Annotated in this window: 58 protein-coding genes and 1 pseudogene (1 of these 59 cut by a window edge); 32 read left to right on the top strand and 27 right to left on the bottom strand. The window is 66.1% G+C overall.

What is annotated here, in order from left to right:
• Positions 1–12 precede the first annotated feature (12 nt).
• Positions 13–483, bottom strand: coding sequence for a GNAT family N-acetyltransferase (locus AUL36_RS09785; RefSeq protein WP_062220165.1), 471 nt, complete (start codon positions 481–483; stop codon positions 13–15).
• 261 nt (positions 484–744) lie between these two features.
• Here AUL36_RS09785 and AUL36_RS09780 point away from each other — a divergent pair, with 261 nt between their 5' ends.
• The gene (locus tag AUL36_RS09780; RefSeq protein ID WP_062220096.1) at positions 745–1,926 is read left to right on the top strand and encodes a GGDEF domain-containing protein; all 1,182 of its coding nucleotides are present in this window, start codon (positions 745–747) and stop codon (positions 1,924–1,926) included.
• A gap of 87 nt (positions 1,927–2,013) precedes the next feature.
• Here AUL36_RS09780 and leuC read toward each other — a convergent pair whose 3' ends face one another.
• From leuC to rplS, 7 genes are all read right to left on the bottom strand, one after another.
• The gene (gene leuC, locus AUL36_RS09775) at positions 2,014–3,429 is read right to left on the bottom strand and encodes a 3-isopropylmalate dehydratase large subunit (RefSeq protein WP_062220095.1); all 1,416 of its coding nucleotides are present in this window, start codon (positions 3,427–3,429) and stop codon (positions 2,014–2,016) included.
• A gap of 96 nt (positions 3,430–3,525) precedes the next feature.
• Positions 3,526–3,654: a hypothetical protein gene (locus AUL36_RS24855; RefSeq protein ID WP_280137983.1), complete on the bottom strand. Its 129-nt coding sequence runs from the start codon at positions 3,652–3,654 to the stop codon at positions 3,526–3,528.
• A gap of 247 nt (positions 3,655–3,901) precedes the next feature.
• Positions 3,902–4,723, bottom strand: a complete 822-nt coding sequence (locus tag AUL36_RS09765) for an amino acid ABC transporter permease (protein ID WP_062220093.1) — start codon at positions 4,721–4,723, stop codon at positions 3,902–3,904.
• Complete coding sequence (locus AUL36_RS09760) at positions 4,720–5,529, bottom strand: transporter substrate-binding domain-containing protein (protein WP_062220092.1); 810 nt, start codon at positions 5,527–5,529, stop codon at positions 4,720–4,722. The genes AUL36_RS09765 and AUL36_RS09760 overlap by 4 nt, the downstream gene beginning before the upstream one ends.
• A 107-nt stretch (positions 5,530–5,636) precedes the next feature.
• Positions 5,637–6,695, bottom strand: a complete 1,059-nt coding sequence (locus AUL36_RS09755) for a bile acid:sodium symporter family protein (RefSeq protein ID WP_062220090.1) — start codon at positions 6,693–6,695, stop codon at positions 5,637–5,639.
• Positions 6,696–6,767: 72 nt separating this feature from the next.
• Entirely contained in the window at positions 6,768–7,586 is an 819-nt protein-coding gene (locus AUL36_RS09750; RefSeq protein WP_062220089.1) for a class I SAM-dependent methyltransferase, read from the bottom strand.
• Between the two features lie 99 nt (positions 7,587–7,685).
• Entirely contained in the window at positions 7,686–8,144 is a 459-nt protein-coding gene (rplS, locus tag AUL36_RS09745) for a 50S ribosomal protein L19 (RefSeq protein WP_058599459.1), read from the bottom strand.
• Between the two features lie 235 nt (positions 8,145–8,379).
• Here rplS and AUL36_RS09740 point away from each other — a divergent pair, with 235 nt between their 5' ends.
• From AUL36_RS09740 to AUL36_RS09705, 8 genes are all read left to right on the top strand, one after another.
• Complete coding sequence (locus AUL36_RS09740; RefSeq protein ID WP_062220087.1) at positions 8,380–9,141, top strand: sulfite exporter TauE/SafE family protein; 762 nt, start codon at positions 8,380–8,382, stop codon at positions 9,139–9,141.
• A 69-nt stretch (positions 9,142–9,210) separates the two neighbouring features.
• Positions 9,211–9,585: a VOC family protein gene (locus AUL36_RS09735; protein WP_062220086.1), complete on the top strand. Its 375-nt coding sequence runs from the start codon at positions 9,211–9,213 to the stop codon at positions 9,583–9,585.
• 95 nt (positions 9,586–9,680) lie between these two features.
• A complete protein-coding gene (gene dapF / locus AUL36_RS09730) occupies positions 9,681–10,574 on the top strand; it encodes a diaminopimelate epimerase (RefSeq protein WP_062220085.1) in 894 nt (297 codons plus the stop codon).
• Positions 10,571–11,866 carry a tRNA (N(6)-L-threonylcarbamoyladenosine(37)-C(2))-methylthiotransferase MtaB gene (mtaB, locus tag AUL36_RS09725; RefSeq protein WP_062220083.1) on the top strand — a complete coding sequence of 432 codons (1,296 nt, stop codon included), beginning with the start codon at positions 10,571–10,573 and terminating at the stop codon, positions 11,864–11,866. The genes dapF and mtaB overlap by 4 nt, the downstream gene beginning before the upstream one ends.
• 22 nt (positions 11,867–11,888) lie before the next feature.
• Complete coding sequence (locus tag AUL36_RS09720) at positions 11,889–12,164, top strand: hypothetical protein (RefSeq protein WP_058599454.1); 276 nt, start codon at positions 11,889–11,891, stop codon at positions 12,162–12,164.
• Between the two features lie 392 nt (positions 12,165–12,556).
• Positions 12,557–13,969 (top strand): signal recognition particle-docking protein FtsY, encoded by a 1,413-nt coding sequence (gene ftsY, locus AUL36_RS09715; RefSeq protein ID WP_062220163.1) that lies wholly within the window; start codon positions 12,557–12,559, stop codon positions 13,967–13,969.
• A gap of 91 nt (positions 13,970–14,060) precedes the next feature.
• Positions 14,061–14,717 carry a septation protein A gene (locus AUL36_RS09710; RefSeq protein WP_062220082.1) on the top strand — a complete coding sequence of 219 codons (657 nt, stop codon included), beginning with the start codon at positions 14,061–14,063 and terminating at the stop codon, positions 14,715–14,717.
• A gap of 84 nt (positions 14,718–14,801) precedes the next feature.
• Entirely contained in the window at positions 14,802–15,665 is an 864-nt protein-coding gene (locus AUL36_RS09705; RefSeq protein ID WP_082655751.1) for a tellurite resistance TerB family protein, read from the top strand.
• Between the two features lie 113 nt (positions 15,666–15,778).
• Here AUL36_RS09705 and AUL36_RS09700 read toward each other — a convergent pair whose 3' ends face one another.
• Entirely contained in the window at positions 15,779–16,384 is a 606-nt protein-coding gene (locus AUL36_RS09700) for an NUDIX hydrolase (RefSeq protein ID WP_244497091.1), read from the bottom strand.
• 80 nt (positions 16,385–16,464) lie between these two features.
• Between AUL36_RS09700 and AUL36_RS09695 the strand changes: the two genes are divergently transcribed.
• The gene (locus tag AUL36_RS09695; RefSeq protein WP_062220159.1) at positions 16,465–16,848 is read left to right on the top strand and encodes a VOC family protein; all 384 of its coding nucleotides are present in this window, start codon (positions 16,465–16,467) and stop codon (positions 16,846–16,848) included.
• A gap of 212 nt (positions 16,849–17,060) precedes the next feature.
• Here the strand turns inward: AUL36_RS09695 and bla are convergent, their stop codons facing one another.
• Both bla and AUL36_RS09685 read right to left on the bottom strand, forming a co-directional pair.
• Positions 17,061–17,948: a class A beta-lactamase gene (gene bla, locus AUL36_RS09690; RefSeq protein WP_062220078.1), complete on the bottom strand. Its 888-nt coding sequence runs from the start codon at positions 17,946–17,948 to the stop codon at positions 17,061–17,063.
• Between the two features lie 182 nt (positions 17,949–18,130).
• Positions 18,131–18,748, bottom strand: coding sequence for a glutathione S-transferase family protein (locus AUL36_RS09685; RefSeq protein ID WP_062220156.1), 618 nt, complete (start codon positions 18,746–18,748; stop codon positions 18,131–18,133).
• A gap of 84 nt (positions 18,749–18,832) precedes the next feature.
• Here AUL36_RS09685 and ybaK point away from each other — a divergent pair, with 84 nt between their 5' ends.
• The 3 genes from ybaK (at position 18,833) to AUL36_RS24850 (ending at position 20,785) form a co-directional block, all read left to right on the top strand.
• Positions 18,833–19,306, top strand: a complete 474-nt coding sequence (gene ybaK, locus AUL36_RS09680) for a Cys-tRNA(Pro) deacylase (protein ID WP_062220076.1) — start codon at positions 18,833–18,835, stop codon at positions 19,304–19,306.
• A 136-nt stretch (positions 19,307–19,442) separates the two neighbouring features.
• Positions 19,443–20,663: an MFS transporter gene (locus AUL36_RS09675; RefSeq protein ID WP_062220074.1), complete on the top strand. Its 1,221-nt coding sequence runs from the start codon at positions 19,443–19,445 to the stop codon at positions 20,661–20,663.
• Entirely contained in the window at positions 20,660–20,785 is a 126-nt protein-coding gene (locus AUL36_RS24850) for a hypothetical protein (RefSeq protein ID WP_280137982.1), read from the top strand. The genes AUL36_RS09675 and AUL36_RS24850 overlap by 4 nt, the downstream gene beginning before the upstream one ends.
• 7 nt (positions 20,786–20,792) lie before the next feature.
• On the opposite strand, the gene AUL36_RS09670 is transcribed toward AUL36_RS24850, so the two are convergent.
• The 6 genes from AUL36_RS09670 to ccmA form a co-directional block, all read right to left on the bottom strand.
• Positions 20,793–21,410, bottom strand: coding sequence for a DsbE family thiol:disulfide interchange protein (locus AUL36_RS09670; protein ID WP_062220072.1), 618 nt, complete (start codon positions 21,408–21,410; stop codon positions 20,793–20,795).
• On the bottom strand, positions 21,407–21,565 hold the full coding sequence (gene ccmD / locus AUL36_RS23215) for a heme exporter protein CcmD (RefSeq protein ID WP_082655743.1): 159 nt from the start codon (positions 21,563–21,565) through the stop codon (positions 21,407–21,409). Before ccmD ends, AUL36_RS09670 begins: the two co-directional genes overlap by 4 nt.
• Before the next feature lie 4 nt (positions 21,566–21,569).
• Entirely contained in the window at positions 21,570–22,325 is a 756-nt protein-coding gene (locus tag AUL36_RS09665) for a heme ABC transporter permease (protein ID WP_058599446.1), read from the bottom strand.
• 130 nt (positions 22,326–22,455) lie between these two features.
• Complete coding sequence (locus AUL36_RS09660) at positions 22,456–22,887, bottom strand: GNAT family N-acetyltransferase (protein WP_062220070.1); 432 nt, start codon at positions 22,885–22,887, stop codon at positions 22,456–22,458.
• Positions 22,888–22,895: 8 nt separating this feature from the next.
• Positions 22,896–23,555, bottom strand: a complete 660-nt coding sequence (gene ccmB / locus AUL36_RS09655) for a heme exporter protein CcmB (protein WP_062220068.1) — start codon at positions 23,553–23,555, stop codon at positions 22,896–22,898.
• Positions 23,555–24,244: a heme ABC exporter ATP-binding protein CcmA gene (ccmA, locus tag AUL36_RS09650; protein WP_062220066.1), complete on the bottom strand. Its 690-nt coding sequence runs from the start codon at positions 24,242–24,244 to the stop codon at positions 23,555–23,557. Before ccmA ends, ccmB begins: the two co-directional genes overlap by 1 nt.
• 558 nt (positions 24,245–24,802) lie before the next feature.
• On the opposite strand from ccmA, the gene acnA reads away from it, so the two are divergent.
• The 3 genes from acnA (at position 24,803) to AUL36_RS09635 (ending at position 29,409) form a co-directional block, all read left to right on the top strand.
• The gene (gene acnA, locus AUL36_RS09645; protein ID WP_062220064.1) at positions 24,803–27,556 is read left to right on the top strand and encodes an aconitate hydratase AcnA; all 2,754 of its coding nucleotides are present in this window, start codon (positions 24,803–24,805) and stop codon (positions 27,554–27,556) included.
• A gap of 414 nt (positions 27,557–27,970) precedes the next feature.
• Positions 27,971–28,747 carry a DUF1223 domain-containing protein gene (locus AUL36_RS09640; protein ID WP_062220062.1) on the top strand — a complete coding sequence of 259 codons (777 nt, stop codon included), beginning with the start codon at positions 27,971–27,973 and terminating at the stop codon, positions 28,745–28,747.
• A gap of 323 nt (positions 28,748–29,070) precedes the next feature.
• A complete protein-coding gene (locus AUL36_RS09635) occupies positions 29,071–29,409 on the top strand; it encodes a DUF2794 domain-containing protein (protein WP_244493385.1) in 339 nt (112 codons plus the stop codon).
• 105 nt (positions 29,410–29,514) lie between these two features.
• Here AUL36_RS09635 and AUL36_RS09630 read toward each other — a convergent pair whose 3' ends face one another.
• From AUL36_RS09630 to AUL36_RS09615, 4 genes are all read right to left on the bottom strand, one after another.
• Positions 29,515–30,072, bottom strand: coding sequence for a GNAT family N-acetyltransferase (locus AUL36_RS09630; RefSeq protein WP_062220060.1), 558 nt, complete (start codon positions 30,070–30,072; stop codon positions 29,515–29,517).
• 156 nt (positions 30,073–30,228) lie between these two features.
• Entirely contained in the window at positions 30,229–31,011 is a 783-nt protein-coding gene (locus tag AUL36_RS09625; protein WP_062220058.1) for a Bax inhibitor-1/YccA family protein, read from the bottom strand.
• Between the two features lie 197 nt (positions 31,012–31,208).
• The gene (locus tag AUL36_RS09620; RefSeq protein WP_192843815.1) at positions 31,209–33,701 is read right to left on the bottom strand and encodes an ABC transporter permease; all 2,493 of its coding nucleotides are present in this window, start codon (positions 33,699–33,701) and stop codon (positions 31,209–31,211) included.
• A gap of 98 nt (positions 33,702–33,799) precedes the next feature.
• Positions 33,800–34,534 carry an ABC transporter ATP-binding protein gene (locus AUL36_RS09615; protein ID WP_062220056.1) on the bottom strand — a complete coding sequence of 245 codons (735 nt, stop codon included), beginning with the start codon at positions 34,532–34,534 and terminating at the stop codon, positions 33,800–33,802.
• 98 nt (positions 34,535–34,632) lie between these two features.
• On the opposite strand from AUL36_RS09615, the gene AUL36_RS09610 reads away from it, so the two are divergent.
• Entirely contained in the window at positions 34,633–35,286 is a 654-nt protein-coding gene (locus tag AUL36_RS09610) for an arylesterase (protein ID WP_062220054.1), read from the top strand.
• Positions 35,287–35,299: 13 nt separating this feature from the next.
• Here the strand turns inward: AUL36_RS09610 and AUL36_RS09605 are convergent, their stop codons facing one another.
• Positions 35,300–35,920 (bottom strand): GNAT family N-acetyltransferase, encoded by a 621-nt coding sequence (locus tag AUL36_RS09605; RefSeq protein WP_156418323.1) that lies wholly within the window; start codon positions 35,918–35,920, stop codon positions 35,300–35,302.
• Positions 35,921–36,153: 233 nt separating this feature from the next.
• On the opposite strand from AUL36_RS09605, the gene thpR reads away from it, so the two are divergent.
• The 6 genes from thpR to AUL36_RS09575 all read left to right on the top strand — a co-directional run bounded on the left by thpR (position 36,154) and on the right by AUL36_RS09575 (position 40,205).
• The gene (gene thpR / locus AUL36_RS09600; protein ID WP_058636162.1) at positions 36,154–36,747 is read left to right on the top strand and encodes an RNA 2',3'-cyclic phosphodiesterase; all 594 of its coding nucleotides are present in this window, start codon (positions 36,154–36,156) and stop codon (positions 36,745–36,747) included.
• 90 nt (positions 36,748–36,837) lie between these two features.
• A complete protein-coding gene (locus AUL36_RS09595; RefSeq protein ID WP_082655741.1) occupies positions 36,838–37,308 on the top strand; it encodes a YkvA family protein in 471 nt (156 codons plus the stop codon).
• 288 nt (positions 37,309–37,596) lie between these two features.
• Positions 37,597–38,097, top strand: coding sequence for an invasion associated locus B family protein (locus tag AUL36_RS09590; protein WP_374700756.1), 501 nt, complete (start codon positions 37,597–37,599; stop codon positions 38,095–38,097).
• Between the two features lie 215 nt (positions 38,098–38,312).
• Complete coding sequence (gene rlmN, locus AUL36_RS09585) at positions 38,313–39,533, top strand: 23S rRNA (adenine(2503)-C(2))-methyltransferase RlmN (protein ID WP_062220050.1); 1,221 nt, start codon at positions 38,313–38,315, stop codon at positions 39,531–39,533.
• Complete coding sequence (locus tag AUL36_RS09580; RefSeq protein ID WP_062220048.1) at positions 39,530–39,976, top strand: hypothetical protein; 447 nt, start codon at positions 39,530–39,532, stop codon at positions 39,974–39,976. Before rlmN ends, AUL36_RS09580 begins: the two co-directional genes overlap by 4 nt.
• A gap of 4 nt (positions 39,977–39,980) precedes the next feature.
• Positions 39,981–40,205, top strand: coding sequence for a BrnA antitoxin family protein (locus AUL36_RS09575; protein WP_062220046.1), 225 nt, complete (start codon positions 39,981–39,983; stop codon positions 40,203–40,205).
• A 50-nt stretch (positions 40,206–40,255) separates the two neighbouring features.
• Here AUL36_RS09575 and AUL36_RS09570 read toward each other — a convergent pair whose 3' ends face one another.
• Positions 40,256–40,720: a GNAT family N-acetyltransferase gene (locus AUL36_RS09570; RefSeq protein WP_062220044.1), complete on the bottom strand. Its 465-nt coding sequence runs from the start codon at positions 40,718–40,720 to the stop codon at positions 40,256–40,258.
• Between the two features lie 180 nt (positions 40,721–40,900).
• On the opposite strand from AUL36_RS09570, the gene AUL36_RS09565 reads away from it, so the two are divergent.
• The gene (locus AUL36_RS09565; RefSeq protein WP_062220042.1) at positions 40,901–41,560 is read left to right on the top strand and encodes a glutathione S-transferase family protein; all 660 of its coding nucleotides are present in this window, start codon (positions 40,901–40,903) and stop codon (positions 41,558–41,560) included.
• A 6-nt stretch (positions 41,561–41,566) separates the two neighbouring features.
• Here AUL36_RS09565 and AUL36_RS24590 read toward each other — a convergent pair.
• Positions 41,567–41,719 (bottom strand): annotated as a pseudogene (locus AUL36_RS24590) (EamA family transporter); the annotation flags it as partial.
• Positions 41,720–42,294: 575 nt separating this feature from the next.
• Here AUL36_RS24590 and AUL36_RS23740 point away from each other — a divergent pair.
• Positions 42,295–42,831 carry a hypothetical protein gene (locus AUL36_RS23740; protein ID WP_210168848.1) on the top strand — a complete coding sequence of 179 codons (537 nt, stop codon included), beginning with the start codon at positions 42,295–42,297 and terminating at the stop codon, positions 42,829–42,831.
• A 15-nt stretch (positions 42,832–42,846) separates the two neighbouring features.
• Here AUL36_RS23740 and AUL36_RS09555 read toward each other — a convergent pair whose 3' ends face one another.
• Both AUL36_RS09555 and AUL36_RS09550 read right to left on the bottom strand, forming a co-directional pair.
• Positions 42,847–43,236: an EamA family transporter gene (locus AUL36_RS09555; RefSeq protein WP_062220040.1), complete on the bottom strand. Its 390-nt coding sequence runs from the start codon at positions 43,234–43,236 to the stop codon at positions 42,847–42,849.
• A 26-nt stretch (positions 43,237–43,262) separates the two neighbouring features.
• Positions 43,263–43,901 carry a LysE family translocator gene (locus AUL36_RS09550; protein ID WP_062220038.1) on the bottom strand — a complete coding sequence of 213 codons (639 nt, stop codon included), beginning with the start codon at positions 43,899–43,901 and terminating at the stop codon, positions 43,263–43,265.
• A 658-nt stretch (positions 43,902–44,559) separates the two neighbouring features.
• On the opposite strand from AUL36_RS09550, the gene AUL36_RS09545 reads away from it, so the two are divergent.
• The 3 genes from AUL36_RS09545 (at position 44,560) to AUL36_RS09535 (ending at position 47,920) form a co-directional block, all read left to right on the top strand.
• Entirely contained in the window at positions 44,560–45,435 is an 876-nt protein-coding gene (locus AUL36_RS09545; RefSeq protein WP_062220036.1) for a phosphatase PAP2 family protein, read from the top strand.
• A 45-nt stretch (positions 45,436–45,480) separates the two neighbouring features.
• A complete protein-coding gene (locus AUL36_RS09540) occupies positions 45,481–46,701 on the top strand; it encodes an argininosuccinate synthase (protein ID WP_062220034.1) in 1,221 nt (406 codons plus the stop codon).
• A gap of 208 nt (positions 46,702–46,909) precedes the next feature.
• Positions 46,910–47,920 (top strand): LLM class flavin-dependent oxidoreductase, encoded by a 1,011-nt coding sequence (locus tag AUL36_RS09535; protein ID WP_062220032.1) that lies wholly within the window; start codon positions 46,910–46,912, stop codon positions 47,918–47,920.
• 87 nt (positions 47,921–48,007) lie between these two features.
• Here the strand turns inward: AUL36_RS09535 and AUL36_RS09530 are convergent, their stop codons facing one another.
• A complete protein-coding gene (locus AUL36_RS09530; protein WP_244497090.1) occupies positions 48,008–48,424 on the bottom strand; it encodes a MarR family winged helix-turn-helix transcriptional regulator in 417 nt (138 codons plus the stop codon).
• A gap of 238 nt (positions 48,425–48,662) precedes the next feature.
• Between AUL36_RS09530 and AUL36_RS09525 the strand changes: the two genes are divergently transcribed.
• From AUL36_RS09525 to AUL36_RS09510, 4 genes are all read left to right on the top strand, one after another.
• The gene (locus AUL36_RS09525; RefSeq protein WP_062220153.1) at positions 48,663–50,726 is read left to right on the top strand and encodes a M3 family metallopeptidase; all 2,064 of its coding nucleotides are present in this window, start codon (positions 48,663–48,665) and stop codon (positions 50,724–50,726) included.
• A gap of 168 nt (positions 50,727–50,894) precedes the next feature.
• Positions 50,895–52,724, top strand: coding sequence for a translational GTPase TypA (typA, locus tag AUL36_RS09520; RefSeq protein ID WP_058599424.1), 1,830 nt, complete (start codon positions 50,895–50,897; stop codon positions 52,722–52,724).
• Positions 52,725–52,929: 205 nt separating this feature from the next.
• The gene (locus AUL36_RS09515) at positions 52,930–53,475 is read left to right on the top strand and encodes a PAS domain-containing protein (RefSeq protein ID WP_062220027.1); all 546 of its coding nucleotides are present in this window, start codon (positions 52,930–52,932) and stop codon (positions 53,473–53,475) included.
• A gap of 107 nt (positions 53,476–53,582) precedes the next feature.
• A protein-coding gene (locus tag AUL36_RS09510; protein ID WP_062220025.1) for a zinc-binding alcohol dehydrogenase family protein crosses the window boundary here: on the top strand, positions 53,583–54,133 show its 5' portion. It continues 490 nt past the right edge of the window; 551 of the gene's 1,041 nt are visible here — the first part of the coding sequence; it begins with the start codon at positions 53,583–53,585; the stop codon falls past the right edge of the window.

The following is a 54,133-nucleotide window of genomic DNA, read 5'->3' as shown; positions in this document are numbered from 1 at the left end:
GGCCGCTGCGCGCTAGCGGTCCAGAAAGCGGATGACGTAGCTCGACCAGTCGGCGGGCTCGGCCACCTTCTCGTAGAGATGGCGGCCCGACCCGCCATGTCGCGGCGCGTGGAGCACGAGCCGGGACCAGCCCCGCCCGTCGGCCTCCTCGGCCAGAAGATCGACCATGGCCTTGGCGATGCCCTTGCGCCGATGCGCCTGGTCCACGAACACATGATCGGCCATGCCGGCGCGCATTCCCGTCCAGGGATCGGGCAGGTCGTAGAAGACGAGAAAGCCGACCAGAGCGCCGTTCACCCGCGCGCCGAGAATCTCGCCCGTGCGATCCTGCAGCAATTGCTCGGCATAGAACGTATCGGGCGCGCCGGGTGCGCCCCGGAACATCGCCTGGTTATAAGCCGAAAGCAGGGGTGCCAGATCGCGCGCGTCCTTCAGCCGGAGAAGGCCGATCTCGATATCAGGAAGGGGCTCGCTCGCGCTCATGCTCCCGATGTGCGGCGGAACGCGGCTCCGGTCAAGGCGCTTTCGCACGGGCGAGCGGGCCGGAAACACTCTTCGCGTGCAGGGGCAGGGCAATCTCGCGCGGAAGTTAAATGGGAGAGATTGTGTTAGGATCACATTAACCCCTGCCACCTCACAGTCCGCGCAAGGCCGGCGATTCCCCGAAGTCCAGTCCGGTGCGGCCGATACCGCATGTCGAGCCGATCAAGCTTCGCGCCCTTCGCGTCAGGACATAGAGGTTACATGCAGGCGGACATCTTGGCCTGGGCGGTTCCCGCCACCTTTCTGGCCTTCGGGATCGGCTTCGCCGTGCTCGGCCGGGTGGGTCCGGGCCTTTATGCGTGGAGCCTCTGCTTCACCTTGGCGTCGCTGGCCTATGGATCGACCGTCATTCCCGTCTCGGACGGCGCCATCGCAAAGCCCCTGTTCGAGGATCTCCTGTTTCTTCTCTCGCTCAGCGGAGCCAATGTGGCGCTCGCCGCGCGCATGGGACGGCGGCCCCGCCTCGAACTCCTGGCCGGCATCATCGTAGCGAGCCTCGGCTCGGCAGGTCTGGCGCTGGTTCTGACCGGCGATGCCAAGCTGGAAATCTTCGCCATCCAGACCGGCTGCGCGCTGATCATGGTCACGGCTGCCAGCCACATGGGACCGCGCTCCGCGCGCGGCATCGATCAGGCTCTGTTCTGGCTCTGCCTTCTCGTCGCCGCAAGCCTGGCGCTGCAGAACCTCGTCTTCCTATCCTCACCCCTCGATCCGCCCATGTCGGTGGCCAACTGGCGCGAATCGCCTTGGGCCTTCGTGTTCCAGCTCAGCGGCGCCGCGACTGGCGTCGCCATGGCCTTCGCGGTGCTGGTCGCCATCGGGATGGACCTCATCGACCATCACCGCCGCTCGTCCGATCTGGATGCGCTGACGCTGGTTCTCAACCGACGCGGCTTCGAGCGGCGCGTCGCCGAGTTGCGCCGCCCGGCGGGACAGGTGCCTGCGGCCTTGATTCTGGCCGATCTCGATTTCTTCAAACAGATCAACGACCGGCACGGTCATGAGGCGGGCGATGCCGTGATCTGCGGTTTTGCCGCCCTGCTGGGTGAAATGGCCAGCCCGAACGGCTGCGTCTGCCGCTTCGGCGGCGAGGAGTTCGCCTTGTTCGAACGCGGTCTGAGCTTGTCCGAAGCGCGTGATCTGGCAAGCCGGATGCAGCGTGCCCTGTCGCAGGTTCGCTGGCCCTTCGAGCTCTCCGAAGTGCAGGTCACCGCCAGCTTCGGCGTCGTCGCACTCGCCCCCGGCGAGCATCTATGGGACACGGCCGGCCGCGCCGACAAGTTGCTCTATGTCGCCAAATCGCACGGGCGAAACCGCGTCGTGGCCGACAGCATCGCGCCGGCCCGCATGCCTATGGAGCCGGCTCTTTATCCATCGCCTTGATCCGGGCGGAGAACCACCGCTCCCCCTTCTCCGATATCAGGCGAAAAAGGAGCCCACCCGGCGGACCGGAAGGGCTCACACGTCAGATCACTTCCACTCGCGGATATCGACGAAGCGGCCCGCCACCGCCGCCGCCGCCGCCATGGCGGGCGAGACGAGATGAGTGCGGCCCTTGAAGCCCTGACGGCCCTCGAAATTGCGGTTCGAGGTCGAGGCGCAGCGCTCGTTCGGCTTCAACCGGTCCTCGTTCATGCCAAGGCACATGGAGCAGCCCGGCTCGCGCCAGTCGAACCCGGCCTCGCGGAGGATCCTGTCCAGCCCCTCGGCCTCCGCCTGAAGCTTCACGAGACCTGAGCCCGGCACGATCATGGCCGACACGCTATCGGCCACCTTGCGCCCTTCCACGACCTTGGCCACCGCGCGCAGATCCTCGATGCGCCCATTGGTGCAGGAGCCGATGAAGACGCGGTCGATCGTGATGTCCGTCATCTTCGTGCCGGCCTGGAGGCCCATATAGTCGAGCGCGCGGCGCTTGGTGTCGCGCTTGGCCTCGTCGGCGATCTCGTCCGGATTCGGCACCACGCCGTCGATCGACACGACGTCTTCCGGCGAGGAGCCCCAGGAGACGATGGGCGGGAGGTTGGCAGCGTCGAGGCGCACCACCTTGTCGAAATGCGCGCCCTCGTCCGTGTGCAGCGTCCTCCAGTAGGACAGGGCCTGCTCGAACGCCGCCCCCTGCGGCGCACGCGGGCGGCCTTCGATATAGTCGAAGGTCGTCTGATCGGGCGCGATCAGGCCGGCGCGCGCGCCGCCCTCGATCGTCATGTTGCAGATCGTCATCCGCCCTTCCATCGAAAGCGCGCGGATCGCCTCCCCGGCGAACTCGATGACATAGCCCGTGCCGCCCGCCGTGCCGATCTGGCCGATAATGGCGAGGATGATGTCCTTGGCCGTCACGCTCTCGGGCAGCGCCCCGTCCACCTGGACGAGCATGTTCTTGGCCTTCTGCTGGATCAGCGTCTGCGTGGCGAGCACGTGCTCGACCTCGGACGTCCCGATACCATGCGCCAGCGCGCCGAAGGCCCCGTGCGTGGAGGTGTGCGAGTCGCCGCAGACGATGGTCATGCCGGGCAGCGTGAAGCCCTGCTCCGGTCCGATGATGTGGACGATGCCCTGCCGGTTGTCGACCTCGTTGAAATACTCGACGCCGAACTCGGCCGCGTTCTTGGCCAGCGTCTCGACCTGGATGCGGCTTTCCTCGTTGTGGATGCCGCCGCGCCGGTCATAGGTCGGCACGTTGTGATCCACCACCGCCAGCGTGCGGGAGGGATGGCGCACCTTGCGCCCCGCCGCGCGTAGGCCCTCGAAGGCCTGCGGGCTCGTCACCTCATGCACGAGATGACGGTCGATATAGAGAAGGCTGCCGCCGTTCTCGTCGGTCGAGATCAGGTGATCGTCCCAGATCTTGTCGTAGAGCGTGCGGGGTTTCACAGTCTGGCTCATGGGCTTATCGTCTTCAAGAACGGCCGGTCGGCCCAAGGGCCACCGCGCCTGACAGTATCGAACGGAAAAAGGCGGCGGCCCCGAGGCCGCGCGGCGTCAGCGCGTCAGGAGAACGGCCGAAATCTGCCGGTAGAAAAAGCGGCCGGGCATCCGCGCGCGATCCTCCACGGGGGAAAACCCCAGCGTGGTCGGCAACCGGCCCTCGGACTTCGCGCTCTTTCGCATCGTTCCAAAATACGCCCACCCGCCCGGCTGCGCAATGCCTGTTGCGCGGGTGAGGCAAAGGCGGGGCTGCCGCCCCGATCCCCGCTCGGGAAGGACTTCCCGAACCCTTCCTTTCATTTGCGACTTTTCCGAGATCGGGGCGGGCCACTGGCCCACCTCGATCTCGGACACGAGCCAAACGAACGAGGGGTGCAGGAGAAATCATTTCCCCTGCCGGGGGTGCGGGGGCAGCGCCCCTGCCTTTCCGTCACCGCCGCAAGCGGCGCTCCAGCGCGCGGGCGGCGAGCGAGAGGGAGACAGTCATAAGGAGGTAGAGATAGGCGACGACGGAATAGGTTTCGAAGAAGCGGAAGGAGCCGGAGGCATAGACCTTGCCCATCTGGGTGATGTCGGCGACGCCGAGCACGGAGACGAGCGAGGAGTCCTTGACCATGGAAACCAGATCGTTGCCGAGCGGGGGCAGAACGGTGCGGATCGCCTGCGGCAGAACGACGAGGCGCAGGCGCTGGAAAGGCGAAAGGCCCAAGGCTTCGGCGGCTTCGGTCTGGCCCCTAGGAACGGATTCGAGACCGGCGCGGATGATTTCGGCGATAAAGGCGGAATAGGCGATGACGAGGGCGAGAACGCCGCGCATCAGCAGCGAGACGTCGCGCACGAGGAGTTCGGAGAGAAGGCCGGCCTCGCGTAGGGGTGTCACCAGCCAGTTCCAGGCGGCGACCGTGCCGGGAACGCCGGCAAAGGCGATCCAGAACAGGAGTACGAGCACGGGTACGCCGCGCACGATCTCGACATAGAGGCGCGCGAGATTGCGAGGCAACCGACGGCGCGAGCGCCCCGCCAGCGCCACGAGAAAGCCGAGCCCGAGCGCGCCAGCAAAGGCCAGCGCGGTGACTTCGACGGTGGTCAGGAGACCCGTGGCGAGGATCGCGAGGGTCTGCCTCAGCCCGGCCTCGGCCGCGATGACGAGGGCTGCGGCGAGAGCGAGCACGGCCAGGGCGACGAGCCACCAGGGAAAATCCGGCGCGGCGAGCCGGCTGCGCAAACCGCCGCGCGGGGGCAAGCGGCTCACGGCTGGCCGAGCTTGGCGTCCACGAACCATTTCTGCGTGAGGGCATCGAGCGTGCCATCGCTTTTGAGCGCGGCAATGGCGGCGTTGACGGGCGCGACGAGATCGGAGCCCTTGGGGAAGATGAAGCCGAACTCGTCCTTGCCGAGCGGCTCCCCGACGATCTTGAGCGCGCCGTTGGACGCGGCGACGGAGGCCTGACCGCCGGCCAGATCGCTCAAGACGAGATCGACATCCCCCGCGCGCAGCGCTTGGATCTGCGCGCCGAAGGTCTCGAACAGCTTGACGCGCGGGTTCTGTTCGTTGCCGTCCAGTACCTCGTAAACGGCGGTGTAGAAGGGCGTCGTGCCCGCCTGCGAACCCACCAGCCCCTTGTCCATCGCCTTGAAGGAGGCGGCGTCCGAGAATCGGTTTTCGTCGGCGCGCACGATCATGACCATTTGCGAGAGCATGTAGGGATCGGAGAAATCGACCTTCTCCTTGCGATCCTCGCGAATGGTGATGCCGGTCATGCCGATATCGTACTGGCCGGCGGAGACGGCCGTGATCATCGCGTCCCAAGAGGCGTTCTCGTAGCGGACCTTGGCGTTCAGCCGGTGGGCGATCTCGTTCATCGCGTCATATTCCCAGCCCACCGCCTGCCCGCTGGCGGGGTCGAGATATTGCAGCGGCGGATAGGCATTCTCCGTCACCACCACGATCTCGCGGCCCTTGAGGTTCGGCAGCGCCGCGCCTTGCGCAAATGCGGTGGCGGCTGGCAGCGCGAGGGCCAGGGCAGCGGCGGCGAGGAACAGGCGGCGGGGGATCATGGGCTGGGGTTCCGCGATGGTCGGGCTCGGGGAAAGTGTCATGGCAGAGGCAGCCCTGCCAAGAACGAAGCGTTCGCGGCAGGGCTTTGAGAGAGAAAGCCTGTCTCTCAAGGATTGGTCGTGGCGGCGGCTTTGTCCACGCTGTCTCGCTCCTCGGCGGCAGCCTCTTTGACGCTGGGCGTCGGCACGGCCTTGGTCTGCCGGGCGTAGCGCTGCGCCAGCGCGGCGCAGGCGAAGAGCTGGATCTGGTGGAACAACATCAGCGGCAGGACGACGAGCGCCATGGCGTGCCCGGCAAACAGAATGCCGGCCATCGGAATGCCGGTCGCCATGCTCTTCTTGGAGCCGCAGAAGACGATGGCGATCTCGTCTTCGCGATTGAAGCCGAGCTTGCGGGCCGCGAGCGTCGTGACCGACAGCGAGACGGCAAGGATCGCGATATCGAACAGCACGACGATCGCGAGATCCTGCCAGTCGAGGCTCGACCAGACACCGGCGACGACCCCCTCCGAGAAGGCGGCATAGACGACGAGAAGAATCGAGCCGCGATCCACCACGACCGTCACCGGCTTGTGGCGCGCCAGCCAGCCGCCGATCAGCGGCCGGACGATCTGGCCGGCGACGAAGGGCGCGAGGATCTGAAGCGCGATCTTTTCGATGGCGTCGAAGGAAAAGGCCCCGTCGCCGCTGCCGCTCGCCAGCAGAAGCACGAGAACGGGCGTGACGATGACGCCCAGCATGTTCGACACAGAAGCGCTGGTCAGCGCCGCCGGCACGTTGCCGCCCGCGATCGATGTGAAGGCGATGGAGGACTGCACCGTGGAGGGCAGAAGTGTGAGGTAGAGAAGACCGAGCGCCAGTTCGCCCGGGATGACGCGGTCCGCCAGCGGCGCGACGAGCAGCCCGACGATGGGAAACAGTGCGAAGGTCGAAAGAAACACGAGGCCTTGCAGACGCCAATGCAGGAGGCCCGCCCAGACGGCCTGCGGCGACAGGCGCGCGCCATACAGAAAGAACAGAAGCGCGATGGCGCCGTAGGTGATCCAGTCAAAGGCTTCCGCCACCTCGCCCCGCGCCGGCAAGATGGCGGCGATACCGACGGTCGCGATCAGCATCAAAAGGAATCGATCGACGGGAATGGCCCGAAGGCGGCTGGTGAAACTCATGAGACGCGCATCCTCGTCGGTCTGCGGTGAATGCGCCGGCCCGATGGAGGTCAGCCGGCGCTTGGGGGAAGATCAGAGCGGCTTGGTCGCTCCGATCGAAAAGCTCATGGGAAGGCGCGGCACGCCAAGCGGCAGGGAGAACAGATCGACGCCGGTCTCGATCATATCGGGAAAGGCGCGCCAGGCGATCTGATCGTGCTCGCGCAGGAAATCGAGCCGCAGACCCGCGCCGATCAGCGCGTTCACGATGTCGCTCAGCGCATGAATCCACTCGTAATTGCGCGTCTGCGTCAGTGGCCGGGCATCGCCCGTATAGGTCTGCGTCTCGTCGAAGACGAGCGGCTGGGCGGTGGGCGTGCGGTGGTCGTAGGTGAGGACCGGTTGCCCGTCGCGCCATTCGCACTGGTTGAGAACGGGGTGCCCTTCCAGAAGATAAAGCCGCCCGCCGGGGCGCAGGACATCGGCCACGACCTTGGCCCAGGCCGCGATGTCCGGCAGCCAGTTGATCGCGCCCCAGGTGACGAAGGCCAGATCATACTGCGAGCCGAGCGCTTCTGGCGCGTCATAGAGGGAGGCTTCGACGAAGCGGGCGTCCGTTCCCGCGCGCGCCGCGAAGTCCCGCGCGGCGGCCAGCGCGTCGGGCGAGAAGTCGAGCCCGGTGACGGACCGCGCCCCCAGATGCTTCAGCGACAGGGTGTCGAGCCCGATATGGCATTGCAGATGCACGACATCGAGCCCAGCCAGATCGCCGATCTCACCGGCTTCGATCGCGTGAAGCGAGGAACCGCCGGAGAGAACCTGCGCGATCCGGTAGGAGCCGGTCGTGTCGCTGGCGTGGAGCCGCGCGCGCTCGTTCCAGTTGGCCAGATTGGCCGCGAGATGCTCGTCCATAACAGCCTCCGAGGTTCAAAGCGGCAAGATAGGCTCGAAACGCGAAAGGGCGGCTCGAAGGCCGCCCTTTCTCAAAACTCGATTCGGGAGCGGACCCGATTATTCGGCAGCGTTCTTGGCGGCCGTCTTCGCGGCTTCCTTCGCGGCGCGCTCTTCGGCGGCCACCGCGCGGGCGTCGTCGTTCAGCTTGCGAGCGCGAACGTTGGTGGCCTCGACGATACGGGCCGACTTACCGCGACGATCACGCAGGTAGTAGAGCTTAGCGCGACGAACGCGGCCACGGCGCACGACTTCGACCGACTCCAGCTGCGGGGAGTAGACCGGGAACACGCGCTCGACGCCTTCGCCGTAGGAGATCTTGCGGACGGTGAAGCTCTCCTGGAAGCCTGCGCCCGAACGCGCGATGCACACGCCTTCATAGGCCTGCACGCGGGTACGGGTGCCTTCCGTGACGCGCACGTTGACGCGCAGCGTGTCGCCCGGCGAGAAGGCCGGAAGCGTGCGGATGGCGGCGATGCGGGCGGCCTCTTGGGCGTCCAGTTCAGCGATGATATTCATGGCGATAGCCTCATCTTCGTTACATGCCGGTTGCCCGGTCATGGCCGTCGGAACGGTCAAGTTTTTCTGAGGAAAACGAGGCGGCCTATACACGCCATGCGCCCGCTTGTCGAGACGGGCGTCACCATTTTGTCGCGCGGCGCGCCTGGTCTCGCTTTGCGTTTCTTCGCCTCTTTCCGCGCCACATCGCCTTGCCTAAGTTCGCGCCACGTCCCGCCTGTTCGATCCGGTTGCCATGTCCCTTCTCGAAGCCGTGCTTCTCTTTCTGTCCGGCTTCTTCGCGGGCGCGATCAACGCGGTGGCGGGGGGCGGCACGTTCCTCACCTTCGGCGCCATGACACTCGGTGGCATCTCGCCCATCTCGGCCAATGCGACTTCCTCGATCGTCCAGTTTCCGGGCTATGTCACCTCGACGCTGGCCTATTGGAGCGACATCAAGCGCATGTGGCGCGGCGCGCTGGTGCTCGCGCTCGTCTCGGTGCTCGGCTCGCTCGGCGGGGCGCTGATTCTTCTCTCGCTCGACAATCCGCAATTCCAAAGTCTCGTGCCCTGGCTGCTCGTCGCGGCCACCGCGCTCTTTGCCGCCGGCCCCTGGCTGACCCCCAAGCGCGCCCATCAGGAGGACGCCAGCCGAGGGCGCAGCCTCGCCAGCCCCTTTCTCCAGTTCTTCACCGCGATCTATGGCGGGTTCTTCGGCGCGGGCATGGGCATCATGATGCTGGCGACGCTCGGCCTGACGGAAAGCGGCGACTACCACCGGCTAAACGCTTTGAAGAACATGCTGGCGACCGTGATCGCCATCGTCGCCATCGCCGTCTTCGTGTCGGGCGGCGTCGTGGCATGGCTTCACGCCGCGCTCATGGCGCCGGGCGTGGCGCTGGGCGGCTGGAGCGGTGTCTGGGCGGCGCGGCGTCTGCCGCAGGGCGTGGTGCGCGGCGTCGTGATCGCGGTCGGCCTCGCGCTCGCGGCTTATTACTTCCACCGCAATGCCGGCTGAAGACTGCTGACAGAAGCTGACACTCACGCCCCCTAAAGCTCGCCTCGTCACCCCAACGAGGACGAGCCCATGCTCACCGCATCCAATATCCTTCTCTATGTCACCGACCCCGCCCGGAGCGCCGCTTTCTACCAGTCGATCCTCGGCCGTGCGCCGGTGGAGCAAAGCCCCGGCTTCGCCCTTCTGCCACTCAGCGAGGGCATAATGATCGGGCTCTGGAAGCGCGAGGGCGTCCAACCCGCTCCCGATGTGGCGCCCGGCGGCTGCGAGATCGGCTTCAAGCTGGCGGACGATGCCGCGGTGGATGCAGCCCATGCCGAATGGCAGGCCAAGGGCGCGCGGATCGCGCTGGCCCCCGTCGATCTCGAGTTCGGCCGCTCCTTCGTGGCGCTCGACCCGGACGGGCACCGGCTGCGCGTCTATGCGCTGCACGAGGAGATGTAAGCGCCGAACGCCCCGAAACGGCGGGGCGGGTAGCATTGCGGGGGCGTTCTTGCCATATAGGCGGGAATTCCGCCCCCGTTTCGGTTTCAAACGCCATGGCCCACGCGATTCCCTTTGCCCGCATGAACGGGCTCGGCAACGAGATTCTCGTGGCGGATCTGCGCGGCCAGACAAAGCGGATCACGCCGGACGCCGCCCGCGCGCTGGCGGCGCGGGCCGAGACGCATTTCGACCAGATCATGGCGATCCACGATTCCGTCACGCCCGGAACGTCTGCCTATATCCGCATCATCAATTCCGATGGTTCGGAATCGGGCGCCTGCGGCAACGGCACACGCTGCGTGGTGCAGGCGCTCAGCGCCGAAACGGGCGAGCGCGACTTCGTGTTCGAAACGCGCGCCGGGCTTCTGGAAGCCTCCGAACGCGAGGACGGGCTTCTGACGGTGGACATGGGCAAGCCGCGCTTCGACTGGCAGGCGATCCCGCTGTCGGAAGAATTCGCCGACACGCGCGCCATCGAACTTCAGATCGGGCCGATCGACGCGCCGATCCTCCATTCGCCTTCGGTCGCCTCCATGGGCAATCCCCATGCGATCTTCTGGGTGTCGGAGGATGTCTGGTCCTATCAGTTGGATCGCTTCGGGCCGATCCTCGAACATCATCCGCTCTTTCCCGAGCGCGCCAATATCTCGCTTGCCCGCGTGACGTCGAAGGCGAGCCTGGACCTGCGCACCTGGGAGCGCGGCGTCGGCCTCACCAAGGCTTGCGGCTCGGCCGCCTGCGCCGCCGCCGTCTCGGCCGCGCGCACCGGGCGCACCGGACGCAGCGTCACGATCACAGTGCCCGCCGGCGGAGAGCTTCTGATCGAATGGCGGGACGATGACCATGTCTTGATGACCGGGCCGGCCGAGTGGGAATGGTCCGGCACGCTCGACCCCGAGACGGGCGCCTTTTCGCGCGACGAGGCGGCCTTGGAGACCGCGTCATGAGCGGCGGGATCGAAGTCATTTCCTTCGGCTGCCGGCTCAACACGTTCGAGGCGGAAGTCATGAAGCGCGAGGCCGGCGCGGCTGGGCTCGGCGCGGACGGACAGACCGCCATCATCATCAACACCTGCGCCGTCACGGCGGAAGCCGTGCGGCAGGCGCGCCAGAGCGTGCGCCGCGCCCGGCGCGACAATCCCAATGCGCGCATCGTCGTCACCGGCTGCGCCGCGCAGACGCAAGGCGCGACCTTCGCCGCCATGGCGGAAGTGGACGCCGTGATCGGCAACGAGGAAAAGCTGCGGGCGGAGAGCTATCGCGCCCTGCCCGATTTCGGCGTGGCGGCGTCCGAGAAAATCCGCGTCAACGACATCATGAGCGTGCGCGAGACGGCCGGCCACATGGTGGACGCCATCGAGGGCCGCGCGCGCGCCATCGTGCAGGTGCAGAACGGCTGCGACCATCGCTGCACCTTCTGCATCATCCCCTATGGGCGAGGCAATTCGCGCTCCGTTCCCATGGGCGCGGCGGTGGAACAGGTGAAGCGCCTCGTCGGCAACGGCTATGGCGAAGTGGTGCTGTCGGGCGTCGACATGACGAGTTGGGGCGCGGACCTGCCGGGCAGCCCCCGCCTCGGCGCGCTGGTGCAAAGCCTCCTGCGCCATGTGCCCGATCTCCAGCGCCTACGCCTGTCCTCGATCGATTCGGTGGAAGCGGACGAAGCCTTGGTGGAGGCCATCGGCTCCGAGCCGCGCGTCATGCCCCATCTCCATCTGTCGCTCCAAGCCGGCGACAACATGATCCTGAAGCGCATGAAGCGCCGCCATGCGCGCGAGGATTCGATCCGCTTCTGCGCCGAGTTGCGCCAGGCCCGCCCCGACATCGTGTTCGGGGCCGATCTGATCGCCGGTTTCCCGACCGAGACCGACGAGATGTTCGAGAACACGCTCCGTCTCGTGGAGGATTGCGGCCTGACGCATCTCCACGTCTTCCCGTTTTCGCCGCGCGAGGGAACACCCGCCGCGCGCATGCCCCAGCTTCCCAAAGCGGTGGGCAAGGAGCGGGCCGCCCGGCTTCGCGCGAGCGGGGACGCGGCCTATCGCCAGCACCTCCAGCGCTCCGTCGGGCGCACGGCCAAGGTGCTGATCGAGCGCGAGGGACTGGGTCGGACGGAAGACTTTACCGTGACCGAACTGCACAGCGGCCTCCCCGGCGAGATCGTGAACGCTACCATTACGGGCGAGACAGGCGAGCGCCTGCTCGCCGTCCCCTCCTCGGCTGCCCGCGCGGCGGCCTGACATTCGATCGGATCAGACCGCCATGGCCGAGAACAAGGGCTTTTTCCGCCGCCTCTTTTCCTTCGGAGCGAAGGAAGAGGACCGCACGCAGCACGAAGGCGGCCTTGCGCGCACGCAGGACACGACGGCCGCTCGGCCCGATTCCAGCGCGCCCGAGATTCACCAGCCCGCCGCCGCATCGACCGACACCGACACCGAGGCCGGAGCCTCCGTCCAGACGCCGGACGAAGGCGGCATCATCCCCCTGAAGAGCGGCGAAGACGCGGATGGCGTCGCGGCTGAAAAAAAAACTCCGTAATTGAGCCGGAGCCGGCGCAACCCGCGCCGGTTCTCCTCGCCCCTGACGCGGGGATCGCGCCCGAGACGCGCGGCCCGCAGGTGGATGAGAGTTTCGAGCGCCCCTTTGCGCCCGCCGACGAGCCCGTCTCGCGGGCTCCGAGCCCCGCGCCGGTGGACGCTTCCTCCGCAGAAGCCGTGCACGTCGAGCCCGCCCCGACTGTCTGGCCCGTCGAACAAGAGCGCGCGCCCGAATCGCGCGCGCCCCTAACGCAGGATTCCGTCGCACTGGCCACACGGCCGACCGACGAACCCGTCGCATTGGCTCCCACGCCGACGCCGGTGGAAGCCGACTTTGCCGCCCCTGTCGAACCTGAGCCCCGCGCTGAGGACAAGAGCGACGACCTCGCCTTCCTGGACGAGGCCCGCCCACCCGAGGCCGAGCCGGAGGCCGACTTCTCCTGGCTGGACGCGCCCGAGCCGGCGGAAGACGAAGCCAACGATGCACCCGCCTCCGAAACGCCCCTCGCCCCGGCGGAAGCCGCGATCGTCGCGGGCGATGGCGGCAGCCTTGCCGAGGCGCGCCTGCCCGTCGATCCGGCCGAGCCGATCCATGATGCCGCGCCCATCTCGGCCATAGTCGCCGAAGACACGAGCGAGCGCGACGAGTTCGCCTGGCTCGACGCGCCGCTGCCGCCCGAAGAGCCCAGCGAGACGGCGATTTCCTCCGCGCTCGGCTCCGACGCGCCGGACCGCGCCGATGTCGCCATGGCAGCGGCGGCCGGTGCGTTGCCGGGCCTCGTTGCGCCACCGCTTTCCCCTCTGCGCCAGCCGACCGATGGCGAAGGCTGGGCGCTGCGCGAGCGTCAGAGGGCAGAGGCCGCCGCCGCAAGCGAACCGCGCAAACCCTTCTTCCAGCGTCTGCGCGAGGGACTCGCTCGCTCCTCCAACCAACTGTCCGGCCAGATCACCGCGCTCTTTACCAAGCGCAAGCTGGACGAAGAAACGCTTCAGGAATTCGAGGACGTGCTGATCCAGGCCGATCTCGGCGTCGAGACGGCGATGCGCATTACGGATCGCCTATCCGATGGTCGCTTCGGCAAGGAAATCTCGGGCGAGGCCGTGCGCCAGATCCTGGCCGACGAGGTGGAGCGCGCGCTGGCGCCTGTCGCAAAGCCCTTGGAACTCGACCTCGAAGTAAAGCCGCACGTTATTCTCGTGGTCGGCGTCAACGGCACGGGCAAGACCACGACCATCGGCAAGCTCGCCGCCAAGCTCACGCGCGGCGGTTTGAAGGTGACGCTCGGCGCGGGCGACACGTTCCGCGCCGCAGCCGTGGAGCAGTTGAAGATCTGGGGCGAGCGCACCGGCTCCACCGTCGTCGCCCGGCAGATCGGCGCCGATGCGGCGGGCCTCGCCTTCGAGGCCTATGACGAGGCGGTCGCCAACGGGTCGGACGTTCTGATCATCGATACGGCCGGCCGTCTCCAGAACCGCGCCGAGCTGATGGACGAGCTCGCCAAGATCGTGCGCGTTCTCCAGAAGCGCGACCCCGACTCGCCGCACACCGTGCTCCAGACGCTGGACGCAACCACGGGTCAGAACGCGCTCAATCAGGTCGAGATTTTCCGCAACGTGGCGGGCGTCAACGGCCTCGTCATGACCAAGCTAGACGGTACGGCGCGCGGCGGCATTCTGGTCGCCATCGCCGCCAAGCATAAGCTGCCGGTCTTCTTCGTGGGCGTCGGCGAAGGCGTGGACGATCTCGAACCCTTCAAGGCGCGCGATTTCGCCGATGCCATCGCCGGCCGCGCCGGCACGGTTTGAAACTCGGCCGCGCTCAAACCGTCTGAAGACCTCATCGCCTGAATTTCGCCGCCTCGCCGCCCGACACCATCCCCGAAAGGGAAACCCGTCCATGTCCTCCGATCCGATCATCGAAAAGGCCCCGAACACGCCGGGCCGGCGCGAGATGAACCCGCTCGTCAAGTTCGCGCTCGAACTCGGGCCGCTTGTCGTCTTCTTCTTCGCCAACAATCGGGGCGAGGCGATCGTCCGCGCCTTTCCGGCTTTGGGCGAACTCGGCGGGCCGCTCTTCGTGGCCACCGCCCTGTTCATGGCCGCGACCGTTGCGGCGCTCATTGCCTCCTGGGTGCTGGTGCGCACCCTGCCGATCATGCCGATCGTGTCCGGCGCGGTGGTGCTGATCTTCGGCTCGCTGACGCTCTGGCTGCAGGACGACGTCTTCATCAAGATGAAGCCGACCATCGTCAACGCGCTCTTCGCCGCCGTGCTGCTCGGGGGCCTCGCCTTCGGCAAGCCGCTGCTCGGCTATGTCTTCGATCAGGCCTTCAAGCTCGACAACGAGGGCTGGCGCAAGCTGACGCTGCGCTGGGGCCTGTTCTTCGTCTTCCTCGCCATCCTCAACGAGGTCGTCTGGCGCTGCTTCTCGACCGATTTCTGGGTGGCGTTCAAGGTCTGGGGCACCATGCCCATCACCATGATCTTCATGCTGATGCAGTTTCCTCTGCTCAAGCGCCATGCGCTGGAGCCGCTCTTCGAAAAGAAACCGTGATCGCATCGCGAGGGCCGGCCGCTTGGCCGCGCGCCTCGCACTTCCCAAATGGGCCTTCTGATCCCTGATCCGGAGGCCCATGGAATGATCGACGCGCAGAAACTTCTCGACCAGTTCCTCGGCACGGGACGCGGCGCCGGAACGCGCAATCCCTTCCCATCCGGCACCGGCCGCGCCTCCACGGGCGAAACGCTTCAGGACGGGCTCGGCAAGTTGCTCGGCGGCGCGCTCGGCGGGACCGGCGCGCGCTTGGGCGGCGGCATCGGGGATCTCGCCGCCAGCGTCCTGTCGGGCGGGCGCTCGGGCAGTGGCTCGCTCGCCGGCAAGGCCATCGGCGGCGCACTGGCGGGCGGTCTCGTCTCGCAGCTTCTGCGCCGGGGCGGCGGGAAGAGCATGAAGGGCTTCGGCGGACAGGCCGTAAAGCTCGGCGGCCTCGCCCTGATCGCCGGCCTTGGCTACAAGGCCTGGACCAATTGGCAGGCACAGAACCAGCCAAGTCTCGCGCCCTCGCAGCCCGGCCCGATCCGTCCCATTGCCGCCAGCGACATTCCCGAGGTGAGCGACCCGAACTTCCACCCCGCCGGCTCGGACGCCGAGCATCGCGCCAAGCTTCTCCTGTCGGCGATGATCGCGGCGGCCAAAGCGGACGGCACGCTCGACGCCAACGAAGAGCGCCGCATCTTCGGGCGGATCGAGGATCTCGACCTCGACGCCGAGGAAAAGGGCCTGCTGATGGACGAAATCCGCCGTCCGCTCTCGGTGGACGAGCTGGTGCGCCATGCGACGACGCAGGAGGTGGCGGTCGAACTCTACACCGCGTCACTCCTCGCCATCGACCCGGACCAGCCAGCCGAGCGCGCCTATCTCGACCTTCTCGCCGCCCGTCTTCAGCTGCCGTCCGAACTCGTCTCGGAAATTCGTCGCACGACGGAAGAGGCGCGGGACTGATCGGATTCGGTCTTCCTTAACGTTTCACGTGAAACAGCGCCGAGCCGTCTCCGGCGACTCGGCGCCGCCTCCATTGAAAAACCGGGCGGATCGGCCCGAAAGTTTGCGCCCCGCTACAGCGCGTCCTCGCCCACCGGCGTTCCATCCGGCAGGCGGTCTCCGGCTTCGCCGGCCGGATTGCCGAAAGGCACCGGCGGCGCGCCCGCTTCCGCCTCCGCATCATGGCGCAGCGCCCAATGGACGGTGGGAAAGGCAAGGTCGTCCCAGGGGATGTCGTCCGGGTGCACCAGCTTGACCTCCAGACTTTCCGGGCCGGCCAGGATGGCAGGGTCGAGGAGGCGTGCGCGGTAGATCAGTTGCACCTGGCTGATGCGGGGCACGGAATAGACCGCCAGAAGCCGCGAAATGTCGATCCGCGCCCCGGCCTCCTCGAAAGCCTCGCGCGCCGCGCCGGCATCGGGCGTCTCGTTTAGTTCGAGATAGCCGGCCGGAATCGTCCAGCGCCCTCGCCCCGGTTCTATGCCGCGGCGGCACAGGAGGATGCGATCTTCGAACCGCACGACCGAGCCGACGACGATCTTCGGGTTTTCATAGGCGACGAAGCCGCAATGATCGCAGACCCGCCGCGCAAGAGCATCGTCCTCGGGAATGCGAAGGGAGAAGGCAGGGGTAAGATCACTCATGCGAGGCAAGATGGAGGCCACCGCGCATTTGGCCATGGGCTTCCCTTGCGTCATGCTCGGCACCAGTTCGCCCTTTTACGCTTCGGCTCTGGTCCAACGGAGCCCCAACCATGGCGATGCATCCCTATGTCACGATCGGCGCGTCGCCGGTCGAGCCGTCCTTTGCCTTTTACGATGCGGTTCTGGCGGCGATCGGCTGGAGCAGCCATGCGAGCTTCGCGGGCGGGCGCGGCTACTCTCAAGGCGGCACGGGCGAAGGCTTCTCGGTCTGGGTCGTGAAACCTTTCGACGGCGCGCCGGCCAGCGCCGGAAACGGCGCGATGGTCGGCTTTCCCGCCGCCTCGCAAGCCGAAGTGGACGCCTTCTACGCCGCTGGAATGGCGCAGGGCGGCACGGACGAAGGCGCGCCGGGCCTGCGCCCGCAATATGGGCCGGACTGGTACGCCGCCTATCTGCGCGATCCCTGCGGCAACAAGATCGCCGTGGTCTTCAACGGCTAAGAGCCGGGGCCAAAACCCTGCGGGTCGATCCGCCGGGTCCTTGCGCCCCCGATCATCGTTGCCGATGCTCACCGATGCGCTGCATCGTCTGCGCTCGGCGCCTCGCCGGGAACGCAAGTCCCTCGCCGGCTTTCCGCCGCAGGGTTCTGTCCCCGGCTCTAAGGCCGGCCTATGGGGCGGCCTTGGGGCTGCCCCGAAGCCGCCCGCCGTCTTCAGCGAAGCATGGCCAGCGCGCGGCCGACCTCGGCGAAGGCCGCGTTGCGCGCGTCGAAACTGGCCTTCGTTTCCGTCAGATACAAACTGACGAGGATCGGCTTTCCCGCCGGCGGCCAGATCACGGCGACATCGTTCATCGTGCCGAAATCGCCGCCGCCCGTCTTGTCTCCGACGCGCCAGTCTTTCGGCAGGCCGGCGCGCAGCTTGGCGTCGCCCGTCCGGTTCGCGACCATCCAGTCCGCCAGCTGGCGGCGCGAGTCCGGTTTCAGCGCCTCGCCGAAGAGAAGCGCGTGGAGCGTCTTCGTCATGGCCGCCGGGCTGGTCGTGTCCCTGGGGTCGCCAGGCTTCGCCTCGTTCAGCGCGGTTTCGCGCCGGTCGAGCCGGAAGCTCTCGTCGCCGAAGCCGCGCGCCGTCCGGGTCACGCCCTCCGGCCCGCCCAGAAGGTCGATCAGCACATTGCCGGCCGTGTTGTCGCTCTGCGACAGCGCCGCCTCGGCGATGGAGCTGAGCGTCATGCCTTCGCCGCCGACATGCTTTTCGGTCTCGGGCGAATAGGTCACGAGATCGGATTTTGCGATCACCACACGTCGCGACAGGTTTTCCTGGCCGGCATCCACGCGAGCCAGGAGGCCGGCGGCGGCCACGAGCTTGAAGGTCGAGCACAGCGGAAAGCGCTCGTCCGCACGCCGCGCCCAGCGCCGATCCGTTTCCATATCCCAGACGAAGGCGCCGAGCCGGGCCGAGAAGCGGTTTTCGATCTCGGCCCAGAGCGCGTCCAAATCCGCTTCGGCGCGGGCGGGCCTGGAGGTCAGGCCGGTAAGTCCAAGCGCCAACCCTGCGCCGGCGAGAGCGGCAAAGCGGCGGCGGGTCAGGGCGTGAGACATGGCGCGAGGCTCCGGTTCAGGCGTCGGCGCTTGGGAGCGCGAGGAAAAATGGCGGATAGTCTCGATTCGCAAGATCGTTCGCCCGCCTTATGGATGCCAGCCTCTTGCGACGGCTTACCCCTTTGCCGCAAGCCCCGGCTGGGCGAAAGAGCGGAAAATCTCTCGATCGAAGCGGTTCGCTCTCAGGAAATCCCGGTCATGACGCCCGTGCGAAAGGCCGGCCGGGCCGCGATTCGCTCATACCAGGCTTCGAGCGCCGCCAAGCGCGGACGCTCGATCGGGAGCGAGAACCAGGCATAGGCGATGCAGCCGAGCGGGATGTCGCCGATGCCGAAATCGGGGCCGGACAGGTAGGGCGAGCCTTGCAGGGCCGCGTCGGCTCGGCGCATCAACTCCGCGCACTGGTGCGCCCCTCGCTCCATCGCGGCGTCGTCCCGCTGATCTGGCGCGACGCGAACGAGGTTCCAGAACAGATCGCGGAAGGGACCGGCGAAGGAGAGCGAGGTCCAGTCCATCCATTTGTCGGCGACGGCAAAGGCGCGCGGGTCGCCGGGCGCGAAGGGCGCGGCCCCGTATTGGCGGGCGAGATAGCGCACGATCGCGTTGGATTCCCAGAGAACCAGCCCCTCGTCTTCCAGGCAGGGCACGAGGCCGTTCGGGTTCAAGGCGAGATAGGCCGGAGACTGGACCTGCCCGAACGCGCCGCCCGCCGGAATGTGCTCGTAGGTAAGCCCGAGTTCCGCCGCGCACCAGAGAACCTTGCGGACATTGGTGGAATTGTTGCGACCCCAGATTTTCATGGCGAACCCCGTTTCGTTTTCCACCCGGAAGGCATAGGCCGAACGGGCGACACGCCGAACCATCTCCACGAATGAGGCCGAGCTTTGTCCAAGTCGACACGCGCCACGCTGGCCCTGACGCAAGCGGGCGTCGCCTTCACCACGCAAGAATACGCCTACGACCCACACGCCCAGCATATCGGGTTGCAGGCGGCCGAAGCGATCGGCGTTTCGCCCGATCTCGTCCTGAAGACCCTGATGACGCTGGTGGACGGCAAGCCGGTCTGCGTGGTCGTGCCCTCCGACCGGGAGGTTTCGATGAAGCGCCTCGCCAGCGCCGTGGGCGGCAAGTCGGCGCAGATGATGCCGCCTGCCGAGGCCGAGCGGGTGACAGGCTACGTGGTCGGCGGCATCAGCCCCTTCGGCCAGAAGAAGCGGGTGCCGGTGGTGATCGAAGAGCAGGCGCTGCGGCACGCACAGGTCTTCGTCAATGGCGGCCAGCGCGGCTTGCAGATCCATCTCGCCCCGCAGGCGATCTGCGATGTGCTCGGCGCCAAGGCTGCACCCCTGATCGCCTGAGCGGGGCCGGTCGAGGCGCGTACCGATCAGACAGATAGCTGGCCGCACCGAATTCGAAAGCTCGACTGACGAATCAGGGCTCGGCAGCGCGCGGCATTTGCGCTACGCCTGTCAGACACCTGTTCGCGAGCCGCAGATGACCCCATCCCCCGCCTCCCTTCGCAATCCCTGGATCGCGCTTCTCTGCGGGGCGACGATCGTCACCATCGCCATGGGCCTGCGGCAGGGCTTCGGCCTTCTGCTCCGCCCCGTCGAGCTGGAGATCGGCGTCGGGCGCGAGGCGTTCGGCCTCGCCATCGCGCTGCAGAATCTCGTTCTGGGTCTCGGCCAGCCCTTTGTCGGCGCGCTGGCAGATCGGCACGGCGCGGGGCGGGTCGCGGCCGTCGGCGGGCTTCTCTATGCGCTGGGTCTCGTTCTCGCCTCCACGGCGGCGAGCGCCCTGGCGCTCGACCTGTCGCTCGGCGTTCTCGTGGGCTTTGCCATGACGGGCGTCACCTTCGTGGTCGTGCTCGGCGCGGTCGGGCGCTTCGTGCCGGCCGAGCGGCGCGGCATGGCCTTCGGCATCGTGACGGCGGGCGGCTCGGTCGGGCAGTTCCTTCTGGTGCCGGTCACGCAGATGGCCGTCGAGGCCTTCGGCTGGCGCGGCGCGCTTCTCTTCGCCGCGGCCCTCGCCTCGCTCATGGTGTTTCTGGCGATCGGCATTGCCGGGCGCCCCCAGACGGCTCCCAGCGCGGGCGCGGCCCAGAGCGAAAGCCTCGGCGCGGCCCTGCGGCTTGCCGCGCGTCATCCCGGCTATTGGCTCCTGAATGTCGGCTTCTTCGTCTGCGGCTTTCACGTCGCCTTCGTCGCGACGCATCTGCCGGCCTTTCTGGCCGATCAGGCGATCGACCCCTCGGTCGGCGCGCGGGCGCTGGCGCTGATCGGCCTGTTCAATATTCTCGGCTCCTATGTCTTCGGCCTCTCGGCCGACCGGCTGCGCAAGAAATATGTGCTGGCGGCGCTCTATTTCGGCCGTGCCTTGGTGATCGCGCTGTTTCTCGCGGTGCCCTTCACGCCGCTTTCGGTCACGATCTTCGCCTGCGCCATGGGCTTTCTCTGGCTCGGCACAGTGCCGCTGACGAGCGGGCTCGTCGGCCAGATCTTCGGCGTGCGCTACCTTTCGACCCTGTTCGGCATCGTCTTCATGAGCCACCAGATCGGCGCGTTCTTCGGGGCCTGGGGAGCGGGCCTCGTCTTCGCCTGGACGGGAAGCTACGACGCGGCCTGGACGATTTCGGTCGCCTTAGCGCTTCTGGCGGGCGTGGCCAATCTTCCGATCCGGGACGCGAAGCTCACCCCGGAGGGCGCGCCGGCATGAAGGCGCGGGCCGAGTTTCTGTTCCCCGCCGGACTGGCGCTCCTGTCCGGCCTCGGCGCTCTGCTTTGGCTCAGCGAGGGGCCGCGCCTGGCGGGGCTGATGCTGTTCGGCTTCTGCCTTTAGTGCCCGTTCAGGGCGCGGGTGAGCCTGACTTCGCGAGCGCGGGTAACAGCCCCTCACGGATGGCTTTGACGTCGAGCGGGCCGGTCTGCTTCCAGAGAATGCGCCCGTCGCCCGCCACAAGGAATGTCTCGGGCACGCCGTAAACGCCCCAGTCGATCGCCGCCGTGCCGCGCTCGTCCGCGCCGACGCGCGCGTAAGGATTGCCGAGCGAGGTGAGGAAGCCGAGCGCCTGATCCGGCTTGTCCTTGTAGTTCAGCCCCTCGATCCGCAGGCCCGCCGCGCGCACGGCCGGGTCGTTCGCCAGCGCCATAAGCAGCGGATGCTCCTGCCGGCAGGGGCCGCACCAGGAGGCGAAGACATTGACGAGGCGCGGTGCGCCGTCGCCATCCGGCGAAACGGTGAGACCAGGCACGGGCGCACCATCCGACCCTTGCAGGCCCGCGAGCGGCGGCAGGCTGGTGACGGGAGCCTTCTGCCCGATCAGGGCGGAGGGAAGCTGGCTCGGATCATGGCCCGACACGAGTTGCGTCAGAAACAGCGCGGCGAGCCCGCCGAAGACGACGAGCGGCAGGGCGACCAGAAGCGGACGGCGGCGGCGCGGCGGGGTGGCCGACATTTCGCTCATCGTGATGAGCGGCGCGCGCCGCGCTCGCCCTCCAGCGCCTTCAGGCGGCGCGACACGGAACGCGCGTCGACAAAGGTCCAGAGCGCGAGCGCACCGAGCGCGAAAGCCGCCATGCCATAGGCGGCGGCGATGAAGCCGAAATAGCTGGATTGCATGATGTCAGCCCTCCGCCAGACCCATCCGGCGCCGCTCCATGTTGCGCAGGCGACGACGGCGAATTTCCGTGCGCATGGCGGTGAGATGCAGCGCGAAGAAGAGCGTGGTGAAGCCGGCGGCCGAGATCAGGAGGGGATAGAGATAGGCATCGTCCAGCGTCGAGCCGCCGAGGCGCAGGACGCTGGCCGGCTGGTGCAGCGTCGACCACCAGTCCACCGAGAACTTGATCACCGGGATCAGGAGAAAGCCGACCAAGACGAAGACCGAGGCCATGCGCCCGGCCCGCTGCGGCTCCTCGAAGGCGCGGGTGAGCGCGATCAGCCCAAGATACATGAGGAAGAGCACGAAGACCGAGGTGAGCCGCGCATCCCAGACCCACCACGTGCCCCACATGGGCCGACCCCAGACCGAGCCGGTGAAGAGACACAGAAAGGTGAAGACCGCACCGATGGGCGCGGCGGCGCGGATCGAGACCTCCGCGATCGGATGGCGCCAGACGAGAAGGCCGAGCGCGGAGGCCGACATGACCGTCCAGCCCATCATCGCGATCCAGGCGAAGGGCACATGGATGAAGAGGATGCGAACCGTCGCGCCCTGCTGGTAATCCTCCGGGGCAGCGAGGCCGAGGCCGAGGCCGACCGCCAGAAGCGCCAGCGCCAGGGCATAGAGCCAGGGCTGGAGACGGCCCGACAGGTCCAGAAACCGCGTCGGGTTGGCCAGAAGCGCAAAGCGCGAGGGACGGGCGGCGAGATCGCTCATGCCGCCGTTCTAGAGCATTTCCAGCGCGAGCGGAATTGGCTCGGCGTCGCACGAGGCGCGGACGAATTGACGAAACGGCTCATGGACGGCGACCCGCCCCAGCCATCGCATGGCTGAGCGCGACCAGCCGTCAGCCTCGCCGGATCATCAGCGCCATGCCGATCGCCTCCGGCATGACGGGCTCGAAGCCGAACTGGGCATAGAGATGGCGGGCATCACCACCGGCAGTCAGACTGACTCGCGCGCTGTCGGGTGCGGTTTCGCGCAGCCAATCCACCAGCGCGGCGAAGATCGCCTTGCCGATCCCCTGCCCCTGATGGGCGGGCTCCACCGCCATGTCCACGATCTGAAAGAAGGCCCCGCCATCGCCCACGACGCGGCCCATGGCGACGGTGCGTCCCTCGAAGCGCGCGATGACGGCATGGAGCGTGTTCGGCAAGCCGCGCCGCGCAGCTTCCTCGCTCTTGGGGCTGAGGCCCGAGACGGCGCGTAGGCGGCGATAGGTTTCGCTGTCGGGCGTCTCGGCGTGAAAGGAATAGAGCGCGGGATCGAAGCGGGGCATGGGACGTCTCAATCGCTGGATTGGCGAAGCGCGAGGGCGGCGGCGAAGGGGCCGAGGACGCCGTACAGCAGCGTCAGCGCCAGAAGGATCAGGAAGGGCGCGCGAAAGGGGGCGAGATCGTTCACGGCCCCGCTGGTGGCAGCGACGCCGAAGATGAGAATCGGGATCGCGAGCGGCAGGGTCAGCACCGAGACGAGAACGCCGCCGCGCGGCAGGGCGGCGGCCACTGCCGCGCCGACCGCGCCGATCAGAACGAGCGCCGGCGTGCCGACCAGCAGCGTCAGCGCGCTGGCCCCCAACGCCAGCGGCTCCAGCGCCAGAAGGAGGCCCAGCAGCGGCGCGGCGATCACCAGCGGCAGGCAGCTTGCGACCCAGAGCGCGGCACATTTGGCGAGCACCACGAGCGGCAGCGGCAAGGGGCCGGTGAGGAGCAGGTCGAGCGTGCCGTCGTCCCGGTCGGCCTGAAACAGCCGGTCGAGCGACAGGAGCGTGGAGAGCAGCGCGCCGATCCACAGAAAGGCCGGGCCGATGCGCGAGAGAAGCTGGAGGTCGGGGCCGACGCCGAAGGGGATGACGGCGACGACAGCCAGAAAGAACACGACGCCCGGCGCGCCGCCCCCCGAGCCGGACAGGAGCAGCGCGAGATCGCGTCGAAACAGAGCCAGCATCAGCCGATCGCCTCCCAGCCCTCGTCCTCGCCCGAATCGGCAAGCGCCAGGCCCGCCGGCTGCGGCTCCAGAACAAGCGTGCGGGCCGACGACCCGAGATCGACAGGCTGGTGCGTGGCGGCGAGAATCATGCCCCCGTTTGAGAGATGGTGCCGGCAGAGCGCGGCGAAGCGCGTCTGCGTCGCGGCGTCCAGCGCATTGGTCGGCTCGTCCAGAAGCCAGAGCGGGCGATGGGCGACCAGAAGCCGGGCGAGCGCTGCGCGCCGCGCTTGTCCCGCCGAAAGATCGGCGCAGCGCAGCCGGGCCACGCCTTCCGGCAGGCCCAGTTCGGCGAGCGCGGCTTCGGGTGAGAGGCCGCCCGCGCCCTCCAGAAAGCGTGCCCAGAAGGCGAGTTCCGCCCCAACGCGGCGCGCGCCCTTCAGCGCGTTGCGATGGCCGATATAGTGGGCGATGTCGGCGAGGCTTCGGGCCGGCTCGCCGTCGGCGGCGGGCAAGTCCTCGACGCGCACACCTCCGGCGAGCGGCGGCAGAAGGCCAGCCAGCGTGCGCAGCAGGGTCGATTTGCCCGCGCCGTTCTCGCCCGTTACCAGAACCGCTTCGCCGGTCGATAGAGTCAGATCGAGCGGCGGCACGATCAGCCGCCCGCCCCGGCCGCAAGCCAGCCCTCTGATCACGAGCCTGCCCGCCACGCCGGAACCACTCCTCAACTTTGGAACGCTATAAGGGCTCCAATCCCAAGGCTTCGTTGTGGAGAGGCGGGACCCGAAAGGCAAGCGGCAAGGCGGAGCGACCAACGTCCCGAAGGTCTGACAGAACCTCAGGGTGGAACACTGGCGAATCTTTCGCCGCAGCGACGCGACGAATGTCACCCATGCCACCGGCATGGGACGAGCATCGGCGAGACGGCGCGGTGAGAGAGGCCCGGACACCGCCCCCTCAAGGCTCCGTCAGGCTGTCCAGGCAAGGCGAATGAAGATGGCGTGAGGCAGGAGCGCTCCCCCGAATGGGTGCGCGCGAATGCGAGAAGGCCCTTTATAGCAATTACAAACTTGCCTATAAGGCGCTCACCCACTCCAGCGACCGGCGTGGATCACATAGCGCCGATCTCACGTGCCCCGCCTCCCCGGCGAGGACTGAGGCGGACGGGCGGAAATGGTCGCACCCGCATTTTCCAAGGCGCGCTTCGCCGCGTGCCGCGGTCGTTCGCCTTTCGGACATTTTTTGGTTCGAGAAGGAACGAGAACCCTATGTCCCACCCCGATAGCTTCAAAAGCCGCAAGACCCTGACGGTCGACGGGAAGCCCTATGTCTATTTCGACCTGAAAGAGGCCGAAAAGAACGGCCTGTCGGGCGCTTCGCGCCTGCCCTACTCGATGAAGGTCATTCTCGAGAACCTCCTGCGCAACGAAGACGGCCGCACGGTTCTGGCCGACGACATCCGCGCCGTGGTCAACTGGCTGAACGACAAGGGCTCGGCCGGCCATGAGATCGCCTATCGCCCGGCCCGCGTCCTGATGCAGGACTTCACGGGCGTTCCGGCCGTCGTCGATCTCGCCGCCATGCGCGACGCGACCGCCAATCTCGGCGCCGACCCCCAGAAGATCAATCCGCTCGTCCCCGTCGATCTCGTGATCGACCACTCGGTGATGGTGGACTATTTCGGCCAGCCCGATTCGTTCGAGAAGAACGTCGAGGTCGAGTACGACCGGAATGGTGAGCGCTACACCTTCCTGCGTTGGGGCTCGGGCGCCTTCCAGAACTTCCGCGTCGTGCCTCCCGGCACCGGCATCTGCCATCAGGTGAACCTCGAATATCTGGCGCAGACCGTCTGGACCAAGGACGAGAACGGCGAGACGATCGCCTATCCCGACACGCTGGTCGGCACCGACTCGCACACCACGATGGTCAACGGCCTCGCGGTTCTGGGCTGGGGCGTCGGCGGCATCGAGGCGGAAGCGGCCATGCTCGGCCAGCCGATCTCCATGCTGATCCCCGAGGTCATCGGCTTCCGCATCGACGGCAAGCTGCCCGAGGGCACGACCGCGACCGATCTCGTGCTCACCGTCACCGAGATGCTGCGCAAGAAGGGCGTCGTCGGCAAGTTCGTGGAATTCTACGGACCCGGCCTTGCCAACCTCACGCTGGAAGACCAGGCGACCATCGCCAACATGGCCCCGGAATACGGCGCGACCTGTGGCTTCTTCCCGGTCGACAAGGACACGATCGCCTATCTGGAAGCGACCGGCCGCGACAAGCACCGCATTGCGCTGGTGGAAGCCTATGCCAAGGCGCAAGGCATGTATTTCGACGCCTCGTCGGAAGAGCCCGTCTTCACCGACACGCTGTCGCTCGATCTGTCCACCGTCGTTCCCTCGCTCGCCGGCCCCAAGCGCCCGCAGGACCGCGTCGCCCTCACCGAGGCCGCGCCGAAGTTCCGCACCGCGCTCGCCGAGCTTCAGGGCGGCCGCAAGAAGAACGAGCTGCCGGAATCCACCGGTGACTCGCGCTTCATGGACGAAGGCGCGACGGCCCCCGGCCAGACGCCCGAGACCGCTCGCCACGCCGTCGAGGGCGCGGACCATGGCATCGCCGACGGCGACGTCGTGATCGCGGCCATCACCTCCTGCACCAACACGTCGAACCCGAACGTGCTGGTCGCCGCCGGCCTCGTCGCCCGCAAGGCGCACGCGCTCGGCCTCAAGGTGAAGCCCTGGGTGAAGACCTCGCTGGCCCCCGGCTCCCAGGTCGTCACCGAATATCTCGAAAAGGCCGGTCTCCAGACCGATCTCGACGCGATGGGCTTCAACCTCGTCGGCTATGGCTGCACGACCTGCATCGGCAATTCCGGCCCGCTTCCCGAAGCGATCTCGGAGGCCATCAACAAGAACGACCTCGTGGCCTGCTCGGTGCTCTCGGGCAACCGCAACTTCGAAGGCCGCGTGAACCCGGACGTGCGCGCGAACTATCTCGCCTCGCCCCCGCTCGTCGTCGCCTACGCCATTGCCGGTTCGATGTTCGTGGACATCACCAAGGACCCGCTCGGCCAGGACCAGAACGGCAAGGACGTCTTCCTCAAGGACATCTGGCCGACCACGCAGGAAGTCTCCGAGATCGTCCGCAAGACGGTGACGCGCGACCTGTTCGAGAGCCGCTATTCGGACGTCTTCAAGGGCGACCCGAACTGGCAGAAGATCGACGTCTCGGGCGGCCTCACCTACGAGTGGGACGACCGTTCGACCTATGTGCAGAACCCGCCCTATTTCGAGGGCATGTCGATGACGCCCAAGCCCGTCACCGACATCAAGGGCGCGCGCATCCTGTCGCTCTTCCTCGACTCGATCACGACCGACCACATCTCGCCGGCCGGTTCGATCAAGAAGAACGGCCCGGCGGGCGAGTATCTCGTCTCGCATCAGGTGCGCCCGGTGGACTTCAACTCCTATGGCGCGCGTCGCGGCAACCACGAAGTCATGATGCGCGGCACCTTCGCCAATATCCGCATCAAGAACCAGATGGTTCCGGGCGTGGAAGGCGGCATCACCAAGCACTTCCCCTCCGGTGAGCAGCTGGCGATCTACGACGCGGCGATGAAGTATCAGCAGGAAGAGGTTCCGCTGGTGATCTTCGCCGGCAAGGAATACGGCACCGGCTCCTCGCGCGACTGGGCGGCCAAGGGCACCGTGCTTCTGGGCGTTCGCGCCGTGATCGCGCAGAGCTTCGAGCGCATCCACCGCTCCAACCTGGTGGGCATGGGCGTCGTGCCCTTCGTCTTCCAGGAAGGCACGAGCTGGCAGTCGCTCGGCCTCACAGGCGAGGAAACGGTGACGATCGAAGGCCTGACCGAGGTCAAGCCGCGCCAGACCATGGAAGCCACGATCACCCGCGCCAATGGCGAAGTGGTCAAGGTTCCGCTGCTCTGCCGCATCGATACGCTGGACGAGCTGGAATACTTCAAGAACGGCGGCATCCTGCACTACGTGCTGCGCCAGCTGGCGGCCTAAAGCATTTCCAGCGAAAGCCGAGTCGGCTTTCGCGCCCGGACAATGCGGAAACAAAAACCTGGAGCCTTTCTGGCGAACCTTTGTTCGACGGAAGCGCTCCAGGAACCATCCCCGCCGAAGCCTCCGCGCTTCGGCGGCACCCTCTCTCGAGGGCTAGGCATGAGTTTCGAGGGCCAACGCCAGTTCGGCCTGAAGGCTCGAGCCGTTCACACGATCTCGCGAGCCGGCCTCCGGGCTGGTTCGCTTGTCTTTCGCGCCGCCGCCCTCCTCGCAAGGGCGGCGGCGTTTTCATGTGCCTCGCCTCGCGCCCGGCTCACCCTCAATTGAACGACGCAAGGCTCGCCTTCCGTGGGGTTATCCCGCCATGGTCCCATCTCTCTTCGGGCCATCCCGGAGCCAAGGAGATGCCGATCCATGAGCCCGCCGACCCTGTTCGTCCTGCTCCTTGCCGCCGTCCTGCCGCTCGGCCTCGCCCATGCCGACGAGAGCGGAGACGAAGCGTCGAGCCAGAATGTGCGCGGCATCGTGGAGCTTTTCACGAGCCAGGGATGCAGCGAATGCGTGAAGGCCGACGCGGTTCTGGCGGAACTCGCCGCGCGGCCCGACGTGGTCGCCCTCGCCTATCACGTGGACTACTGGGACTATATCGGCTGGGAAGACCCGCTCGGCTCGCGCCGCAATGCCGAGCGCCAGAAGAGTTATTCGAAGGCGCTGCGGCTCGGCGGGCTGACGACGCCCCAGGCCATCGTCAACGGCAAGGCGGTGGTGGCCGGCTTCGATGCGGCGGCGATCGAGGCTGCGACGGCCAAGGCTCCGCTGGCCGGCGCGGACGGCTCGCCCCGCATCGAGATGCGCCTTCGGGGCGAGACCCTGCACCTACGCGTCGAAGCCGGCGCGCTGCCGGAGGGCGCAAGGCCCCCGGCGCTGATTCTGGCGACCTATGCCAAGACCACGCGCACCGAGGTCGCGCGCGGCGAAAACGAGGGACGCCAACTCCTGAACACGCATGCGGTGCGCGACTGGCGCGCGGTCGGCCTGCTCGGAGCCGACGGCCGGCTCGCGGTGGATATGCCGCTCGGCCTCATCGCCGACCCCGACACGCAGCCGGGCGGCTGCGTCGCGCTGCTCCAGACGATGGACCGGGACGACCGGCCGGGGCCGATTCTGGCAGCGGCGGCGCTGCCCTTCTGAGAGTCTGCCGGACGATCAAATCGCGACAGGTTGGCGTGGGATGTTCCGCTGCCGCGGGACGCCCCACAGGGACGGCGACAGCGGCTGACAAAGAAGGCGCAGCAGCCTCGGACGATTGGCCCGACCCTGTATCCCGACTCGCTCCCGAGCGCAGCGGCTCAGCCGATACGCTGCCCCGAGGCTTGCGCCACCGGCCTGTCCGGTTGCAACACCCTTCGCGCGGTCCCATTTCCATGACAGGATGATGAAGGGCTCGCCGCGCCCTGCGGCGTTCCCCGGAGGGATTGCGATTGACCGAACCCACGACCGAACGCTCCGCCTCGCTGATCCACCTCTCGGAGGTGCGCGCTGCCAACGCCCTGCCCGTCGTCAGCTTCGACCGGCACGAACTCGGCGAAATCCTTCGAATCTACGGGCGCATGGTGGCGGCAGGCGAATGGCGCGATTACGCCATCGACACGCTCAAGGACCGGGCCGTGTTCTCCATCTTCCGGCGCAGTTCCGAAATGCCGCTGTTTCGCATCGAGAAGGAGCCGCGACTGGCGCGCCGCCAGGGGGCCTATAGCGTCCACGCCGCCGGCGGGCTGGTGATGAAGCGCGGGCAGGACCTGCCGCAGGTGCTGCGCGTGTTCGACAAGTCGCTGAAGCTGGCCGACACCTGAGCGGGACATTCCGGCACTCAGATTAGTCCTACATACCCAATAACGGCCGCCCGAGGCGGCGACCGTGCATCTCATGGAGCTATCAGCCCCACCTAATGGACGGGCTCAGACCAGCGTGCCGGGATAGCGGCTTTCATCCGGCAGCGTCTCCTTGCCGCCGTTCAGCGTGTATTGCATCAGCACCGTGTCGATCCAGCGCCCGAACTTGAAGCCCGAGCCTTCGAACAGGCCGATCGGCTTGAAGCCGAGCTTCTGATGCAGCTTGACGGAGCCGTGATTTTCGGCCCCGCCGATCACCGCGATCATCTGCCGGAAGCCCTTTTCCTCGCACAGCTCCAGAAGGCGGCCGAGCAGCGCCGTGCCGATGCCCTGGCCCTGCGCTTCCGGCTCCAGATAGATCGAATCCTCCACCGACCAGCGATAGGCCGGGCGGGCCCGGAACGGGCCGGCATAGGCATAGGCGACGACGCGCCCCTCGGCATTGCAAGCGACGAGATAGGGATAGTCCTGCCGCGTCAGATTGAGAAAGCGCGCCGTCATCTCGGTCTCGTCGGGCGGGGTCAGCTCGTAGGTCGCCGTGCCATGGAGAACCGCGTGTTCGTAGATGCGGCACAGGGCGGGAATGTCGGCGAGAGTGGCCTCGCGAAGGGTGAACGCGCTCATGGATGGGATGCCTTACGGAGTGAACCGGGCGGACCATAAGCGGGCGCGGCGTCCGTCTCAATCCGTCAAATGCCCCATCCCAATCCGCACGGCGCATACGAAAAAGGGCGACCCGAAGGCCGCCCCTGTCTCAGAACCGTCCGGTTCCCCTTGGCTTTAGTTACGGCTGGTGCCGAGGAAGCGAAGGAGGAACATGAACAGGTTGATGAAGTCGAGATAGAGGGTCAACGCACCCATGATGGCCTTGCGACCGGCGACCAGCGTGTCGTCGCCTTCCCAGTAAAGTTCCTTGATGCGCTGCGTGTCCCAGGCGGTGAGAGCCGCGAAGAGCAGGACGCCGATGGCCGAGATGGCGAAGCTGAGCGCCGAGGACGCCAGGAAGATGTTCACGAGCGAGGCGATGATCAGGCCGAAGAGGCCCATGATCAGGAACGAGCCCATGGCCGACAGGTCACGCTTCGTCGTGTAGCCGAAGAGCGACAGGGCGCCGAAGGAAGCCGCCGTCACGAAGAAGACCTGCACGATCGATTCCTGCGTGTAGACGAGGAAGATCGTGGAGAGCGAGAAGCCCACCAGCGCGGCATAGGCCCAGAAGGTCGCCTGCGCGGTCTGCGTGCTCATCCGGTCGACCCGGAAGGACAGGAACATCACCAGCGCGAGCGGTGCGAACATCAGCACCCAGCGCAGCGGCGAGGTGAAGACCGTGACGCCGAGCTGCGTCAGCCCCACGCCATGAATGGAGGCGACCGCCAGCGACGGATCGCTGGTCGTCGCCATGGAGAAGAGACCGTAGGCGGCGACGCCGGTGATGGCGAGGCCGATGGCCATGAGGTTGTAGACCCGGAGCATGTAGCTCCGCAGGCCCTGATCGATGGCGACGTCCGCGCGGCCCCGCGACAGGGGGACGCTGCGTGTGCCGCTGTTCCACTTGTCAGCCATGGACAGTTTCCTTTCTTGCATCCCGCCCTCTCGGCCGTTGCCGGCCGGGCCTAGCTGGCGGGACGTCCAGCCAAGCCCTCTTGCTCTGAATATGCGAAGAGGAGCCGGAACGAACAAGGGCGGAAAGGGCCGCAGCGTGCCGTTTCGGGACGCTGCAGCCATTAAATTTCCTCCATCAGGCCAAATTGGGGGCCGGGTCAGAGTTCGCGCAGGACGGGCGCGGCCTTCTGGCCAAGCACCCGCCATGTGCCGGCAAGGCCGAAACCGACCGTCAGCACGAGGGCGACCGCGAGGACACCGAGCGCCACGCCGCCATCAAAAGCGAAGGGCAGGCGCATGACGCGAGCCAGCACATACCAGGCCGCCAGCGCGCCCGCGCCGATGGCGAAGAGAGCCGTCGCCGCGCCGAGCGTCATATATTCCGCGACATAGGCCCGGATCAGCGTGCCGCGTGTCGCGCCCAAGGTCTTGAGCACCACGGCATCATGAACGCGCGTCCGGTTGCCCGCCGCCAGCGCCCCCGACAGGACAAGGACGGACGAGACCAGCGCCACGGCGGCCGCCGCGCGAATGGCCAGCGCGAGCTGGGCGACCAGCGCGTTCACCGCGTCCAGCGCGTCCTTCACGCGCACCGTGGTGACGGCGGGGAAGCTGTTGGAAATGCCGCGCAGGACAGCGCGCTCGCCGTCGCCCGTCGCGTTCGGCATCTGAAGCGTGGCGAGCCAGGCATGGGGCGCGCCCGCGAACGTGTTGGGCGAGAAGACCATGACGAAGTTGATCGACATGGATTCCCATTCCACCGCGCGGAAATTGGCAATGCGCGCCGTGATCTCGCGGCCGAGCACGTTGACGGAGATCGTGTCGCCGAGCTTAAGCCCGAGTTCGCCGCCCTCCTTGGCCGAGAAGGAAACGAGCGGCTCGCCGGCATAGTCCGCTGCCCACCACTGCCCTTGCGTGACCGTGGTGTTTTCGGGCGGCGCGGCGGCATAGGTCACGCCCCGGTCGCCGCGCAGCACCCAGGCCCCTTCGGGCGGCACCTGAAGCTGCGAGACATCGGTGCCGTTCAGCTTCACGATGCGCCCGCGCAGCATGGGCACGGCATCCAGCGAGGAGCCGGGCGCAAGCTCCGCGATGCGGGCGCGGAACGGATCGATCTCGGCGGACTGGATGTCCACGAAGAAGAAGTTCGGCGCGCGCGCCGCGATGCTGGTTCCGATCTCGCGCCGCAGCGCATTGTCGATCGTCGCCAGCGTGACCAGCAGCGTCAGGCCAAGGCCGAGCGACAGGACCACCGAATGGGTCAGCGCGCCCGGCCGGTGGATGTTGCCGATGGCGAGGCGCAGCGGCGTGGAGCGCACGCGCGGCAGGCGCGCGGCGAGCGTGCGAATAGCGACCGAGACCAGTCTCAGGACGACGAAGGCGACGGCGGTCGCAACCAGAAACACCGAAGCGATGCGCTTGTCGCCCGCCATCACGAAGGCGAGGCCCGCAATGCCCAGCGCCAGCGCGCCGGCTGTCAGCGCATAGCTCAGCCGCGTGCGAAGCGCGCCCGGCCCCTCATTTGAGCGGAACAGGGCGGTGGCCGCAATGTCGCGCGTGCGCCCGAGAGGCAGGATCGCGAAGGCGAAGGCCGTGAGATAGCCGAAGGCGGTCGCGAGCAGGAGCGCGCCGGGATAAACCGACGGGTGCGTCGAAACCGGGATATAGGCTTCCAGAAAGCCGGCCGCTGCAAAGGGCGCGAGCGCGCCGAGCACAAGGCCGGCGACGATGCCGAGACTCGCCAGAAGCCCGATCTGGATGAGATAGATCCAGACCACGAAGCCGCCGCCCGCGCCCAGGCTCTTGAACGTGGCGATCACCGTGCGCTTGCCGTCGAGATAGGCCGACACGGCATTGGCGATGCCCACGCCCCCGACGATCAGGGCGGTGAGCCCGACCAGGGTCAGGAATTGCGAAAAGCGGTCGATGCTGCGCTGGAGCGAGGGCGCCGCCTCGCGCGCGTCGCGAATGCTCCAGCCGGCCTGCGGAAACTCGGCCTTGGCCTGCGCCTCGACGCCGGCGGGGTCGAGCGCCGGGTCGGCGAAGCGCAGCTTGTAGTCGTATTCGACCAGCGAGCCCGGCTGGATCAGCCCGCTCGCGCGCAGCGCCTCGCCTGAGATGAGAAGGCGCGGGGCGAAGATGAAACCGTCCGACAGGACATCGGGCTCGCGGGTGAGCCGGCCGCGCAGCTCCACCTCGATGCCGCCGAGAAGCACGGTCGCACCGGGCTCGATGCCCAAACGGTCGAAGAATTCCGGCGCGGCGACGGCGCCGAAGCGGCCGTTCCGCTCTGCCAGGAGGTCGCCGAGCGGCGCGGCCGGGTCGGTTTCGACCGCCCCATAGAGCGGGTACTGCCCGTCCACCGCCTTGACCTCGGAGAGCGTCTGGTTGGTGCCATCGGGCAGGCGCGCCATGGAGCGCAGATTGGCGGTCTCGGCCAGCGTGCCGAAGCGGGCAAGGAAGGTCTTCTCGGCCTCGCTCGCCTCGCGCCCGTTGAGGCCGAAGCGCATGTCGCCGCCCAGAATCGTGCGCCCTTCCCGCTCGATGCCAGATGTCATCATCTCCGACACGGAGTTGACGGCGGCGATGGAGGCGACGCCGAGCGTCAGGCAGAGAAGGAAGATCACGAAGCCGCGCACGCCGCCGCGCATCTCGCGCAACGCGAAACGCCAAGCGAGCTTCAACGTGCCGGAGGGGCGAGCGGGCGGCGAGATGGCAGCGCCGGCGGCCGGAACGCTGGCGGCGCGGCTCACCGCGCGGCCTCCGCCACCATCGGTTCCGGCATCGCCGAGGCGCGAGCGGGCGCAAAGCCATCCCGCTCGATCTCGCCCGAACGCACGGCGACCTCGCGCCCGCAGCGGGCGGCGAGGGTCTTGTCATGTGTGACGAGCACCATGGTCATGGCGCGCCGCTTCTGCTCGGCGAACAGAAGGTCGGCGATCTGCGCGCCCGTGTCGGCGTCGAGATTGCCGGTCGGCTCGTCCGCGATCAGGAGCGCGGGTTCGGGCGCGAGCGCGCGAGCCAGCGCCACGCGCTGCTGCTCGCCGCCCGACAATTCGCCGGGATAGTGCGACACGCGCGCGCCGAGGCCGACGGAGCGCAACTCGGCCTCCGCCCGCTCGAAGGCGTTCCGATGGCCCGCGAGTTCCAGCGGCACGGCGACGTTTTCGAGCGCCGTCATGTTGGGAATCAGGTGGAAGGACTGGAAGACGATGCCGATATGGCGACCCCGGAACGCGGCGAGCTTGTCCTCGCTGAGGCCCTGAAGCGGCTGGCCCGCGATCTCCACCTCGCCCGTGTCGGCCCGCTCCAGACCGGCCAGCACCATCAGCAGCGTCGATTTGCCCGAACCGGACGGGCCGACGATGCCCACGCTCTCGCCGCGCGCCACGTCGAGGTCGATTCCCTTGAGAACATGCACCGCGCCCCGGCCCTGGCCGAGCGTCAGATGAACCTTTCGTAATCGGATCGCCGGTTCTGCCACGCGCCTTGCCTTCCTATATGGCGATGGAACGGCGCCGGACGTGGGTCCGGTCGAACGCGGTCGCCAGAATTTCGCAGTCCTTGAGATATGGATGGCACATGGGTCGGTTCCAACAGCTTCTCGCCTTCGTGACGATCGGCCTCGCCAGTTGGGGCGCGCTCGCCTCCGCGCAGGCGCAATCGGCCGCGCCGGCCGACCCCACTGAGATCATCGCCTTTGGCGACAGTCTGTCGGCGGGCTACGGCGTCGGTCCGGGCGAATCCTTTCCCGAACAGCTTCAGGCCGCGCTCGCCAAGGCGGGACTGAACGTGAAGGTGGTGAATGCCGGCGTATCCGGCGACACGACGACCGGGGGCCTTGCCCGGCTCGACTGGTCGGTGCCGACAAGCGCCGATCTCGTGATCGTGGAACTCGGCGCCAACGACGCGCTGCGCGGCATCGCGCCCGATGTGACCAAGCGCAATCTCGACGAGATCCTGAAACGCCTGACCGCGCGCCCAAGCACGAAGGTCATCCTGGCCGGCATGATCAGCCCGCCGAACATGGGCGAGGACTACGCCCGGCGCTTCAACCCGATCTATGCCGAACTCGCCCAGACCTATGGCGTCGCCTATTACCCGTTCTTTCTGGACGGGGTGGCGTCCGTCGCGGCGCTGAACCAGGCCGACTATATGCACCCCAACAAGGACGGGGTGGCCGTGGTGGTGGAGCGGATGCTGCCGCTGGTCAAAGACGTTCTGGCGAAGGGATAGGCCGTTTCTCGCGTCAGGTCCGGCGCAGGCGCAGATCGACGCCGGCTTCGGCGGCTATGCGATACAGCGCGCGGTCGGCGGCCGCGAGGCTGCGAGCGAAATGTTCCTCGCTCGCTTCCCGCAGGAGCGAGGCTAAGTCGCCGCCGGGATGGCGCAGTTCGGCAACCACCTCACCCTCGGCAAATTGCAACTCGGCCTCGTGCCGGCGCGCGATCCTTTGCATGGCGACATTATCGCGCAGGCACTGAATTTTGAAATGCGGCAGCGCCGCATTGCGCGCGCCGTCCACCAGGCTGGAGAAGAGGCGCGTTCCATAGCCCTGCCCCTGCCAGAGAGGCTCTAGGCTAAACGCGGCCTCGGGCATGGGCGAGTCGATCTCGCGCAGCTCCGCCACGCCGCGCAGCGTGCGGTCGATGAACAGGCCCTTGGCCATGCCGCCCGACCCCAGCGTCGATTGGGCGTAGCGCGTCAGAAACCCGTCATTGACCGCCGATCCGAAGCGCATACGCCGCGATTCACCATCGAGGCGCAGAAGATGGGCCAGGAATTCCGCCCGGTCGGACCGGCGCAGACGCCGGATATGCACCGCCGCGTCGGACGGACCGGAGCGGTGGGGAGGCTGGATCAAGGACATGGCGAGAGACTGCGTGACAGGAGCCGAGACCGGCCCGGGTTATCCATTGGTTAAGAGTGCAACGCAGCAACAGCAATCCGGCAACATGCATGGCTCCCATGCGTCACCTTGAAGTCAGGCGCGCGTGATGAACATCATGAAGATGGAATGGCATAGACGGCCATCGGCTCGCGGGGACGCCCGAAGGGACGCCCGGCATGAGATGGCCCCTCACAGCGGGAAGGATCTCACGCATGCCGCGACTTTTCACCGCCCTCGAGATCCCGCGCGACGCCGCGCTGAGCCTGTCTTTCCTGCGCGGCGGCCTGCCGGCCGCGCGCTGGATCGACGCCGAGAACTACCACATCACCCTGCGCTTCTTCGGCGATGTCGATGCGCGCACGGCCGACGAGCTGGTCGCCGGGCTGGACCGGGTGCATCAGGCGTCCTTTCCTCTCGCCCTGCGCGGCATGGGAGCCTTCGGCTCCAAGAAGCCGCATTCGGTCTATGCGGGCGTCGAGCCCTCGCGCGCGCTCGACCATCTGCATGACGAGATGGACAAGCTGGCCCGGCGCGTCGGGCTCGCCCCCGATCCGCGCCGCTTCACGCCGCATGTGACGCTCGCCCGACTGCGCAACGCCAAGGACGAGGATGTCGCCCGCTATCTCGCCGGTCGGGGCGATTTTCGCACCGCGCCCTTCACGGTCGGGCGCTTCGTTCTCCTGTCCTCGCGCGATTCGGTGGGCGGCGGGCCTTACGTCCTGGAAGAAGCCTTCCCGCTGAAAGGCGGCTCGACCGCGCGCGAAGCGTCGCTCGGCGGCGCGTTTCTGGAACCCGCCTTCCGCTGATCGCGTCTTTCGGGGGCGGGCCGCTCGGGCCCGCTTTCGAAACGCGAAAGCCCGCCCCATATCGGTCGGGTCTTCAGGAGAAAGCGCGGTATGAGCGACAAAGGCGACGAGATGTCCGAGATCCCCGCAGGCACGGCACCGGCCGGAACGCTCGCGCCCCTGCCGGAGGGGCTGGTCGGTGAAATCCTGCCGCCGGGCTCCGAGGCCGAGCAGCGCCAGCAGGAGGCCAGCGTGCGGCGCGGCTTCTTCAAGACCATGAAGCGCGCCATGCGCCATATCCCCTTCGCCGAGGATGTCGTCGCCTCCTATTATTGCGCGCTGGATTCCAAGACGCCGGCGGCTTCGCGCGGCATCCTTCTGGCCGCGCTCGCCTATTTCGTGCTGCCCTTCGACGCGATTCCCGATTTCATCGTCGGCCTTGGCTATACCGACGACATGGCCATTCTGCTCGCCGCCTTCACGGCCGTGCGCAACAACATCCGCCCCGAGCATTACGATAAGGCGCGCGAGGTGCTGACGCCGGACGAAGCGCCGGCCGAGGGGCAAGCGAAACAGGTGTGAACCTGTCGGCTCGGCGCTCCCTAGCGCGGCGGGCCGGTTTTCTCCCCGGTCTCAACACACTGATGCCCCATTTACCCGCTTCCACGAGGCTTCACCGCCTTCGAAGGACCGGCCGAACCGGCCCGGCGATAGGGACCGGACACGGGTTTGCGACCATTCCCGCCCTCCGGTTTCCAGATCGTTTACCCTGTGGAAAGGGGTTTCGTTCACCATACGCACGATGAATTCGTGCGGATTCGAACGGATCGAAGCGCGCGGCGATCGGGTTTGCGACAGGAGAGGATCTCCATGAAACATCTACTGACGGCTGCAGCGGCTCTGCTCCTGCTCTCGGGCGCGGCGCAGGCTGCGCAGACGCCGACGCGCATGAACCAGTTCAACGACTGGGGCAGCTATTCCTACGATGCGAGCGGCGGCAAGGTCTGCTACGTCCTCTCGACGCCCAAGACGATGCAGCCCGCCAGCGTCGATCACGGCGACATCTTCTTCCTCGTCTCGCAGAAGCCGGGCGCCAAGACCTCCTACGAGCCGCAGGTCGTGATGGGCTATCCGCTGCGCGAAGGCTCCAAGGTCGTGGTGGATGTCGACGGCAAGAAGTTCAACATGTTCGTGCGCGGCGAAAGCGCCTGGATGGAGAACGCCGCCGAAGAGCCCAAGCTCGTTGCGGCTCTCAAGAACGGCAAGTCGCTGAAGGTGGACGCCGTGTCCCAGCGCGGCACCAAGACCAACTACACCTATTCGCTCGCCGGCGTGACGGCGGCGCTGAACTCCATCACCAAGTGCAAGTAAGCGCAGGCCGCGAGCCTGTCGCAACCTGACACGCATCTCTCCCAAGCCGGCCTCGGACAGTTCCGGGCCGGCCTTTTCGCGTTCGAAATCAAGCTTGAAGCTCGGGGGGACTTGCGATTTCGGCCAATTGGGCTCATTTGATCTCGATCCGAGCCTGACCGACCTTTTTGAGACCAGCGTGGCCCCGCACGATGCCGCGCGACGGGATTTGCCCCATGAGCGCGACGATCAACCTTTCCGACGCCACTGCCCGCCCTCGCCCGGCCGCCGCTTCCGAGCCGGCCGCCGCCAAGCGTTCACTGCTTGGCCTGTCGCGCGAGGACATGGGCGCGGCGCTGATCGAGGCCGGCATTCCCGCCAAGCAGGCGAAGATGCGCGTCCAGCAGCTTTGGCACTGGCTTTATGTGCGCGGCGTCTCGGACTTCGGCCAGATGGCCAATGTCTCGAAGGACCTGCGCGCGGCGCTGGACGAGCAGTTCGAAATTCGCCGGCCCGAGATCGTGGAAGAGCAGATTTCGGTCGATGGCACGCGCAAGTGGCTGTTCCGCTTTCCCTCGCGCGGGGCCGGCCGGCCGGTCGAGATCGAGACCGTCTATATCCCCGAGGAAGGGCGCGGCACGCTCTGCGTCTCGTCCCAGGTCGGCTGCACGCTGACCTGCACCTTCTGCCACACGGGCACGCAGCGCCTCGTGCGCAATCTGGAGCCGTCCGAGATCGTCGGGCAGGTTCTGACGGCGCGCGAGCGCCTGGGCGACTTTCCCGATGCGTCCACCCCGCAGGGCGCGATCGTGCCGTCCGACGGCCGGCTCGTGTCGAATGTCGTGATGATGGGTATGGGCGAGCCGCTCTATAACTACGACAACGTCAAGTCGGCTCTGTCCGTCGTCTCGGACGGGGACGGGCTCGCCCTGTCCAAGCGCCGCATCACGCTCTCCACCTCCGGCGTCGTGCCGATGATCCCGAAGACGGGCGAGGAGATGGGCGTCATGCTCGCCATCTCGCTCCATGCGGTGACGGACGAGTTGCGCGACGTGCTCGTGCCCATCAACAAGAAATATCCGATCAAGGAGCTGATGGACGCTTGCCGCGCCTATCCGGGCCTCTCCAACGCGCGTCGCATCACCTTCGAATATGTGATGCTGAAGGGCGTCAACGACAGCCTGGCCGACGCGCGCGAGCTGGTGCGCCTGCTGAAGGGCATCCCGGCCAAGATCAACCTGATCCCGTTCAACCCTTGGCCGGGCTCGCCCTATGAATGCTCGGACTGGGAGCAGATCGAGCGCTTCGCCGAACTCGTCAATCAGGCCGGCTACGCTTCGCCGATCCGCACGCCGCGCGGTCGGGATATCTTCGCCGCCTGCGGGCAGCTGAAGTCCGAGTCCGAGCGCATGAAGCGCGGCGACCGTCTGGCGCTGGAGGCGGCTGTCGCGGTGTGAGCGCCGTCCTGCGCATTCTGTTTCTGATCCCGATGGGCTTCGTTCTCGCCTGCTGCGCGGGAGCGGCGGCGCTGATCCTGCCCTTCGTGGAACTGCCCGGCGCGGCCATGAGCAACCCCGCGCAAGTCGTCGATCTCGCGTTCCTGTTCACCTTGCAGGCCGCGCAGGTCGGATGGACGGCGCTGGTGCCCTTTCTGGTCTTTCTGGTGTTGAGCGAGGCGCTGCGCCTGCGCTCCATTCTGATCCATCTCATCGCAGGTCTCGTCGGCGGGGCCATCGCCGCCCATGCCGGCACGGCCGCCACCGACATGCGAGTGCAGACCGCGACGATCGTCGCCGGGCTTGCCTTCGCCCTCACCTACTGGATCGTGGCCGGCCACGGCGCGGGCCGCCGCCGCCCAGCCGTTGCCCGCCTTCCCCCCGCCGCCCCTTCGAAGGACTGACCCGATGGCCCGACGCCCGATCAACCCGCGCGATGCCGCCGAGGCGGCGTTCAAATCCGCGACCACCAAGCCCGTCGCCCGCGTGGCGGAAGCGCCGCGCGTGCCGGGTGTGAAGGAAAGCGTGACGCTGCGCATCGACGCCGACGTTCTGGAGAAGTTTCAGGAAGACGGCCCCGGCTGGCAGGACCGCATCAACGCCGCCCTGCGTCAGGCGGCCGGGCTGGACTAAGAGGAACGCCACCTCTTCGCTCCCGCAAGAGCGAGGTGCCTGCCGCGAGATCAGATCGCGTTTCCCCAGCCGTAATAGGTGATGGAATAGAAGCGCTGCGGATGCGGGGCATGGCGCAGGAGCGTCAGGCCCGACGCCTCGTAGAAGGCGCGCGCCCGCGTGTTGGCCGAGATCGTGTAGAGCGTGAAACCCTCCGGCATCGCCGCCTTGGCATGGTCCAGAAGCGCGGCCCCGACGCCCTGCCCCAGCGCATCCGGATGCACGAAAAGCTGATCCAGCATCGCCTCGGCGGGTTTCAGCGCGGCAAAGCCAAGAATCTCATTCCCCCGTTCCGCCAGTGTCACGCGCCAGCCCGACACCCATTCGACATCCAGCCGCGCACGCAGGGCCGCCCGACTCGGCATGGCCGGCAGGCCGACCGAGGGAAGGCTGGCGCTGGCGTGCCAGACGGCGTTGACCGCCTCGCGGTCGGCATCCGTCGCGAGACGAAGGTAAAAAGTGGGAGCGTCGTTCATGACGCGACGTTCGGCCAGAACGGGCCGACGAGCAAGCCGTCCTAGCTCTTGCCCCTCCATCCTCTTTTGCCAACACCGCCCTAGCTCTACGGCTTTACAGGGGTCGCCCATGCGCTACCCGCGGCGCGAGCGCGCGGCGCAGGTTCAGGCGCATCGGACGGTAGGGAAGCCGAGGCGCAGATGATCACGATCCACCATCTCGAAAACTCCCGCTCGCAGCGTATCCTCTGGCTGCTGGAGGAATTGGGCCTGCGCTACGAGGTGAAGTCCTACAAGCGCCTTCCCTCGCTCGCCGCGCCGCCAGAACTGAAACAGGTCCACCCGCTCGGCAAGTCGCCCGTCCTCACCGATGGCGGCCTGACGCTTGCCGAAACGGGCGCGATCGTGACCTATCTCGCCGAGACCTATGGCGCGGGCCAGCTCCAGCCCGAGCGCGGCTCGCCCGACTGGTGGCGGATGCAGCATTTCCTGCATCATGCCGAGGGCTCGGCCATGCCGCCGCTTTTCATGAAGCTCGTCTTCGCCCGCATCCCGGCCCAAGCCCCGCTCGTCGTGCGCCCGGTCGCCAAAGCGCTGATGCGCGGGGTAGACCAGCATTTGCTGGCCCCCCGCCTGGCCGATCTCTTCGATTATTGGGATGCGGCGCTGGTGGACACGGGCTGGTTCGCCGGGCCGAACATGACGCTTGCCGACATCATGATGAGCTTCCCGCTGGAGGCGGCGGGCTCGCGCGTCGGCTTCGAGGGCCGGCGGAACCTGCCGGCCTTTCTGGAGCGCATCCACGCCCGCCCGGCCTACGGAGCAGCCCTCGCACGCGGTGGGCCTTATGCCTATGCCTGACGCCCGCTATCGCCAAGCCACCAGAACCGCGCCGAGCGCGATCAGTGCGACACCGGCCCAGCCGATGGGGCTCAAGCGCTCCGACAGGAACAGGACGCCGAAAACGGCCACGAGCACGACGGACAGCTTGTCGATCGGAGCGACCTGAGCCGCCTGGCCCTCTGAAGCGCGAGACAAAAGCCCCACGCTGGAGCGTCGGCTGTCGGCCGCCAAGGCGCGCCGGCGGGTGGCCGAGATGGCCGCCTGCGCGAACACGATCCGGAAGCAACACCTCGCGCGCCATCCCGAAATGGCGGACGCGGCGATCGGCAAGATGGTGGCATGGTTCGACAGCGGCGAAGGAACAAGGGGGGCCCAAGCGAGAGGCGGGAAGCATACTGATTACGCTGGGCATTGCATCCGGCCGCAACCACATAAGTAGATTATGACGCTTCTAGACCTATCTACGGAATTCTATAATATGTTTATAATATTTTAATAAAAACATTTTTCAAATGTCGCAACCAAGAATATTAAGATATCTTAACTTTGAAAGCACCCCCTTTCTTTGCAAAGTTCCTGGAAGTCACACCGCATAAATTCGCACGTCATAGACGACTCTCTAAAAAATATGCAACTTTAATATTATTGAAACCGATCAAATGAACGCAACTTATTCCCATCAAAAAAGCCCTCCAATCAAAAAATTATTATATGGACCACCTACATTCCAAAGAGTCTTATATTGGAAGTTCATGCGTGACACATGTATCCAGATAGCATTCGCCGCGTTATTTCTTCTAATGGCTCCGGAAAAAATTATTATCCTTATTTCAGATATATCATTCCCCATCGCATTCAAAATACTTCCAAATGTAATTCATACAAATGCAGTGAACCTCAATACAGGTGAATCCTGCTTGGGATACAGGTATGCTCTGCTCAGTTTGATTTCTTTAATTTGCGTGATATTTAACATGCGCTACCTTTTGAAAGTCTTCAGATTTAGCATGAAACATGGCTCTGACCTAAAACTGAGCAAATCTGAAACAGAAAAGCTACCTTCGATGATCGGCGGTGTCGCTCTATTTGGCTTAGCTTTCTTCACTCACTTCGGCGATATTAGAATGGAAACAATACATGGCTACGGAAAATATCATATAATTTTTGGAACGAGGTTTGTCATATTAGAAATGTCGATTATTTACATTGTCCTTGGAGTTGGTCTTGGCCTGCCTGTCTTCATAATTTCAAATTTACTGCCAGAAAAATTTAAAAAGCTGGCCGTATAATCTGCTGAATGCTGCCTATTCTGCGACAGAAAATCTAAACCTCGAATTGTTCAGATCGATTGAGAAGGTGAGATATTTTTGCGTCTCTGCTTTAAGTGTTGATTTTCTTAATGTTCGACCTGAGCTCTCAATCATGTGGTCGCGAGTTCGAACCCCATAGCACAGCCAGAACGCCCCGGTGGCAAGGCCGAACAGAGTGAGAAAGGCGAGCGAGCGGCCGGGAAGTTCGGCCGGGCTGCGCCAATGGCCACCGACGCTCACGATGCCCGCGATCAGCATGAGGATCACCAGCGTACGCAGAAATGCGGCATAGTCGGATTGGATGCCGGACACGCCGATCCTCCCGAAGATCGCCGTCAGCGTCGCGAAGGCGGCAGAGGCCAGCGCCCAACCGAACCAGTTCATGACCAACGCTGTTCGCCCGGCGCCCGTCAGGCGCGCGCTAGGAGGATGTGGACCGCGAAGGCGGAGAAGACCGAGGCGAACAGCCAGTCGATCGCGCGCATGACGCTCGGCTTCTGCTTGAGCGTGGCGGCGATGCTATCGGCCGCGAAGATCATGCCGATCGACATGGGCACGGCGATCACGATGAAATACACGCCCAGGAAGAAGAGCTTCTGCCCGGCATAGGGATCGCCCGCCGCCACGAAGGGCGGCAGGAAGGTGACGAAGAACAGGATGATCTTCGGGTTCAGAAGATTGATCCCGACGCCCGTGAGCCAGTTGCGGAAGAAGGATTGCGGCGGCACGGCTTCCTTGTCCAGCGAGAAGGACGAACCGTTGCGGATCGCCCCGAAGGCGAGCCAGGCGAGATAGGCCGCGCCCGCGACCTTCAGCGCCAGAAAGGCTTCCGGCGAGGCCGCCACCAGAGCCGACAGGCCGATCGCGGCCGCCGTCGTATGGACGAGAACGCCCGAGCAGGCCCCTAGCATGGCGGCGATTCCGGCCCGCCGCCCCTGCGCGAGGGTGCGCCCGAGGAACAGGGTCATGTCCGGGCCGGGCGTGACCGTGAGAACGATCGCGGCCAGCGTGAAGGCAAGCAGGGCGGAGAATTCGGGCAGAAAGGTCAAGAGCGTGTCTTTCGAGCGCGAGGCCCTTTGGATTCGCGCGAAACCGACCGGCTGGCAACCGGAATCTTGCGGGCGGCAATTCCGTGTGGCGGCGGCTGGCTGAAGCTTGGCGACGGGGCACGGCGCGGCATCATCAGGATGAACTCTGCCCAACGGCTCGAGGGCAGCGGACGACCTCCATCCTATCGGCCTGTGCGGTCTCGGGTTGGTTGACACCGCCCTCCCTATCAGCCGAGGCGCGGCACAGGTTCGGTTCCACGCCAACGTGAGGGACCGTTTCCTCGCCTGCCCTTCGCTCGAGATTCCCGTCAGGGGACAGCCTGCGACCATGCGCTCCGCTGGCGGGGGCAAGCGCCTGCGGGCTGCAGGCCAAGCCGCGCCTGACCGAACCCAAGGCGCCGGAAGGATGGTGGCGACCAATGCTTTGCGGCCCTCGACATGGCACCGCCTTCCACTCCGGCGGTTGCGTGGGTCGGAGCAGCGCTCTCCCTTCGGACCAGCTCTACTTTTCCTCCTGGGTGATATTCAGTATCTCTAAGTATTCTTCATGAAGATGACATCGATTTAATAAAAAGCCTTAAGCCGCCTCTGGTATTGGGACCCTGCTTCGCGCGGATTCTCCCGCGCCTCATAGGAAATCGACAACGGGAGCGGGCGGATGATCTGGGCGGATGGGTCGGCTTTCGATCGGTGCAGACCCCGCATCCGTACGCCCGCGCGGCGACACCCTCTCCGCGCCGCTCTGGCGCTCGCGCAAGGCGCGCCGGTCGCCACCCTCCTCGTGCTTCTGGCTCTCGCCAGCCTCACCTTCGCACTGTTTCCAGGGCTGGACCTCGCCGTATCCGGCCTTTTCGCTGTTCCGGGCGAGGGCTTTCCGCTGGCGCGCAACGAGACGCTGCTCGCCATTCGCGATCTCAACCGCGCCTTGCCGATCTGGATCGCGGTCGCCCTTCTGGTGGCGCTTCTCGGGCGCGGCGTCTGGGGCGCTCGCTCGCGCCTTCCCCCGCCCCACGCCTTGCTTCATGTGCTCGGCGTCTATCTCGTTGCTTGCCTTGGCATCGTCCATATTCTGAAGAATACGATGGGCCGCGCGCGGCCGGAGCATATTCTTCTCTTCGGCGGCAACAAGACCTTCACCCTGCCCTGGCAGATCTCGAACGCCTGCCACAGCAATTGCTCCTTTTCGTCCGGCGAGGCGGCCTCGGCCATGGCCATGCTGGCGCTGGCCTATCTCGCGCCGCGCGGCTGGCGGGCGCCGGTCGCTCTCGCCCTCACGCTGCCCGGCCTCGTCTTTTCTCTCAATCGCATTGCCTTCGGCAGCCATTTCCTGTCCGACGTCGTGATCTCCTGGCTGATCGTCGCCACCACGATTCTGGCGCTGCGCTCGATCACCCATGCCTATGGTGCGCGGATCGACGCCGGTGTGGACGGGCAATGGCGCGAGCCGCTGCTCGGCGCGGCCCGGCATGTCACCTCGACCGGCCGAATGGCATGGGTGCGGACGCGCTGGCTCTTTCTTCGCGCCGCCGCCTGAGATAAGCCCCAAGGCAGTTTCATCTTTCCGGGGACTTTCCGAAACATGGCTCTTCCGCGCGACGTCAAGAAGGTGGTTCTCGCCTATTCCGGCGGCCTCGACACCTCGATCATCCTGAAATGGCTCCAGACGGAGCTGGGCGCCGAGGTCGTCACCTTCACCGCCGATCTCGGCCAGGGCGAAGAGCTGGAGCCCGCGCGCCGCAAGGCCGAGATGCTCGGCATCAAGGAGATTTTCATCGAAGACGTGCGTGAGGAATTCGTGCGCGACTTCGTGTTCCCGATGTTCCGCGCCAACGCCGTCTATGAGGGCGTCTATCTGCTCGGCACCTCGATCGCCCGCCCGCTCATCTCCAAGCATCTCATCGAGATCGCCAAGCGCACCGGCGCGGACGCCATCGCCCATGGGGCGACCGGCAAGGGCAACGATCAGGTCCGCTTCGAGCTTTCGGCCTATGCGCTGAACCCCGACATCAAGATCATCGCCCCCTGGCGCGACTGGAGCTTCAAGTCGCGCACCGACCTTCTGGAGTTCGCCGAGCAGCACCAGATTCCGGTCGCCAAGGACAAGAAGGGCGAGGCCCCCTTCTCGGTGGACGCGAACCTCCTCCATTCCTCTTCCGAGGGCAAGGTGCTGGAAGACCCGAGCGTCGAGGCGCCGGAATATGTCCATATGCGCACGATCTCGCCCGAGGCCGCGCCCGACAAGGCGACCATCATCACGGTCGGCTTCGAGCGCGGCGACGCCGTGTCGATCAATGGCGAGCGCCTGTCGCCCGCCACGCTGCTTGCCAAGCTCAACGATTTGGGCCGCGATAACGGCATCGGCCGTCTCGATCTGGTCGAGAACCGCTTCGTCGGCATGAAGTCGCGCGGCGTCTACGAGACCCCCGGCGGCACGATCCTGCTGGCCGCGCACCGCGCCATCGAGAGCATCACGCTGGATCGCGGCGCGGCGCATCTGAAAGACGATCTGATGCCGCGCTATGCCGAGCTGATCTATTACGGCTTCTGGTTCAGCCCCGAGCGCGAGATGCTGCAGGCGCTGATCGACAAGAGCCAGGAGCATGTCGAGGGCGAGGTGACGTTGAAGCTCTACAAGGGCAATGTCATGGTCACCGGCCGCACGAGCCCCAAGTCGCTCTACTCCGACAAGCTCGTCACCTTCGAGGACGACCAGGGCGCCTACGACCAGAAGGACGCGGCCGGCTTCATCAAGCTGAATGCGCTCCGCCTGCGCACGCTCGCCAAGCGCAACGGTCTCTGATCCCATCCCCTGAGAGACGAGGCCGGCGGAGCGATCCGTCGGCCTTTTGCATGGCATCGAAGCGCGTTCGATGCCGCTCTGCTGGAGGCGCAAGCGCCCGGCGCAGCCAGCGCCGCAGCGGCCCGCTCCGCCGCCCGCTTTCGCTCCCCGGTCTTCACATCGTCCACCATCCTCCCCACTTGGGAGAAAACCATATGGTGACCGAACGATGATTCCCTATTCCGTTCTCGACCTTTCGCCCATTCCGGACGGCAGCACCGCGGCCGATGCGCTGAGCAACACCTTGGACCTCGCACGCGAGACCGAGCGGCTCGGCTACAACCGTTTCTGGCTGGCCGAACACCACAACATGACGGGCATTGCCAGCGCGGCGACGGCGGTGGTGATCGGCCATGTCGCGGCCGGCACCAGCCGCATCCGCGTTGGTGCGGGCGGCATCATGCTGCCGAACCATGCGCCGCTGGTGATCGCCGAACAGTTCGGGACGCTGGCCACGCTTCATCCCGGTCGCATCGATCTGGGTCTCGGCCGTGCGCCGGGCACGGATATGCTGACGGCCCGTGCGCTACGCCGAAACTTGGAAAGCTCCGACAATTTTCCGCAGGATGTGGTGGAGTTGATGAGCTATTTCGACGAGGCCGCGCCGCACCAGCGACTGCGCGCGGTGCCGGGCGTCGGCACCCATGTGCCCGTCTGGATTCTCGGCTCCAGCCTCTACGGCGCGCAGCTCGCCGCCCATCTCGGCCTGCCCTATGCCTTCGCCTCGCATTTCGCGCCGGGCGCGCTGGAGGATGCGATCGAGGTCTATCGCCAGACGTTCCGGCCCTCGCCGACGCTGGACAAGCCCTACTTCATGCTGGCGGCCAATGTCTTCGCGGCCGAAACGGACCGGGAGGCGTTGCGCCTCAAGAGTTCCATGCAGCAGGCCTTCGCCAATCTGCGCTCGGGCCATCCCGGCCCGCTTCCCCGCCCCGTGGATGATATCGACGCGGTGATCGACCCCGCCTTCCGGCCGGGTGTGGATGAGGCGTTGCGGGTGTCGGTGTCGGGTTCGCGCGAGACGGTTCAGACAGGGCTTGCCGCATTGATCGAGCGCTACAAGCCGGACGAACTCATCTTGACCGGGCAGATCCACGACCACCGGGCCAGAGTGCGCTCCTTCGCCATCGCGGCCGAAGCGATGTTGTCTCTGGGCGCGTCGGCCATGGCGGCCGAATAAGCGGCATTGTTGCCACTACGAGGAGAGGGCGGCATCCTTGCCGCCTGAGAGGCGCCAGCGGCCGGAACCGCCGGGAACATGGTGGGGTCAGAGCACCGCGAGCGGCGTGTTGCCGATGGCGGACGCGGAGGCGCAGACGAGTTGCGGGTCGGACACGAGATTGGCGCGCAGCTTTTCCAGGCCCTTGGTCACGGCCAGGGTCTCGTCTTCGCTCATGCCCTGCATCAGCTGGTGCAGGATACGCCCGAACAGCGGCTCCAGCTCGCTCATCATGACGAAGGCTGCGTCGGTCGGCTCGATCAGCTTGGCGCGCCGGTCGCTGGAATCCATCATGCGCTTGATGAGACCGCGCGCTTCGAGACGATCGAGATAGGCCGAAAGCGTCATCGGCTCGACGCCCATTCGCTCGGCCAGAAGCGCCTGACGGGAGCCGCGAAAGCGCAAGACATGCGTCAAAGCGCGGATTTCGCCCGGCGTCAGACCGAAACCGCTCTCGCTGACCATTCGTTCGAAATACTGACGAAACAATCTAGATGTATCTGTCAGCAAGAACCCGAACATATTCCCTGTTGTAAGCTCAGACACGTCGCGACCACGCTCCTCAGGGTCACTTATAATAGACCCAAATTACTAAATTTTTTGTAATCTTCCGAAGACTTGCCTAATGTCCTAACCAGAAGTCCTTTCTAAGGGAAAGCACTTATCGACCTAACCGTGTTCCAACCTAATGAAAAGCCTGCAAATGATCGAACCTGCCCCCCTCGAACAAAAGATTGCCGAATTCGACGTTCGTGTGGCCTTCGAATCACCGGAAACCCTTCCGCATTTCGACGCGCTGTTGCCCCAGGACTTCACCCAAGGATTCGATCGGGGGATCGGGCTGCACGCCGAGGAAATCGATGCCATTGCCGCGGACCCGGCAGAGCCTGATTTCGACAATACGATTTTGGCTATGGAGCGGTCGGGACGCGCACTCAGCCGCATCGCGTCGCTGTTCTACGCTCTGGCCGGCGCGCATACAAATGACGATCTGCAGACAGTGGAACGCACTGTTTCCCCTCAGCTTTCGCGCCATTCCTCTCGCATCACGCTGAACGCCGCCTTGTTCGCGCGGATCGATCATGTCTTCGCGCGGCGCGCCGATTTCGGCCTTTCGCCCGAGGCTCTAAGGCTCCTGGAGCGCACGCATTCCAGCTTCGTGCGCTCGGGCGCCAAGCTCCAGGGCGAGGCGCGCGAGCGCTTGTCCGACATCAATGCCCGGCTGGCGGAACTGGGAACCCAGTTCTCGCAGAATGTGCTGCATGACGAGCGCGCCTTCGCGCGTCCCGTGGAGGAGGCGGACCTGGTCGGCCTGCCCGGATTTCTTCTCTCCTCGATGCGGGATGCCGCCGAGGAGCGCGGCTTGACGGGCCACGTCGTCACCCTTTCTCGCTCCGTGATTGTGCCCTTCCTGACCTTCTGCCCGAATCCTGCGCTGCGCACCGAACTTTTCGCGGCTTGGACACGGCGCGGCGAGATGGACGCGGCGCATGACAACCGCCCTATCATCACCGAGATGCTGAGCCTGCGCGCCGAAAAGGCCAAGCTCCTTGGGTTCGAGAGTTTCGCGCATTACAAGCTCGACGACACGATGGCCAAGACCCCGGCCAACGTGGAAGCGCTGCTGACGCGCGTCTGGGAGAAGGCGCGGGACGCCGCGCTACGCGATGCCGAGACGCTGCGCGCCCTGGCGGTCGACAGCGGCACGAACGCGCCCTTCACGGCGGCGGACTGGCGCTACTGGTCGGAGAAACGCCGGCACGCCGAATTCGCCATCGATGAAAGCGCCCTCAAGACGTATTTCACGTTGGACCGGATGATCGAGGCGGCCTTCGACGTGGCGAACCGCCTGTTCGGCCTGCGCTTCGAGCCCCTGCCCGGTCTCAAGGCCTGGCACCCGGACGCGCGAGGCTGGCGCGTTCTGGATCGGGACGGGACGGCGCGCGGCCTCTTCATCGGCGATTATTTCGCCCGCTCCTCCAAACGCTCCGGCGCCTGGATGAGCGCTCTGCGCTCGCAGCACGGGATCGACGGCGGCCAGACGCCGGTGATCTACAATATCTGCAACTTCGCCAAGCCGGCCAAGGGCGAGCCGGCGCTGCTCTCGGTGGACGACGCGCGCACGCTGTTCCACGAGTTCGGCCACGCCCTGCACGGGCTCCTGTCGGATGTGACCTATCCCTCGCTCGCCGGCACCGCCGTCTCGCGCGATTTCGTGGAACTGCCCTCGCAGCTGTTCGAGCACTGGCTGGATGTGCCCGAGATTCTGGAGCGTCATGCGCGCCATGCGGTGACGGGCGAGCCGCTCCCGCAAACGGAGGCCGACAAGCTCAAGGCCGCGCGCACCTATGATGCTGGGTTCAACACGGTGGAATACACGTCCTCCGCCCTGGTGGATCTTCTGTTCCACCAGGAGGGAACAGCCCCCGCCGACCCGATGGCGCGCGAGCGCGAGATTCTGGACGGGCTCGGGATGCCGGCGGAAATGGTGATGCGCCATCGCTCGCCGCATTTCGCTCATGTCTTCTCGGGCGATGGCTATTCGTCGGGCTATTACTCCTACATGTGGTCGGAAGTCCTGGACGCGGACGCCTTCGAGGCCTTCGAGAAAACCGGCGATGCATTCGACCCCGAAACGGCCCGCAAGCTTCGCGACTTCATCTATTCCGCCGGCAATAGCGACGACCCGGCCCTTCTTTACGAACGGTTCCGGGGGCGCGCGCCGGACCCGGACGCCATGATGCGCAAGCGCGGCTTCGCCGCCTGAGGGGCATGATCGGGAGCCCCGGCGAATCTGCAAGGGAGGGTCTTTGCCGACCCTCCCTTTCGCTTTTGCGAAAAATCCGTTATGAAGCGACCCAATGACCGCGAAATGGTGGGCCGTTTCCTTGAGACGCGCCCTTTGCCGCGTTCCAACTCCTTTCGGTGAGCCTTCATGAAGCTTCGCAACATCGCGATCATCGCGCACGTCGACCATGGCAAGACGACACTGGTCGACAAGCTCCTTGCCCAGTCCGGCGCGTTCCGCGAGAACCAGCGCACCGAAGAGCGGGCGATGGATTCCAACGACCTCGAAAAAGAGCGTGGCATCACCATTCTCGCCAAGGCGACCTCGGTGGTGTGGAAGGATGTCCGCATCAACATCGTGGACACGCCGGGACACGCCGATTTCGGCGGCGAGGTCGAGCGCATCCTGAACATGGTGGACGGCGCCGTCATCCTGGTGGATGCCTCCGAAGGCCCGATGCCGCAGACCAAGTTCGTGCTCGGCAAGGCGCTCAAGGTCGGCCTCAAGCCGATCGTCGCCATCAACAAGATCGACCGCCCGGACGAGCGCCACGAAGAGGTTCTGAACGAGATCTTCGATCTCTTCGTCAATCTCGACGCGACCGAAGACCAGCTCGACTTCCCTGTCGTCTACGGCTCGGGCCGCGGCGGCTGGATGGCCGATGCGCCCGATGGTCCGCAGGACAAGGGCCTGGAGCCGCTGTTCGACCTCATCCTGAAGCACGTTCCCGAGCCGGACACGGCCAGCAAGGACGAGCCGTTCAAGATGATCGGCACGATCCTGGAAGCCAACCCCTTCCTTGGCCGCCTCATCACGGGCCGTATCCAGTCCGGCTCGATCAAGCCGAACCAGGCCGTCAAGGTTCTGAACGGCGAAGGCCAGCTGCTGGAATCGGGCCGCATTTCCAAGATCCTCGCCTTCCGGGGTCTGGAGCGCACGCCGATCGACTACGCCGAGGCGGGCGACATCGTCGCCATCGCCGGCCTGCAGAAGGGCACAGTCGCCGACACGTTCTGCGATCCGCAGGTGAACGAGCCGCTCGTCGCGCAGCCGATCGACCCGCCGACCGTGACCATGAGCTTCATCGTCAACGACAGCCCGCTTGCGGGCACCGAAGGCGACAAGGTGACGAGCCGCGTGATCCGCGACCGTCTCTTCAAGGAAGCCGAGGGCAATGTGGCGCTCAAGATCGAAGAATCCGAGGACAAGGACTCGTTCTTCGTCTCGGGTCGCGGCGAACTTCAGCTTGCCGTTCTGATCGAGACCATGCGCCGCGAGGGCTTCGAGCTCGGCGTGTCGCGTCCCCGCGTCGTCATGCAGAAGGACGAAGCGACGGGTGAGACGCTGGAGCCGATCGAAGAGGTCGTGATCGACGTCGACGAGGAGCATTCGGGCGTCGTCGTTCAGAAGATGAGCGAGCGCAAGGGCGAGATGAAGGAGCTGCGTCCTTCGGGCGGCGGCCGCCAGCGTCTGGTCTTCCTCGCGCCGACGCGCGGCCTGATCGGCTACCAGTCGGAACTCCTGACCGACACGCGCGGCACGGCGATCATGAACCGCCTGTTCCATTCCTACGCTCCCTACAAGGGCGAGCTGCCGGGCCGTAACAATGGCGTTCTCATCGCCAACGCGGCGGGCGAGGCCGTGGCCTACGCCATGTTCAACCTCGAAGATCGCGGTCCGATGGTGATCGATCCCGGCGTCAAGGTTTATGCCGGCATGATCATCGGCATTCACTCGCGCGACAACGATCTGGAAGTGAACGTCCTCAAGGGCAAGCAGCTCACCAATATCCGCGCCGCCGGCAAGGACGAGGCCGTGCGCCTCACCACGCCGATCCGCATGACGCTGGACCGCGCTCTCTCCTGGATTCAGGACGACGAGCTGGTCGAGGTGACGCCCAAGAACATCCGCCTGCGCAAGCTCTATCTCGACCCGAACGAGCGCAAGCGTTTCGAAAAGAGCCGTAAGGTCGCCTGAGGCTTCTGGTCGATCTGTAAAACTCGAAGGGACGCGGCGTTCGGCCGCGTCCCTTTTTTGTTGGCTGAATGTTTATAAACCCCAACGCGCTTTACTTTCCGGCGGGAAAATTATTCGCCTATCGAACTTTTTCGTGCAGTTGGCTTCACCCCGCGCGGAATGCGTTTCAAGTAGGACTTGTCGTGTCTGCGGGACTTGGAACATCATGCCTCATTCCTCAGTCCTCCCGTCGATCTCTCTTCCGACCGGCATTACGGGTACATGGCGCTGGGATTTCGACGCCGGTCTGTTCTTTGCCGATGAGCGCGTTTGCCGCTTGTTCGACCTCCCCGCCGCCTGGGGCCGACTGGGCGTTTCATCCGAGCGCTTTCTCGAACAGCTTCATCACCAGGACCGGGTGTCCCTGACGGCGCGCGTAGCGGCCGTTCGCCGACGGCAGGACCCGTTTTTCGAGATTTATCGCGTGCTCGGTCCGGCCCAGAGCGTGATCTGGGTGCGAAGCTTCGGCCTGCCGGTGCGCGAGGCGGATGGGAGCTGCCGGTCCTATGTCGGCCTCATCCTCTCCGCGCGCGCCTCGCTGGCCGTATCCGAAGCCCCGGAGGACGAACTCGTGGATACGCTGATTCGAGCCCATGATCTGGCGGAAGGCCTGGGCATCGATATCGTCTCGCGCCTTCTTCAGGTCGTGCTTCTGGAAACGGGCCGGCAGATCGCAACGAACATGACACAGGATGCCCCGCCCTCCGGCTGACGTCGCCCAACGGTTTTTGACGCCATCCCGCTTGATCCCACCTCGCCCCGCGATAGCTCGAAGTGGAACGAGAGACAGGACGCGTCGAGGCTGAAGGACAGGACATCATGCGGGCAGTCGGATATGAAACCTCGCCTCCCGACAAGGCCGTCGAGCATCTGAGCGATCTCGATCTGCCGCGCCCGTTTCCCACGGGCCGCGATCTCCTGGTGCGCGTGGAAGCGGTCTCGATCAATCCGGTGGACACCAAGCAGCGCGGACCGCTGGACGATCCCGGTCGCTTCCCGCGCGTTCTGGGCTTCGACGCCAGCGGCGTGGTGGAAGCGGCGGGTGACGACGCGACCCTGTTTCGGCCGGGCGATGCGGTCTTCTATGCCGGCGCGGTGGATCGGCAGGGCTCCAATGCCGAGTTCCAGCTGGTGGACGAGCGCATCGTGGCGCGCAAGCCGGATCGCCTGGATTTCGCGGACGCCGCGGCGCTGCCGCTGACCGCCATCACGGCTTGGGAAACCCTGTTCGACCGGTTCCGCATTCAACCCGACGAGACCGAACGCGGCACGCTTCTGGTGATCGGGGCTGCCGGTGGGGTCGGCTCCATCGCCACGCAGCTGGCGCGCCAGTTGACGGCGCTCACCGTGATCGGCACGGCCTCGCGCGA

The sequence above is a fragment of the Aureimonas sp. D3 genome, assembly GCF_001463805.1.
GTDB lineage: Bacteria > Pseudomonadota > Alphaproteobacteria > Rhizobiales > Rhizobiaceae > Aureimonas > Aureimonas ureilytica_A.
The sequence above is the reverse complement of the archived record's forward strand: the minus strand, read 5'-3'. Positions and strand labels throughout refer to the sequence as shown.

What these genes read in the sequence shown, in the direction of transcription:
- AUL36_RS09785 (WP_062220165.1), bottom strand. Translation starts at nt 483, where the DNA reads ATGAGCGCGAGCGAGCCCCTTCCTGATATCGAGATCGGCCTTCTCCGG.
- AUL36_RS09780 (WP_062220096.1), top strand. Translation starts at nt 745, where the DNA reads ATGCAGGCGGACATCTTGGCCTGGGCGGTTCCCGCCACCTTTCTGGCC.
- leuC (WP_062220095.1), bottom strand. Translation starts at nt 3,429, where the DNA reads ATGAGCCAGACTGTGAAACCCCGCACGCTCTACGACAAGATCTGGGAC.
- AUL36_RS24855 (WP_280137983.1), bottom strand. Translation starts at nt 3,654, where the DNA reads ATGCGAAAGAGCGCGAAGTCCGAGGGCCGGTTGCCGACCACGCTGGGG.
- AUL36_RS09760 (WP_062220092.1), bottom strand. Translation starts at nt 5,529, where the DNA reads ATGATCCCCCGCCGCCTGTTCCTCGCCGCCGCTGCCCTGGCCCTCGCG.
- AUL36_RS09755 (WP_062220090.1), bottom strand. Translation starts at nt 6,695, where the DNA reads ATGAGTTTCACCAGCCGCCTTCGGGCCATTCCCGTCGATCGATTCCTT.
- AUL36_RS09750 (WP_062220089.1), bottom strand. Translation starts at nt 7,586, where the DNA reads ATGGACGAGCATCTCGCGGCCAATCTGGCCAACTGGAACGAGCGCGCG.
- rplS (WP_058599459.1), bottom strand. Translation starts at nt 8,144, where the DNA reads ATGAATATCATCGCTGAACTGGACGCCCAAGAGGCCGCCCGCATCGCC.
- AUL36_RS09740 (WP_062220087.1), top strand. Translation starts at nt 8,380, where the DNA reads ATGTCCCTTCTCGAAGCCGTGCTTCTCTTTCTGTCCGGCTTCTTCGCG.
- AUL36_RS09735 (WP_062220086.1), top strand. Translation starts at nt 9,211, where the DNA reads ATGCTCACCGCATCCAATATCCTTCTCTATGTCACCGACCCCGCCCGG.
- dapF (WP_062220085.1), top strand. Translation starts at nt 9,681, where the DNA reads ATGGCCCACGCGATTCCCTTTGCCCGCATGAACGGGCTCGGCAACGAG.
- mtaB (WP_062220083.1), top strand. Translation starts at nt 10,571, where the DNA reads ATGAGCGGCGGGATCGAAGTCATTTCCTTCGGCTGCCGGCTCAACACG.
- AUL36_RS09720 (WP_058599454.1), top strand. Translation starts at nt 11,889, where the DNA reads ATGGCCGAGAACAAGGGCTTTTTCCGCCGCCTCTTTTCCTTCGGAGCG.
- AUL36_RS09710 (WP_062220082.1), top strand. Translation starts at nt 14,061, where the DNA reads ATGTCCTCCGATCCGATCATCGAAAAGGCCCCGAACACGCCGGGCCGG.
- AUL36_RS09705 (WP_082655751.1), top strand. Translation starts at nt 14,802, where the DNA reads ATGATCGACGCGCAGAAACTTCTCGACCAGTTCCTCGGCACGGGACGC.
- AUL36_RS09700 (WP_244497091.1), bottom strand. Translation starts at nt 16,384, where the DNA reads ATGGCCAAATGCGCGGTGGCCTCCATCTTGCCTCGCATGAGTGATCTT.
- AUL36_RS09695 (WP_062220159.1), top strand. Translation starts at nt 16,465, where the DNA reads ATGCATCCCTATGTCACGATCGGCGCGTCGCCGGTCGAGCCGTCCTTT.
- bla (WP_062220078.1), bottom strand. Translation starts at nt 17,948, where the DNA reads ATGTCTCACGCCCTGACCCGCCGCCGCTTTGCCGCTCTCGCCGGCGCA.
- AUL36_RS09685 (WP_062220156.1), bottom strand. Translation starts at nt 18,748, where the DNA reads ATGAAAATCTGGGGTCGCAACAATTCCACCAATGTCCGCAAGGTTCTC.
- AUL36_RS09675 (WP_062220074.1), top strand. Translation starts at nt 19,443, where the DNA reads ATGACCCCATCCCCCGCCTCCCTTCGCAATCCCTGGATCGCGCTTCTC.
- AUL36_RS24850 (WP_280137982.1), top strand. Translation starts at nt 20,660, where the DNA reads ATGAAGGCGCGGGCCGAGTTTCTGTTCCCCGCCGGACTGGCGCTCCTG.
- AUL36_RS09670 (WP_062220072.1), bottom strand. Translation starts at nt 21,410, where the DNA reads ATGAGCGAAATGTCGGCCACCCCGCCGCGCCGCCGCCGTCCGCTTCTG.
- ccmD (WP_082655743.1), bottom strand. Translation starts at nt 21,565, where the DNA reads ATGCAATCCAGCTATTTCGGCTTCATCGCCGCCGCCTATGGCATGGCG.
- AUL36_RS09665 (WP_058599446.1), bottom strand. Translation starts at nt 22,325, where the DNA reads ATGAGCGATCTCGCCGCCCGTCCCTCGCGCTTTGCGCTTCTGGCCAAC.
- AUL36_RS09660 (WP_062220070.1), bottom strand. Translation starts at nt 22,887, where the DNA reads ATGCCCCGCTTCGATCCCGCGCTCTATTCCTTTCACGCCGAGACGCCC.
- ccmB (WP_062220068.1), bottom strand. Translation starts at nt 23,555, where the DNA reads ATGCTGGCTCTGTTTCGACGCGATCTCGCGCTGCTCCTGTCCGGCTCG.
- acnA (WP_062220064.1), top strand. Translation starts at nt 24,803, where the DNA reads ATGTCCCACCCCGATAGCTTCAAAAGCCGCAAGACCCTGACGGTCGAC.
- AUL36_RS09640 (WP_062220062.1), top strand. Translation starts at nt 27,971, where the DNA reads ATGAGCCCGCCGACCCTGTTCGTCCTGCTCCTTGCCGCCGTCCTGCCG.
- AUL36_RS09630 (WP_062220060.1), bottom strand. Translation starts at nt 30,072, where the DNA reads ATGAGCGCGTTCACCCTTCGCGAGGCCACTCTCGCCGACATTCCCGCC.
- AUL36_RS09625 (WP_062220058.1), bottom strand. Translation starts at nt 31,011, where the DNA reads ATGGCTGACAAGTGGAACAGCGGCACACGCAGCGTCCCCCTGTCGCGG.
- AUL36_RS09620 (WP_192843815.1), bottom strand. Translation starts at nt 33,701, where the DNA reads ATGCGCGGCGGCGTGCGCGGCTTCGTGATCTTCCTTCTCTGCCTGACG.
- AUL36_RS09610 (WP_062220054.1), top strand. Translation starts at nt 34,633, where the DNA reads ATGGGTCGGTTCCAACAGCTTCTCGCCTTCGTGACGATCGGCCTCGCC.
- AUL36_RS09605 (WP_156418323.1), bottom strand. Translation starts at nt 35,920, where the DNA reads ATGTCCTTGATCCAGCCTCCCCACCGCTCCGGTCCGTCCGACGCGGCG.
- thpR (WP_058636162.1), top strand. Translation starts at nt 36,154, where the DNA reads ATGCCGCGACTTTTCACCGCCCTCGAGATCCCGCGCGACGCCGCGCTG.
- AUL36_RS09595 (WP_082655741.1), top strand. Translation starts at nt 36,838, where the DNA reads ATGAGCGACAAAGGCGACGAGATGTCCGAGATCCCCGCAGGCACGGCA.
- AUL36_RS09590 (WP_374700756.1), top strand. Translation starts at nt 37,597, where the DNA reads ATGAAACATCTACTGACGGCTGCAGCGGCTCTGCTCCTGCTCTCGGGC.
- rlmN (WP_062220050.1), top strand. Translation starts at nt 38,313, where the DNA reads ATGAGCGCGACGATCAACCTTTCCGACGCCACTGCCCGCCCTCGCCCG.
- AUL36_RS09575 (WP_062220046.1), top strand. Translation starts at nt 39,981, where the DNA reads ATGGCCCGACGCCCGATCAACCCGCGCGATGCCGCCGAGGCGGCGTTC.
- AUL36_RS09570 (WP_062220044.1), bottom strand. Translation starts at nt 40,720, where the DNA reads ATGAACGACGCTCCCACTTTTTACCTTCGTCTCGCGACGGATGCCGAC.
- AUL36_RS09565 (WP_062220042.1), top strand. Translation starts at nt 40,901, where the DNA reads ATGATCACGATCCACCATCTCGAAAACTCCCGCTCGCAGCGTATCCTC.
- AUL36_RS23740 (WP_210168848.1), top strand. Translation starts at nt 42,295, where the DNA reads ATGCGTGACACATGTATCCAGATAGCATTCGCCGCGTTATTTCTTCTA.
- AUL36_RS09555 (WP_062220040.1), bottom strand. Translation starts at nt 43,236, where the DNA reads ATGAACTGGTTCGGTTGGGCGCTGGCCTCTGCCGCCTTCGCGACGCTG.
- AUL36_RS09545 (WP_062220036.1), top strand. Translation starts at nt 44,560, where the DNA reads ATGATCTGGGCGGATGGGTCGGCTTTCGATCGGTGCAGACCCCGCATC.
- AUL36_RS09540 (WP_062220034.1), top strand. Translation starts at nt 45,481, where the DNA reads ATGGCTCTTCCGCGCGACGTCAAGAAGGTGGTTCTCGCCTATTCCGGC.
- AUL36_RS09535 (WP_062220032.1), top strand. Translation starts at nt 46,910, where the DNA reads ATGATTCCCTATTCCGTTCTCGACCTTTCGCCCATTCCGGACGGCAGC.
- AUL36_RS09530 (WP_244497090.1), bottom strand. Translation starts at nt 48,424, where the DNA reads ATGGTCAGCGAGAGCGGTTTCGGTCTGACGCCGGGCGAAATCCGCGCT.
- AUL36_RS09525 (WP_062220153.1), top strand. Translation starts at nt 48,663, where the DNA reads ATGATCGAACCTGCCCCCCTCGAACAAAAGATTGCCGAATTCGACGTT.
- typA (WP_058599424.1), top strand. Translation starts at nt 50,895, where the DNA reads ATGAAGCTTCGCAACATCGCGATCATCGCGCACGTCGACCATGGCAAG.
- AUL36_RS09515 (WP_062220027.1), top strand. Translation starts at nt 52,930, where the DNA reads ATGCCTCATTCCTCAGTCCTCCCGTCGATCTCTCTTCCGACCGGCATT.